Source organism: Halorubrum sp. 2020YC2 (assembly GCF_018623055.1).
Classification (GTDB): domain Archaea; phylum Halobacteriota; class Halobacteria; order Halobacteriales; family Haloferacaceae; genus Halorubrum.
This window is the reverse complement of the sequence record NZ_CP076019.1, coordinates 1,460,929-1,518,599: the sequence shown is the minus strand read 5'-3', so window position 1 is coordinate 1,518,599 and position 57,671 is coordinate 1,460,929. Positions and strand designations below refer to the sequence as shown.

General features: G+C 53.4%; 44 protein-coding genes and 8 pseudogenes (2 of these 52 only partly in view). 28 read left to right on the top strand and 24 right to left on the bottom strand.

What is annotated here, in order from left to right:
* The 8 genes from KI388_RS07465 to KI388_RS07430 form a co-directional block, all read left to right on the top strand.
* Positions 1-1,304: the end of an ATP-binding protein gene (locus KI388_RS07465; protein ID WP_215088689.1), read on the top strand. 1,762 nt of this gene lie to the left of the window's left edge; only the last 1,304 of its 3,066 coding nucleotides appear in the window; the start codon falls outside the window, past its left edge; it ends in the stop codon at positions 1,302-1,304.
* Positions 1,301-2,071 (top strand): hypothetical protein, encoded by a 771-nt coding sequence (locus KI388_RS07460; protein WP_215088688.1) that lies wholly within the window; start codon positions 1,301-1,303, stop codon positions 2,069-2,071. Before KI388_RS07465 ends, KI388_RS07460 begins: the two co-directional genes overlap by 4 nt.
* A complete protein-coding gene (locus KI388_RS07455) occupies positions 2,071-7,680 on the top strand; it encodes a DEAD/DEAH box helicase (RefSeq protein WP_215088687.1) in 5,610 nt (1,869 codons plus the stop codon). The genes KI388_RS07460 and KI388_RS07455 overlap by 1 nt, the downstream gene beginning before the upstream one ends.
* Positions 7,681-7,747: 67 nt before the next feature.
* Positions 7,748-9,709 (top strand): phospholipase D-like domain-containing protein, encoded by a 1,962-nt coding sequence (locus KI388_RS07450; RefSeq protein ID WP_215088686.1) that lies wholly within the window; start codon positions 7,748-7,750, stop codon positions 9,707-9,709.
* 177 nt (positions 9,710-9,886) lie between these two features.
* Positions 9,887-12,067: a queuine tRNA-ribosyltransferase tRNA-guanine transglycosylase gene (locus tag KI388_RS07445; RefSeq protein ID WP_215088685.1), complete on the top strand. Its 2,181-nt coding sequence runs from the start codon at positions 9,887-9,889 to the stop codon at positions 12,065-12,067.
* Positions 12,068-12,778 (top strand): DUF6884 domain-containing protein, encoded by a 711-nt coding sequence (locus KI388_RS07440; RefSeq protein ID WP_215088684.1) that lies wholly within the window; start codon positions 12,068-12,070, stop codon positions 12,776-12,778.
* Positions 12,779-12,905: 127 nt separating this feature from the next.
* On the top strand, positions 12,906-15,068 hold the full coding sequence (locus KI388_RS07435; RefSeq protein ID WP_215088683.1) for a PD-(D/E)XK nuclease family protein: 2,163 nt from the start codon (positions 12,906-12,908) through the stop codon (positions 15,066-15,068).
* Positions 15,069-15,184: 116 nt separating this feature from the next.
* Complete coding sequence (locus KI388_RS07430) at positions 15,185-17,695, top strand: DEAD/DEAH box helicase (RefSeq protein WP_215088682.1); 2,511 nt, start codon at positions 15,185-15,187, stop codon at positions 17,693-17,695.
* Between the two features lie 194 nt (positions 17,696-17,889).
* Here the strand turns inward: KI388_RS07430 and KI388_RS07425 are convergent, their stop codons facing one another.
* From KI388_RS07425 to KI388_RS07405, 5 genes are all read right to left on the bottom strand, one after another.
* On the bottom strand, positions 17,890-19,116 hold the full coding sequence (locus tag KI388_RS07425) for a hypothetical protein (protein WP_215088681.1): 1,227 nt from the start codon (positions 19,114-19,116) through the stop codon (positions 17,890-17,892).
* A 70-nt stretch (positions 19,117-19,186) separates the two neighbouring features.
* Positions 19,187-20,344 carry a BREX system ATP-binding domain-containing protein gene (locus tag KI388_RS07420; protein WP_215088680.1) on the bottom strand — a complete coding sequence of 386 codons (1,158 nt, stop codon included), beginning with the start codon at positions 20,342-20,344 and terminating at the stop codon, positions 19,187-19,189.
* Positions 20,341-21,228 carry a hypothetical protein gene (locus KI388_RS07415; RefSeq protein WP_251133238.1) on the bottom strand — a complete coding sequence of 296 codons (888 nt, stop codon included), beginning with the start codon at positions 21,226-21,228 and terminating at the stop codon, positions 20,341-20,343. The genes KI388_RS07420 and KI388_RS07415 overlap by 4 nt, the downstream gene beginning before the upstream one ends.
* Entirely contained in the window at positions 21,225-22,259 is a 1,035-nt protein-coding gene (locus KI388_RS07410) for a tRNA-guanine transglycosylase (RefSeq protein ID WP_215088679.1), read from the bottom strand. The genes KI388_RS07415 and KI388_RS07410 overlap by 4 nt, the downstream gene beginning before the upstream one ends.
* A gap of 247 nt (positions 22,260-22,506) precedes the next feature.
* A complete protein-coding gene (locus KI388_RS07405) occupies positions 22,507-23,166 on the bottom strand; it encodes a queuosine precursor transporter (protein WP_215088678.1) in 660 nt (219 codons plus the stop codon).
* A 179-nt stretch (positions 23,167-23,345) separates the two neighbouring features.
* Here KI388_RS07405 and KI388_RS07400 point away from each other — a divergent pair, with 179 nt between their 5' ends.
* The 4 genes and pseudogenes from KI388_RS07400 to KI388_RS15330 form a co-directional block, all read left to right on the top strand.
* Positions 23,346-23,807: a 6-pyruvoyl tetrahydropterin synthase family protein gene (locus KI388_RS07400; protein WP_215088677.1), complete on the top strand. Its 462-nt coding sequence runs from the start codon at positions 23,346-23,348 to the stop codon at positions 23,805-23,807.
* Positions 23,807-24,583, top strand: a complete 777-nt coding sequence (locus KI388_RS07395; RefSeq protein ID WP_215088676.1) for a 7-carboxy-7-deazaguanine synthase QueE — start codon at positions 23,807-23,809, stop codon at positions 24,581-24,583. Before KI388_RS07400 ends, KI388_RS07395 begins: the two co-directional genes overlap by 1 nt.
* Before the next feature lie 94 nt (positions 24,584-24,677).
* Positions 24,678-25,367, top strand: coding sequence for a 7-cyano-7-deazaguanine synthase QueC (queC, locus tag KI388_RS07390; RefSeq protein ID WP_215088675.1), 690 nt, complete (start codon positions 24,678-24,680; stop codon positions 25,365-25,367).
* A 446-nt stretch (positions 25,368-25,813) separates the two neighbouring features.
* Positions 25,814-26,010, top strand: a pseudogene (locus KI388_RS15330) (IS5/IS1182 family transposase); the annotation flags it as partial.
* A 686-nt stretch (positions 26,011-26,696) separates the two neighbouring features.
* Here KI388_RS15330 and KI388_RS07385 read toward each other — a convergent pair.
* Positions 26,697-26,942, bottom strand: a complete 246-nt coding sequence (locus KI388_RS07385; protein ID WP_215088674.1) for a hypothetical protein — start codon at positions 26,940-26,942, stop codon at positions 26,697-26,699.
* A 452-nt stretch (positions 26,943-27,394) separates the two neighbouring features.
* On the opposite strand from KI388_RS07385, the gene KI388_RS07380 reads away from it, so the two are divergent.
* Positions 27,395-27,832, top strand: a complete 438-nt coding sequence (locus KI388_RS07380; RefSeq protein WP_215088673.1) for a hypothetical protein — start codon at positions 27,395-27,397, stop codon at positions 27,830-27,832.
* Positions 27,833-28,094: 262 nt separating this feature from the next.
* On the opposite strand, the gene KI388_RS07375 is transcribed toward KI388_RS07380, so the two are convergent.
* Entirely contained in the window at positions 28,095-28,802 is a 708-nt protein-coding gene (locus KI388_RS07375; RefSeq protein WP_215088672.1) for a LuxR family transcriptional regulator, read from the bottom strand.
* Positions 28,803-28,990: 188 nt separating this feature from the next.
* Here KI388_RS07375 and KI388_RS07370 point away from each other — a divergent pair, with 188 nt between their 5' ends.
* Together KI388_RS07370 and KI388_RS07365 are read left to right on the top strand one after the other, a co-directional pair.
* Positions 28,991-29,344 carry a hypothetical protein gene (locus KI388_RS07370; protein ID WP_251133237.1) on the top strand — a complete coding sequence of 118 codons (354 nt, stop codon included), beginning with the start codon at positions 28,991-28,993 and terminating at the stop codon, positions 29,342-29,344.
* A gap of 754 nt (positions 29,345-30,098) precedes the next feature.
* On the top strand, positions 30,099-30,722 hold the full coding sequence (locus KI388_RS07365) for a hypothetical protein (protein ID WP_215088670.1): 624 nt from the start codon (positions 30,099-30,101) through the stop codon (positions 30,720-30,722).
* 162 nt (positions 30,723-30,884) lie between these two features.
* On the opposite strand, the pseudogene KI388_RS07360 reads toward KI388_RS07365, so the two are convergent.
* The 3 genes and pseudogenes from KI388_RS07360 to KI388_RS07355 form a co-directional block, all read right to left on the bottom strand.
* Positions 30,885-31,199 (bottom strand): annotated as a pseudogene (locus KI388_RS07360) (7-cyano-7-deazaguanine synthase); the annotation flags it as partial.
* A gap of 149 nt (positions 31,200-31,348) precedes the next feature.
* A pseudogene (locus KI388_RS15325) lies at positions 31,349-31,806 on the bottom strand (hypothetical protein).
* Positions 31,807-31,809: 3 nt separating this feature from the next.
* The gene (locus KI388_RS07355) at positions 31,810-32,349 is read right to left on the bottom strand and encodes a hypothetical protein (protein WP_215088669.1); all 540 of its coding nucleotides are present in this window, start codon (positions 32,347-32,349) and stop codon (positions 31,810-31,812) included.
* Between the two features lie 151 nt (positions 32,350-32,500).
* Here KI388_RS07355 and KI388_RS07350 point away from each other — a divergent pair, with 151 nt between their 5' ends.
* Together KI388_RS07350 and KI388_RS07345 are read left to right on the top strand one after the other, a co-directional pair.
* On the top strand, positions 32,501-32,785 hold the full coding sequence (locus tag KI388_RS07350; protein WP_251133232.1) for a hypothetical protein: 285 nt from the start codon (positions 32,501-32,503) through the stop codon (positions 32,783-32,785).
* 309 nt (positions 32,786-33,094) lie between these two features.
* A complete protein-coding gene (locus KI388_RS07345; RefSeq protein WP_215088668.1) occupies positions 33,095-33,400 on the top strand; it encodes a hypothetical protein in 306 nt (101 codons plus the stop codon).
* Between the two features lie 534 nt (positions 33,401-33,934).
* Here KI388_RS07345 and KI388_RS15320 read toward each other — a convergent pair.
* From KI388_RS15320 to KI388_RS07325, 6 genes and pseudogenes are all read right to left on the bottom strand, one after another.
* Positions 33,935-34,039, bottom strand: a pseudogene (locus KI388_RS15320) (7-cyano-7-deazaguanine synthase); the annotation flags it as partial.
* A gap of 5 nt (positions 34,040-34,044) precedes the next feature.
* A complete protein-coding gene (locus KI388_RS15315) occupies positions 34,045-35,217 on the bottom strand; it encodes an ATP-binding protein (protein WP_251133236.1) in 1,173 nt (390 codons plus the stop codon).
* A gap of 16 nt (positions 35,218-35,233) precedes the next feature.
* Complete coding sequence (locus tag KI388_RS15310) at positions 35,234-35,926, bottom strand: hypothetical protein (protein ID WP_251133235.1); 693 nt, start codon at positions 35,924-35,926, stop codon at positions 35,234-35,236.
* Positions 35,919-37,199: a DNA double-strand break repair nuclease NurA gene (locus tag KI388_RS07335; RefSeq protein WP_215088667.1), complete on the bottom strand. Its 1,281-nt coding sequence runs from the start codon at positions 37,197-37,199 to the stop codon at positions 35,919-35,921. The genes KI388_RS15310 and KI388_RS07335 overlap by 8 nt, the downstream gene beginning before the upstream one ends.
* Entirely contained in the window at positions 37,200-40,508 is a 3,309-nt protein-coding gene (locus tag KI388_RS07330) for an AAA family ATPase (protein ID WP_215088666.1), read from the bottom strand. It abuts the gene before it with no gap.
* Positions 40,505-41,698: a DNA repair exonuclease gene (locus tag KI388_RS07325; protein ID WP_215088665.1), complete on the bottom strand. Its 1,194-nt coding sequence runs from the start codon at positions 41,696-41,698 to the stop codon at positions 40,505-40,507. Before KI388_RS07325 ends, KI388_RS07330 begins: the two co-directional genes overlap by 4 nt.
* A gap of 1,266 nt (positions 41,699-42,964) precedes the next feature.
* On the opposite strand from KI388_RS07325, the gene KI388_RS07315 reads away from it, so the two are divergent.
* A complete protein-coding gene (locus KI388_RS07315) occupies positions 42,965-44,359 on the top strand; it encodes a hypothetical protein (protein ID WP_215088663.1) in 1,395 nt (464 codons plus the stop codon).
* Between the two features lie 181 nt (positions 44,360-44,540).
* Positions 44,541-44,903 carry a hypothetical protein gene (locus tag KI388_RS07310; protein ID WP_215088662.1) on the top strand — a complete coding sequence of 121 codons (363 nt, stop codon included), beginning with the start codon at positions 44,541-44,543 and terminating at the stop codon, positions 44,901-44,903.
* Between the two features lie 112 nt (positions 44,904-45,015).
* Here the strand turns inward: KI388_RS07310 and KI388_RS15305 are convergent, their stop codons facing one another.
* Complete coding sequence (locus KI388_RS15305) at positions 45,016-46,332, bottom strand: metallophosphoesterase (RefSeq protein WP_251133234.1); 1,317 nt, start codon at positions 46,330-46,332, stop codon at positions 45,016-45,018.
* A gap of 156 nt (positions 46,333-46,488) precedes the next feature.
* Between KI388_RS15305 and KI388_RS07300 the strand changes: the two genes are divergently transcribed.
* On the top strand, positions 46,489-46,842 hold the full coding sequence (locus tag KI388_RS07300; protein ID WP_251133233.1) for a hypothetical protein: 354 nt from the start codon (positions 46,489-46,491) through the stop codon (positions 46,840-46,842).
* Positions 46,843-46,966: 124 nt separating this feature from the next.
* A complete protein-coding gene (locus KI388_RS07295) occupies positions 46,967-47,290 on the top strand; it encodes a hypothetical protein (RefSeq protein WP_215088661.1) in 324 nt (107 codons plus the stop codon).
* Between the two features lie 52 nt (positions 47,291-47,342).
* Here the strand turns inward: KI388_RS07295 and KI388_RS07290 are convergent.
* Positions 47,343-47,501: pseudogene (locus tag KI388_RS07290) on the bottom strand (7-cyano-7-deazaguanine synthase); the annotation flags it as partial.
* Between the two features lie 279 nt (positions 47,502-47,780).
* Between KI388_RS07290 and KI388_RS07285 the strand changes: the two are divergent.
* Entirely contained in the window at positions 47,781-49,280 is a 1,500-nt protein-coding gene (locus KI388_RS07285) for a pentapeptide repeat-containing protein (protein ID WP_215088660.1), read from the top strand.
* A gap of 474 nt (positions 49,281-49,754) precedes the next feature.
* Here KI388_RS07285 and KI388_RS07280 read toward each other — a convergent pair whose 3' ends face one another.
* Positions 49,755-52,034, bottom strand: a complete 2,280-nt coding sequence (locus tag KI388_RS07280; protein ID WP_215088659.1) for an AAA domain-containing protein — start codon at positions 52,032-52,034, stop codon at positions 49,755-49,757.
* A gap of 1,256 nt (positions 52,035-53,290) precedes the next feature.
* Here KI388_RS07280 and KI388_RS07275 point away from each other — a divergent pair.
* Positions 53,291-53,605: a hypothetical protein gene (locus tag KI388_RS07275; protein WP_215088658.1), complete on the top strand. Its 315-nt coding sequence runs from the start codon at positions 53,291-53,293 to the stop codon at positions 53,603-53,605.
* Positions 53,606-54,137: 532 nt separating this feature from the next.
* Here the strand turns inward: KI388_RS07275 and KI388_RS07270 are convergent.
* Both KI388_RS07270 and KI388_RS07265 read right to left on the bottom strand, forming a co-directional pair.
* Complete coding sequence (locus KI388_RS07270; RefSeq protein ID WP_215088657.1) at positions 54,138-54,578, bottom strand: hypothetical protein; 441 nt, start codon at positions 54,576-54,578, stop codon at positions 54,138-54,140.
* Position 54,579: 1 nt separating this feature from the next.
* Complete coding sequence (locus tag KI388_RS07265) at positions 54,580-55,107, bottom strand: sugar-specific transcriptional regulator TrmB (RefSeq protein WP_215088656.1); 528 nt, start codon at positions 55,105-55,107, stop codon at positions 54,580-54,582.
* Positions 55,108-55,243: 136 nt separating this feature from the next.
* Between KI388_RS07265 and KI388_RS15300 the strand changes: the two are divergent.
* Positions 55,244-55,407 (top strand): annotated as a pseudogene (locus KI388_RS15300) (7-cyano-7-deazaguanine synthase); the annotation flags it as partial.
* A 17-nt stretch (positions 55,408-55,424) separates the two neighbouring features.
* On the opposite strand, the gene KI388_RS15635 reads toward KI388_RS15300, so the two are convergent.
* Complete coding sequence (locus KI388_RS15635) at positions 55,425-55,862, bottom strand: hypothetical protein (protein ID WP_345777403.1); 438 nt, start codon at positions 55,860-55,862, stop codon at positions 55,425-55,427.
* Positions 55,855-56,424, bottom strand: coding sequence for a FaeA/PapI family transcriptional regulator (locus KI388_RS07260; protein WP_215088655.1), 570 nt, complete (start codon positions 56,422-56,424; stop codon positions 55,855-55,857). Before KI388_RS07260 ends, KI388_RS15635 begins: the two co-directional genes overlap by 8 nt.
* Positions 56,425-56,522: 98 nt before the next feature.
* On the opposite strand from KI388_RS07260, the pseudogene KI388_RS07255 reads away from it, so the two are divergent.
* From KI388_RS07255 to KI388_RS15295, 4 genes and pseudogenes are all read left to right on the top strand, one after another.
* Positions 56,523-56,654: pseudogene (locus tag KI388_RS07255) on the top strand (7-cyano-7-deazaguanine synthase); the annotation flags it as partial.
* A 105-nt stretch (positions 56,655-56,759) separates the two neighbouring features.
* Positions 56,760-57,020: a hypothetical protein gene (locus KI388_RS07250; protein WP_215088752.1), complete on the top strand. Its 261-nt coding sequence runs from the start codon at positions 56,760-56,762 to the stop codon at positions 57,018-57,020.
* Positions 57,021-57,272, top strand: coding sequence for a type II toxin-antitoxin system HicA family toxin (locus tag KI388_RS07245; RefSeq protein WP_215088654.1), 252 nt, complete (start codon positions 57,021-57,023; stop codon positions 57,270-57,272).
* Positions 57,273-57,389: 117 nt separating this feature from the next.
* Positions 57,390-57,505: pseudogene (locus KI388_RS15295) on the top strand (7-cyano-7-deazaguanine synthase); the annotation flags it as partial.
* A gap of 8 nt (positions 57,506-57,513) precedes the next feature.
* On the opposite strand, the gene KI388_RS07240 reads toward KI388_RS15295, so the two are convergent.
* Positions 57,514-57,671 carry the end of a hypothetical protein gene (locus KI388_RS07240; RefSeq protein WP_215088653.1) on the bottom strand. 436 nt of this gene lie beyond the right edge of the window, so only the last 158 of its 594 coding nucleotides appear in the window; the start codon falls outside the window, past its right edge; the stop codon is at positions 57,514-57,516.

The window sequence follows — 57,671 nt, the reverse complement described above, 5'->3', positions numbered from 1 at the left end:
GTGCCACGTTCAATAAAACCTCACATATTGAGGATGGCGCTGAGCAGGCAATTCGGTTCTTTTACGACCAACCGGAGAGCTTGGTTAGGCCGGAGTGCCGGTCCAGTGACGCCGCCGTCTTACGCTGGACCAAAGGAAGTCGCAAAGTCCCGATTCACATCGACAATGGGGATAGTCCCTCCTACCGGAAGGTCGTCATCGGTCCAGAGCTACCTGAATCGCTCCTGAAGGACCTGCTTCGGATCGGTATATACGACGAAACCACGGTCGAAGAGCACGTCCAGAACGGAGCAGTAGACGCACAAAGTCTTCGCACATGGGCTGAGGGGGCTGTCTCCGAATTCCGGACGAATCTTGAGAGAGACATCAAAGAGGAATTCGGAGCCGATATCGATCAGATAGCACTCTTCGGAAAGTATCTCCTGAATATCTTTACAGGCAACGGTGCGGAATTCTCGGCAGAGGCCCTTGCCGAGCCTGTTGATATGAATCGGTTCGCAGTCACTGCAAAACCTAGTGACCTAGACGTCGACATGAGTGGATTCGATACGTATGGTGAGTCACTACTGGGGCTCTTCCATGCCCGATTCCACCTGCGGGCGAACATGGTCGATTACGAACGCCTCGAATCACACGTGAAGGCGACATCACCCAACGAACTCTGTAGTGCAGTCAAGGGAATGTCTGCCGGCATACTTGGATTCAAAATCGGTCCGACCCGAAAAGAGACAATTGATCTAAAGGAATTCCTCACACAGCCATCGCATTTCGGATTCCGATCGACCGGTCGCTCGCTTCACGAGTATGCTAGAGAAAATGAGTATGAGGAAACGCTCAATGGCCTCATGGGAAACTTCACTGAGCTCAAGCGTTTCTACGAATCTGCCGACTCACCGAGTGATATCGACCTCTTGACTGTGGAGAATGCGTACGATAGTCTACCAAGCAGGTATCCACCAGAGTCAGTAAAGACCCTCAAAGAGTTGGATGAGGATGAACGTGAAGAGTACGACAAGGCACTCGAACGAATAGATGATATCACCGAACGGCTCGAAGAGTCATACTCAATGTGGGACTTTCTCAGTGTGTACTATGATGTCGCTCAGCTAAAATACGGTTCATTCAGAGACCAATTCAAACTTCTAAAATCGTTCCGCGACGATCTGAAAGAACTCGACGGTGAACTTTTAGCACGCATCACCGAACTTCAACAGGAGATTGAAATAAATATCGATACTCAGCCGTTCGTAAATTGTCAGCAGGTAGCGTCTGACTTTCTCGACGATCTGGAGGTGTCCCAATGACGGTGCTTAACCAAATTTCGAAAATCGAAGAGCACCGCGGGGAAGCAAGCGACCTCGCGGAGAAAGCCGAGAAAACTAACGAGCGGCGAAAAGAGGCTGAACGCAAGAACAACGCGTTCCAAAGCCTCCGGTCAAAGATCGAAGATGTTCAGAGTGAATATGAGACATTTCGCAAGTGGCGGTCGCTAGCGGACGCGATGGGAGTGGCGTACGATGCTAACGCTACCGATCAACTCAAAAGAAAGATGACAACAACGCTCCGGACCGTCACCGAGACAGACTTCGACGGCTTCGAGGACGACCAAGAGATTCGGGATCTAGAAGCCGACTTCGAAGACTACAGCGCCGAGATTGACAACCAACAAGCCGATATTCAACACAAGATCGAAACGCGGTCTGACGAACTCCTCGACGAGTTGGCGACAAAACGGACGGTGTTGCGAATCCCTGACGTCGGGTCCGAAGAGGATGAACAGCTTATCGAGGAATTCCAGCAGTTCTTACGGGATCACAGAGGCGGAACTCTACATCAGGTGCCCGCAGCCCGATATAATGAGTTGGCCGAACAGTACGATGACATCGAGATTAGCTTTGATGTAGTGCAGGACGAGTACGATATCGGGGATGATGCGATGTCCGAGCTCAAGAAGCTTCTGAACAATACGCAGGTCACACTCGGAGAGATCGACGAGGACGTCCTCAACGATCTGAAAAATCTCCCACAATTCAGCCAATTACTCACGATTCAATTCAAGGAGGACACATAATGTCTGACGAGTTCAATCCGATCGAGCTTGGAACCCACGCCCAGAAGAATTACGCAAACTACCTAATTGGAAACAATCAGCGTGGCTATCAAGGTCTACTGGAGAACTTTTCTCACGACGACGATGAGAGCGTCGAACAGGCTTTCATTCGCTCGAAAGGCCCATATCTCCAAGGTGTTGCGTCGGCGGCTTGGAGCGACACGTCGTGGGAAGATTTCGCAGAGCAGGTTGAGGGTGAATTCGCGCCGAACGGTCTGGAGAAACCGCTCATCGATGCTTTCGAGGCCGAAGGTTTCGAGAACCTCCAGGTCCACCAAGAGGAAGCCATCGAGTGGCTCGCAAACGACAACCACGCCCTTATCGCCGCCGGAACGGGACGCGGCAAGACCGAAGCGTGGTTCATTCCTCTCCTCCAGTACATCCTCCGGGCGAAACGTAACCGCATCGACGACGTATCTCCCGACAGCATCAAGGCCCTGCTTACATATCCGACGAAAGCCCTCGCCCAAGACCAACTCAAGCGGTTCATAGAGTATCTTTGGTTCGTCAACCGGAAGTCAAGCCTCGCCGAGGATGAGTATATCACTATCGGCGTCTACGACGGTGATACACCGAGACGCGGCCGCCGACAGGATGGCAAGAGTACGCACAAATATCTGGAAGACTCTTTCGAATACTTCGAGCTTCCTGAGCGTATCGCTGACGGGCTCGCGGAGAGTGACGCGATCAGAGAAAACGAAGCACCGAACCTACACGTCAAAAAGGACGGACAGGAGTACTACCTCAAAACGCGTGGAGGATACGGGGGAGAATTTCTTCGATTCGTCCACCTTACCCGTGACCGTATCGAGGACGAACAGCCGGACATCCTACTGACGAACCCTGACGCGATCAACTACCGGCTGTTCAATATCAATGACAGGCAGGCTCACCGGCTCTTCGTCGACCAGCCGAAGTTTCTGGTATTTGACGAGGTCCACACCTACAATAGTCTGTTTGGTGCCCATACATCGATGCTGGTCAAACGCCTCCGGAAACTCCGAGAGGCACGTGGCGTCGACAATCCCCTCCGGATCATTGCTGCGAGCGCAACGGTCGGACAGAAGGAGGAGTTATTCCAACGACTCCTCGGTATCCGTCGGGGTGACCCGTATAGAGTTATCGAAGAACAGGTTGATTTCGATGAAGAGAATAGTGGCACTGATCGGACACCGCCCGGAGAACTTCCAGAGTTCCTCAGGACTGCGGGACTTGACAGTCAAACAGTAGAGAATGATCTCAGTCGCTGGCGAGACGGTGAAGATCCCCAGACACACGGGTGGCTGAAAAGTCTGGACGTCGATCCACAATACGGCCGCGGACCTGGTACAGTTCTTGAGAAGGCCGCTAAAGAGGGATCGCTTGGCTGTCTCGTTCATCTCCATCAAGCGCTCCAGAAGCCAAGCGACGATGCGTACGAACTACCTGACGCGCCGAGATTTGAGGACTTCGTCGAGTATGTTCAGACCACCTACGACTCCGTGACGGATAGAGAAACCGCCCAACGAGTCGCACAGAACGCACTGAATCTGTTCGAGCTCGCCGGATTTGAGGTGCGAATTCACGTGTTCAATTGGCCTGTCGACGGCTACTACAAGTGTCTTCACTGTCATCGCATCTACGCAAAACCGCAGTCATGTGACTGTGGTGAGTCACAAGGTGAGCACACTCGGTTTGTCACCAAGATTCGGCTCTGTAACAAGTGTGGCGAACAGGCGTACGAGGGGTGGTATTGTCCGGATTGCGGTGACGTCCGTCCGGTTACTCAAGAAACGGAAGGTGAGTATCTTTACGCCGATGAGCCGGAGTGCGCTCACGAGAATCACGGAACACTAACTCGTGTCTACTGGACGCCGGAGTACGAATGTATGGACTGTGGTCGAGAGGCCCGTCCATCTGAGGCGCTTGGGGCCTGCCAACAGTGTGGTGGTCAACTGACTAGGACTGGGGAGGGCGTCGTCTGTAAGAATCCCGATTGCGGTGCCACCGTCGACCGGTCAGGTAGCAACTGCCACCACTGCGGTGGAGAGCTGAAACTGGATGATGATCTCTCTTCTGAGTGTTCCAATCCCGACTGTTCACGGCACGGAGAAACTCAGGAGGGTCTCACCTGTGGAGACTGTGACAGCCACTTGGTGCCGAAACTTACCCTCCCTTGGATCTGTGCGAATAGCGATCACGGCGCAAACCACGGATCCGCACTACCAGAAGGCGGGTGTGACTGCGGTACTAGTACGTTTGTCCTCGCAGGATATTTCGACACGCAAGAAGCCGACTACTGTACCGAGTGTAACGCCGACAGGTCGGACGTGTACTACCTCCCTGGAACTGGGTGTGCAATCCATGACGACGACGCCGTTGATCGGGTTCAAAAATCATTCAATCTCCGGGTCGCGTACCTTGATTCAAGCGGAAACGTGCGATTGAGCACCCCATCGAAGGGAAAACACGCCGTTCCCTGTTATCACCGGTACCGGAATTACGATACGCTGATGCGGTCACCCATCAACACGGGCGTGACGATGAGCCAGTTTATGCTCCGGGAACTGGCCGACGCGAAATCAGCGACTCAACGACAGGCCAAACTCATGTCTTTTGCCGATTCCTACCGGGATATGGAACGGCTTGCCAACGACTTCGACGAACCCGAGCGGTTGCTATTCATCCAGCAGGTGCTGCTGTCGTACATGGCTGATGAGCGACGGGCGACACTAGAAGAAGTCATTAACGAGACGACTCAGCGGGCACGCGACTACTGGGACGAGTTCGATAACAAGGAAGACATAATCAACGATATCATCGGGTATATCGAGTGGCGTCACACGATCACCGGTCAGCTTATCGGCGGAAGTTATCGTCTGTTCAATGGAGACTTTGGCCGCGAATACGGCCGACTCGTTAGCGACGGTCTCCTGAACGTCGGGCTTGTCGATCGCCCGGAGACGCCAGCAGAACAAGCCGTCTGTCAAGAACTCCTCGATGGGAACCGCCGAGATCAGGAACAACTCATCGAATCTCTCCGTGACAACGAGGGGATTGACAGCCCAACAGAGACGATTAGCGAACTGGAGGAGCGGGGGATCATCAGGATCGAGGACCAGAGTGATCGCGTTTCGTTTACTCCGGAGACGGTCGAAGTTCGGTATGTGGATGATGATCAACCAATCCGTTATCTACACGAAGTCGATGAGTTCATCAGTGATCTAAGGGCTGAGGTTACGTCTGAGAAAGATTACAGTCAATCTATTGACTTTACAGACTCCTACGAAGATCGTGCTGACCTCTCTTCGCCGCATTTCACGCGGACGGCCTACTGGGCAACCGGCACTGATACCCGGATGCTGCTCAGTCAGGTATACAAAGGGGACTTACCAGCAGATGAGCGGCGTCGCATCGAGCATGAGTTCAAGCGTAACGCCACGCCGAATTTCCTCTCAACGGGGCCAGCGATGGAGATCGGTATCGACATCGGCGATCTGAACAGTCTGCTCTTGTTAGGTACCCCTCCGAACACGAACGCGTACCTACAGCGAATCGGCCGGGCGGGCCGCTCCAGCGGCAAGTCGTTGGTGACGACGATCAGCAAGCGCAACCCCATCGATTTCTACTATCATAAACGTCCAGACGAACTCATCGAGTCCGAGGAGAAACCGATCCCACTGAACCCGCACAATGAGCACGTCCTCAAGTCCGCGCTCACGTGGGCAATTATGGACTATATTGCCGCTTACTACGCCGTTCCTTGGGAGAAATTGGATCAGATTGAGGGGACAAAAATCAAGGCACCTGACCCGAGCGAGTGGAACCGATATAAGAAGGATTCTCCCCGCGATCAGGCACCCGACGAATTTGAGATTTTCACGAGTATCTACTACCGAAACATCCAGGAGGTGAGTGACGGAAAGTGTATGGCCGTCCTCGGAGCCATCGCCACACAAGATGAAGGAGTCCGTGTATGGCTCGAAGATCTTCTGGATTACGCCTACTGTCGGCAGTGCGGGCACATGTACGATTCGAACGTCGGAGGGAGCTGCTCCAACTGCGAGAGTACTGAAGAACTCAGTGTCGCCCGAGCAGAGTTCAGAGAGTTAATCGACGAAGCGATCGAGCAGTTCGATGAGCGGTTGGTAACCTTCGCCCGCGATTACAAGGTCGGAATCGAGGACGAAATTGGACGGCTCGAAGAAGAGAAATCCAAGGCCCGAGAAATTGTTGAGGATAGCAGCGACGATTGGGGCTGGGAAGACGATAGCGATGAAGATGATTCGCAGGATGCCGAGCGGGACCTTGACCGTATTCGGTCTCAGCTCCGGACGCTCGAAGATTTACTTAAAGATTATAAAGATGCTAACCTCGCTGATGTCCATCAGCGCTCCGCTCAGTCCGCGTTTGTTCCCCAGATGCGGGCGTTTGGCAACAGCGTCTCCGTCACGCGGCACGAATATGACTCCCAGAGTGGTGAGACACGCGCGACAGAGGATTCGAACTGGGATCGTGGTGAAGCAATGGCGTTACGCGAGATGCACCCCTACGCGTACAGTCTGAAGAGCAAGCGCGGGTACGTTGCTACCAGAGTTCATGAAGACACCGAGGGAACCCGAGAGCTAAAGAAGCGATTGGGAGACAAGCAATTGATCTGTGCGAACTGCGGTTTCGAAGGTGTCTACGAAGGCCAGGGCGGCTGTCCTGAGTGTGGCGAGACGGACGACATCCGGACAATCGAACCGATCTCGCTCAAGCGAGTCGAACTCTCGGACAAAGCCCGCCAGTTTGAGCCCGCCCGTGCGAACGAGATTTATCCACTGGCGGACTACCACACGAGTCCTCAGAGCACGTACGCTAACATTGAGACGGTCGTCGAGGAATTCGCCCCCCAGCAGCGCCTAGAACTAAAAACCGCAGCGGGAGATACGTTGGTGACTCTAGAGCATGGCAGCCTAGAAATTATCGAGACCGTTGACTCATTCACCACTTCCTATAGCGGTGGGACTCAGGATCCGGGGGACCAGCCGCTCACACTCTGTCGGGAGAGTCACTGTAATAGCGTAGTCGTTCAGCAGAACGACAAGGACCAGGTCTGCCTCCGGGATCCGCAACATGACCAGTCCGCTCAACAGGATGTAATGGTCGGGCGGACGTTCCAGACCAAGGGTATCCGCGTAAAATCGGTCAGTCCACGGGTCTCTCCCGACACACTACACACGCTGGTCCATGGTTTCCGCTTGGCACTCCAACGCATCGGCGGGATCGAAATTCGGCAGCTCAACGAATCGTACAGCGATGGCGACAACGAGGCGTTCATTTTCGAGGGGACTATCGGTGGCAACGGCGTGACGAAGCTACTATTCGACCGCTCGGAATCTACGCTTCCCGAGCTTGATGACGCTCTTGAAGTGATGAAAGAGAACATTAGCCAGTGTTCCTGCGCCGCTGGCTGTCCCGAGTGTATCTACCAGTATGGCTGTGATGAACGGAACGACGAACGTACGTTCAATAAGCAGGACATGCTAGCTGTCATCGACGACCTGTCGGCTGCGCCTGAAGACATCCAACTCGTCGCCGACGACTGACTCGTTCGCACTACCGCGGTCGAACTGATCCTCGGTTTCAAGTGAATCTCTCCGCTTTCACTCACATATGCCTACTAACCTCCCAGATTCTCTTGAGGAGCACACTGCTGGCCGTTACTGGGGTGTCTCTCCTGAGAGCATCCTGCTTTATAATAATGCGGCGATAACCGATACGGACGCGGCTTGGGAAGCGCTACGCCATTATTACGACCTCACGGTGTACGTGACTAACCACGCCGTCGATTGGGAAACGTACACGGACGCCCTCGAATCGATTATCGACGAGTGGTTTGGATCTCAAATACGGCTGCTAGCTCAGCACGCGACACCGGAGACTGCCCAGCAGTTTGTCCTCGGGGCAGCCTACGAGGCCCAAGGTGGGGAGATGCGGATTTTGCGGACCGCTCAGGAGTACGATGATGAAACAAAAAACACGGGTGTAGTGGTGTTGGCACGGCGGGATGTACAGTCGATCGCTGATGAGAAAGCAGTTAATTTACTCCGGTCTCTCGGAGCGCTCCGTGCAGCGAAGGATGGCTATGAGATCCCACGGGAAGTTGTCCGAACACTACACGGAAGTCGGAGCCTGACCAAGTCTGAAGCCTGTTGGGCAATTCTCGCCCGGATCTGCGAGGCTCACGGGGTGACGGATATCGAAACCATCATTCCTCCTCTTCTGAAGGCGTTCGATGTTGACGTTCCGGATCGTGGCCCGACTAATGTACAGGGAAGTCTCCCGGTGTATGCCGGTGACGGTCGGGTTGAAGCTTTCATTAACGAACTGTTCGCCGACGAGGCGGAGGCGGTACTTATGAAGACTGAACGGAAGTGGACTGATCGTGTTGAAAGACTTCAGAGAACCACAGGCCTCCGCCAGGCGGAGCCACCAAATGATACACCTGGTTGGCCCCTCTCCGACCGGTCAGCTGCGGTCTGTGCCGTAGCAAGCCGCCACGGACTCCCTGTCGCGGTAGATTGGCTGCTTAATAACGAGACAACTACAGATAAATTCCGACTCCATCGAGACTTGCGCGATAAAGGTTTTCAGGTGTCGCTGGATGAAGATCTCCTTGTATTTGAGACGCCGTATTCTGGACCAACAGCCTCTGATGCACTAGCCGCTTACGAAAGCTATGTTGAGGATGAACAGGACCACGCAAACTCTATTTCCACGGCCGCTCGCCAACTGGGTGGCCGACTCAACGATTTATGGAGAGATCAACGTGCGGATCTTCTGGCATCAACAATGGATCGACTGGACGACATCACCACCGCGCCCACTGAGTTCGTCTTCTCGATGTTCGATCCCGTTCACCACGCCGATAATTACGAAATTGAAGAGTATATCGGCGAAAGTCCGCACCTCTCGGAAGAAATTGACCGGATCAAAGAGTGGCGAACGAATCAACCCCATGATGCGGTTACATTTGTAGACGCGGTGCGAGAAGTCTGTTCGCGGCCACTCGAAGATGAATCTGTTTCTCCTCGATTAAGAGTCATGACCCCTTGGCTCAATTTCATTGTTAAGGAATATACTGCGCTCTTCCATCGACTACTTAAAAATGGGATCAAGATTCAACTTCTATTTCGGCTCCCAGATCCCAGTGGATGGAATAACCTCAAACAAGAATTTCTTACTCGAATTGGGGATACTCACGGCAATCTTGAATTACGGACATATACTCGCTACAAGAAGTACAAAGATCACACACAGTTACGAAAGCACAAACGGAGTGAACCTGACAGTGAGGGCGATTCATCCGTATCTGAGACGGGAATTCATGGAAAGGTGTTCATCGCTGGTACACCAGAGAATGGCGCAGCGCTTGTTGGGAGTGCTAATCTTATGGAAAATAGCTTCTACTACAATCCGGAAGCCGGTTTACACACCAGACATCCTGAGATAATTCAGACTGCGGCGGACTACTTTGACCTCATTTGGGACTTAGCTGAACCAGATTCAATTGATGAATCGGTGTATACCGGGAAGACGAACTTCGAGTTCTATCCCAAGGTGTACCGACCATAGTTACACGACACTAATCAGATACCCCCGCCAACCAAGTATTGAGGAAGGGTCATATTGCCCATCTGAATTCAGTTCACACTTTCAACATACCGTATCAGAAAATCCGACTAATGGTGGACTGGGTAGATGAGATACATCTAAATGTGTTTAGCCAAACTCAACGCTAGTGAACTCTCTATGAGGTTCTACGTTCCCGAATGGGAGGATGCGGTCGACGCCCATTACGATTATATACATGACGAACACTCAGCGTTGAACAAGACAAAGCGGGAACGGCACTTCATCTGGGATATTTTTGATTACGAATCGACTCCAATCGATGGTGTACTCGTTTCACGTGAACAGGCTGAAGGCAGCCAGACAAAGTTCGATCGTATTACAGAGTACGGAGTTTACAATGATCCTCAACTCAACATTCCAAACTGGCTGCCGACGATTAGTGACTGCGGTGCGTGGGGTTACAAATCTCTCCCATTCCCGCCCTACGGCAACGCAAATATGCTGGATTTCTACGAGAAAATGGATGTCGATGTCGGGGTTACTATCGACCATCTCGTCCTTGGGTCGGGTAAAGAGAAGGGGCGTCTTTACCTAGACAAGCGTGCTTTTCGTTCCGAGTTCGGTGAGAGTGATCTTCCACCACAACTCACAGACAAAGTCGATGTTATGATCGAGGAGTGGCCGAGTGAATGGCCCGACATAGTCTCCCAGCGTGAACCTTCGATTTGTAACCTCCACGCTGTTGACCCCTTCACTGTAGAGGACTTCGAGGGCAGCACTCTCGAGATTCTTCAGCGGATGGACGAGGATCATCGAGCAGTCTACCGCGAAGATGATAAGTGGAAGCGATATGAGATGACGCTGGAAAACGCCCGGAAGATGGGAGATCTGTACCAAAACGGAGACTGGTCGTTCCGCCTTATGGCTGCGTTCCAGGGGTGGAATCCGACTACATACGGAGAGGCACTCGATGAGGTCTTGAAGATGGGGTATCAGTACGTCGGCATCGGTGGTGTTGCTGGGAGTCAACTCAAGCAGGTAGAGGAAATTGTCACAGAGGTAGGGCACCGAATAACAGAGTTCGAGTCAGAACACGAGACTCGGATCGATACCCACGTATTCGGATTCGCAAAGACGGATGGCTTCGAGACGATCGGTCGGGCACAGATGTCTTCGATAGACAGTGCGAGTATGCTCCGAGCGGCGTGGACAGGCGGAAACAATTATCACTTAAACCCTGACGAGCGTTTCGATGCCATCCGCGTTCGGTACGCGAAACCCGGTGACGCGCTTGAGATAGCCGTCAAAAAGTCGATGCTCGGTCAAGAGGTGTTACATGCGTTACGCGCTTTCGACGACGAAGACTCTATTTCGAGTCGGATACGTGGCTGGTACGCGGAAGCGGACCTTGTGCTTGATACACTCGTTGACTACCTAGAGGAACACCGACACGATGAAAGATACGATGCGAGACTACTCCGAGAGGTCACTTCCGAGTTCCGTGATGATTTCGATCATGGGTACGAACTACAGGCGAGTTTCAGTGATGATGTCCGGAAGAGCCTCGTAAAGTTGCTGCGTGCGGATGACGCCGACGACCCGACTGACTTTGACGAGTACCTAGACATCATTAGTATCGCTCGTGAGGTCGTTGATGAGTTCCCACGAACTGCCGATCGCGTAGAAGCGCTCGAAGAGAAATCCGGCGAGGTAGCGACGTTCAAACAGATCTGGACGGTGTTAGAGAGCTACGCGACATCAGAACTGATCGATGACGAAGATCTCCTTGAAGGGTACCGGGAGACGCTTCGTTCCCGTCCATGGGATCGGTGTGATTGCCCGATCTGCGAGGATTTGGGTATTGAGGTTGCGATATTTCGGGGGAACAACCGAAATCGCCGCCGTGGGTTCCATAACACGTACCGGTTCTATCAGAAATTCAAACACGATCTGCCGAAGATGCTGGTTGTTGTGCCTGCCGATAGCTCTCTATTTGGTCGAGATACTGTAGAAGAGTATCTATCAGACAGGTACGAAGATCTCTGGGAGGCAGTACATGATGTCCCAGTCGCGGAAATTGGTGTTCTTGACGCAAATGGTGTTCATGAGTGGTCGGAACCAGGACCCACAAGCATCTCTCTCGATCCTATCGGGATCTCAGAAGAACTTGAACGAAAGGCCGGTCGTTACGACACAGTCCTCTATTACGATCCCGAAGGGGAGACACGGTTTGATATCGATTCTGTCGAGTTCGTGGACAAGGCGCAAGGAGTCCGGGACCGGATCCTACAGAGGCTGGGATACGAATCTGACTTTACTCCGAGCAGAGACGTACAGATCCAATTGGAGGAGTTCTGAATGCGGATCCTGATTATCGATCAGTGCTCTGGGACAAAGTCTCACCCAGCAGATCATCCTATTGTAGATCAGGAAGAGACACAAAACGAGGATGCGGAGAGCCTCCTACAGAGTTTAGGTATCGAGGGGATTCGAGCGAAGGACCTGTACGACGGTAAGCAGCAACGCCGAATCACGGAGGCAATCCATGCGCTTACGACAAAAGGTCACAGTGTGGAGCGATTCTTCGTCAGTGCGGGCTTCGGACTCGTCAACGAGGACCAGCGTCTGCCTCCGTACGAAGCCACGTTTAATTCGATGTCCCAAGCGGAGATTGCGGAACGGGAGGAACGGTTTCAGCTTACTCAGCGGTTGAGAGAACTGATTGATACTGGGGGCTTTGATGTCGTCTTTCTCGCTCTCGGGGCGAAGTATTACGATACGATCGATCTTAACGGGCTTCTCAGTTCCACGCCGGTAGAAACGACTGTCGTCCTGTTTAATCAGGAAGGAATGGAAGAGAGATACGAACAGGCTATTTCTGTACCTGCACGAACCGAGGAAGGCAAAAAGTTTGGCTCAACAGTAGTAGGTCTGAAAGGGACTTACCTCAAGAATTTCTCCGCTGCTCTCTGTGGCTCAAAAGACTCGGTCACTCCTAATGAAGCGGCTGAGTACTGTCTAACTGATTCCTCAGCGAATTCTCAATCTGGGATTGACAACTTTTCTTGATCGGTGTAGAATCTCTGTACGTTTGGATTCCTTGCGTAAAGCGAATAAATGTAAAATATTTAAATTAAATGGGAGTGGCAAATCGCCAACCACTATGATTTAACACAAAACGGTTCTGGATGAAACTATGGGCCCCATTTCAGACCTCAGAGCGGATATTGGTCCGGTAAGTCCGACAAAGCTTGGATCATTTGTGAAATTAGAGCGGTGTGACCAATATCTCGCCTGGGAGTATCTGACTGAAAACTTGTTCGAGGAAGACGGGCGATTCGACGAATCACTACTCAGCCCTCTGTACGCTGAAACCGGGACTCGGTTTGAAGAGGAGCAGTTAGCCGCATTGTTAGCGCGGCGACAAGTACATAAATCGATCGGCGTAGCGGAAGAGGAACCGGAATCTGTCGAGTTCGACAAGACGTGGGTGGAACTGTCTGAATCAGATACACCTTGGGAGACTGGGGTAGAAGATGTTCTCGAACTCGTCAAGGAGGCTGAGCGTAACCCAGACGGTTATACAATCGTCTGCTCGCAGGCTCACCTCTCTGGGACAGTCGGTACATGGAAACTCGCTGGAAAGTCAGATATTATCGTCATCAGGTCGGATTCTAGCGGTTCTTCAAGTAAAACCGTCGTTGATATCCTTGAGGTCAAGTCCTCCGAAGAGCGGAAGACTCACCACCTCATTCAGGCCGCCTGTTATAGTACGCTCCTGCGACAGGCCGTTGCTCGGGACGACGATATCTCAGAAGCGGTTTCATTTGAGGGGCGAATCGTTACCCGGTCGAATGCCGTTACTGAGCGTGGATACAGTGATCTGGATTCGTTCGAACTCGGACCGACGGAGACTGACATAGAAATGCTCCTTCGGGATGGCGGTCGTCTCGATCAGATCCTCTTCAAGTCGACAGATAGTGGAGGCGCTGAAGAAGTCGAAAAAGTCGATGCTTGGGAGATGACGAACCGAATGTCCAGACGGTGTGCAGGGTGTGACTTCCACGATGTATGTTATACGCGCGCCGTCGAAGAGGACGGTCTTGAATTACTCGGCTTTCCAGAGGGGACACAGGAGGACCTCTATGACGCTGGTATCGAGACACTCGGCGATCTCGGGGAGTTAGTCGAGTATGGGAAGTTCGAGGATGGCTCCAAGAAACACAGTTTTATTTATCCGACTAAGCGGGCTTCCGAACAGGTCCAAATTCGGAACGAAAATCTGTTTGTCCGTGTACGCGACAAGGTCGGGCTTAAAGATTTAGAACGTTACTCGATTGCGGCGGACATCTTCTCGACTGAGGGAGGGCGAAATCGCCCGTCTGATGCGAACATGATTCCGGATAGCGGATATAATCTCCCAGCTGGTGAGCCTGAGGAGTCACCACTTCCTGATTTTCTTATCTCATATCCGAACCGTTCGCTCATTCGGGTCTATTTATATATTCAAGAAGACACAATCCGGGAACGGCTTTCGCTCTTAGGAGCGTACGTCACTAATCACAACTCAGGAAATAAGACCGCTCGGTATGTTTCAGCGATCACTGAGGACCTCCCCGGAGCCGCTCACGGAGACTCTGAACACGCCACAACCGAGGATAAAGATGAGACAGAACGCGAACTCTTGAGGAGGTTTCTCAGTGGAGGAGAAGACAGTAGCGGATTGATTGATGCGATCCAGGAGGTTGCACCCGAAGGTGTCGAATTGGATGACGACGATACTGAATTTGAGTTTCCAGGATTTGTTCACCTCTATCTCTACAGCCCCGCCCAGCGACAGTCGTTAACGCGTGCTGCGAAACGACACTCTGATCACAGTGTGGAGTTTGAGGCCTTACGGACTCTTCTCGGATTGCGATCCGAGATTGGCGAACAGGACATCGATCAAGAGATGGTTTCCGTCCTTCAAGAGGAGTTCGTTTCCCGTCATCTGTTGCGGTTCCTCGGCTTCGGACTTGTTCAAACAGTAGAACAGTTCAAGAGGCCGGACCCAGAATCCGAGCGTGGGCCACCGAATTATCGAACTGACGAGAGCGACAGTAGAGACTTCTCATGGTGGCATGAAGTGGAAGGGGAGACTGCGCTTCCACTGAACAACTTCTTCGGAGAGCACCTGTTCGAAAGCGCAGTAGGAATATCTCTTGGGAAGAGAGTACACTTCGATCTAAAGAGCGGACTCGAGTTGGTCAACGAAGGGGAGAACTACTCCAACCAGTTCCCCTTCGCTCACCGACACACCGATACGATTCCGCTCGAGTATCTCTGGGGACATTTGATGTCCTCGACGCGGACTGGATAGACCCGGAAGCGTTCGAGGATGACGAAACACCGGAGACACTACAGCAGATGATCCGGCGATTCCGTCACACCGGTGACGGCGACGGACCGCGAATAAACCGTCGGCACCTTCTCGCTTTGGCTGAGAAGATGGCTGAAGGAGTAGAGCACATCGAGGCGTCGATCTCTGAGTGGTCAAAGAATTCGGGAACTCCGAAGCGTCCTCTTCCGATTAACCGACTGCTTGATCTCGAATTCACCGGTGTTGAGCTAGCACTAACCGCCAAGGAGTATATGGACCTCGAATTTGGTGCGAAAGACCGGCAACTCCGACGGAGTTGGAGGCAGTCTATTCCATATCGTGCTCACGAGGGACAATCGATACTCTTCCGCTGTACAAGCGAACCGGACGCGGATGACGAAACGAATGCGATTGAAGGCGAACTCTGGATGCCCGGAGACGACGCTGAATACACTGAGAGCAGCGTCTCAGAGGGAGACTGGGTCGTGATGACACCAGTAGATGATGACCAAGATCCACCTGTAGAGATAGGTGTTGATCGTGCTAGCGATATCAAGCGGATGCCCCTTGTCCATGTCACAGCTATCGGCGATGATGGGTCAATTACCGTTGCTGCTCCGTGGAACGACTGGGATCACTGGCCAAATAGTAGATACGATTTCCTGTATAGCCACCACCACTACCTCCCTCGGTCGAGTGTTAACCCGGATACGGAACGAGTATTCAGGAACGAAGAGAATCAGACTCAGATCGTAATTGATGAGGACGCCTCGTTCATTCTCGACCCGGCTCACGACGACATCGTCAGCTATCACTGCGGAAGAGCTTTACAGAGAAGCGATTCCAATCACGTTCTCCACTGGCTGAACGACCTTCTCCTCGGCGAGCGAACCGACTTGGAAACGGACTTCTGTGACAGTGACTTGATCGAGGGGGAACCGGAGAGCTTTATCGAATCGAAATTTGTTGAGGCAGACTCGATCGACGAGGAGCCGAATGAGCCGCAACTGCGATTCATTCGAGAGACTCGCCGACAACTCGTCATCGTCCAGGGGCCACCGGGTACTGGTAAAACGAGTTATACAACTTCACCGGCTGTCTTGGGCCGGGCATACGCATTTGAGCAGAGCGACGAGTCGTTCACGGCGGCCGTCTCGGCGCTTTCGCATGATGCTGTCGACGAACTGTTCGAGAATATCCGAACAGTCGCCGCTGATTGTCGTGATGATGAATGCTTCGACCGCATGAAATTGGTCCGCGTTCGACCAAGTTCACTGCCAGACCAAGCCGATCCGTATGACGAGCGCGATGATGACCAGTTAGTGGAGCATATCGCATATCATCACGACGAGGGTGAGGAGCGCCTTCGCCATCTGTATAAGGAATTTGTCCTCGAAGCGGACGATGATGACCCCATGCAGTTCTTACTGTTTGGCCCGCCGACGTCGATCCGAGGTGCTGTCGATAAGATTGCTCCGCTCTTACTCGATCTCGAGGATCTCGACCGCCAAGAAGACCAAGATCACGACCCGAGCGTCTGGGAGTTACTCGAAGAGGGGGATAGCGATCTATTCGACCTCACAGTTGTCGACGAGGCAAGTATGATGGACCTCCCTCTGGTGTTCCTCGTTGGAGCTTTCTCGCGTGACGACGGACAGTTGATGCTCGCCGGAGACCATCGGCAGATGCAGCCGATCCGGACACATGATTGGGAGTCCGAGACGCGCGAAACGATCGAGGACACGGTTCCATTCCTATCAGCTCTTGACTTCATCAGATTCCTAAAAGGTGACATTAACGATATGGAGTATATCGAGCGTCCATCTCCAGAACTTGACGATGACCTCGGTCCGGACGAGCAAGAAGAGGCAGCGATCCCGATCTATCCGCTTGAGGAATCTTTCCGACTTCCACAACCTGTCGCAAACCTCCTCACGGAGCTATTTTACGAGAAAGACGGTATCGAACTCGGCGGTCTCGAGAACAGGGATCCGATTCCGTCCGCCGACAGCGAGAACGAACTGATCCAAGAGCTCACCAATCCGGATGAATGGGTATCGGTCGTAGTTCACTCGGGTGAACGTGATGAGCGATCGAGTGATATCGAAGGTGCGATCACCGAAACGGTACTTGATGAGTTCGACATTATCGCCCCTGCTGACGAGGATCTCAGCCGTGGCGAGATATCCGCGGGCGTCGTGATACCCTTTACCACACAGCGGGATAAACTCCAAGGACGGCTCGATGATGTCATTCAAGCACAGACTGTCGAAAAATTTCAAGGAGGAGAGCGAGACCTAATCCTGATGTCGATGGTGGCGAGTGACCCGGGATATGTGAATCAACTGAGCGAGTTCCTGCTCAGCCCGTACCGGTTCAACGTCGCGGCGAGCCGGATGAAGCGAAAACTGATTATCGTCGCATCTGAGTCAGTGTTCCAGACCTCGCACCCGAACGCAGATCGATATGAGGACCAACTGGCTTGGAAACGTCTCTATGAGTTTACCGGGGCACTCGATGATTCAGTCTCACCGGCCGCACGTGGAGAGGCCCATGACATTGATACTGAATTGGAAGAGAACACGACACTAGAGGTCTATCACGTCGATCTTCCTGACGGAAGCTAACAGAGCTGTTCAGTAGCACGGTCATTTTACGCCGAGTATACAATTCCACTCCACATCACGTCGAAATGAACTACATGTCGACCGTCTAGGACTCCTCCACTTTGTCACTCCACAACCGACACCCCCTGGTATTTCGGCTGCGTTCGCACGGACACATTTTGTACGCCCTGATAGATGAGTTTTGTTCGTTTGGTTCAGATACTATCTTCGGGAATCCACAGTTGAGATTCCTTCTCCTCAGAGAAGTCCAAATCTGCGAGGGTATCCAATCCCCGTGACGTGAGAAGACCAGTATGGAAGAGCACGGCCTTGTACTGGAACAGCGTATTTGTGTGGTAGTTTTCTTCTCGATCAAATACGTCTAACCGTATCTCTTGATCCTGTAGAGCTGCTCGCCGTGTCTTCGGATCCGTACTGAGAAACAAGTCAATAGCGAACTCCGGGCGGCGTCTGGCAAGACGTTTTGCGACTTGATCGACGCGGAATTTCTCGGAGCCCTCTTCAGCGATGTTGTCTAAAACGTCGAGCAATTCCTGCGTCGGTGGATACTGTAGAATCGCGTCTCGTGCTACGATCCCCATCGCTGGGTCATCGTCGATCAGCCGCTTCTGAGAACCGTAATACTCGCCAATCTTCTCCAGCGCAGGCAGTACGCCATCATAACAATATGAGAGTGTCCGGACTGATTCAGTTCCTTTGGGGGTTAGTGCCGGTTGAGAACTCCTAGTTGCGACCAAACCCAGCGCCTCTGCATCTAGCCGTGCATGTGATATAGTTCCGATGACGTGCTCTTCACATAGTGTTTCAGTGTCGCCGTCGGCAGCGACTGCAAGCGCATACCCGACTGCATTTTTTGGATGGTTCTTTTTCAACTTCGACGAGACATCGCCTCCGATTCGAGCATGAAATCGGATCGTCTCAGTGGACGGTGTCGTTGATGCACCGACCGCTCTCGGTTTCTTGGCGACTTCAACGCTCCCAGCATCATCAACCAATAGGAGTCCGATGTCGAGTTCTCCGGCTAAACGACGGTGGATTGGTTTTACACTCTGTCTCGGGACAGCTGCGAAGCCGAGATTAACCTCGTCAAGATGTGCGTGTGCCTGTGTAATCGCCTCAGCAACGTTAACGGAATCACCAGAGTGACCCTTAGCTTCGATAGCGCACAGTAGTGGTGAGATGACCTGTTCCGTACTCGTTTCAAACGCATCCGGATTCGGTACAGCAACGAGAGCATCTGGCCGTCCTGCAGAAAGGTTCAGCGCGTTAATGGGTGAGAGTCTCTCGATGGTTTCATCGGGAATATCGGTCTCTCCCCACTGATTCACAAGAAACTGCGCATCAACGATTGCGTATCCGTGCTCTGTGCCATCGGTGACGAGAAAATCCTTCGCCGCCGCCAGCACGAGCGGTTCAATCATCTGGTTCACCGACGATCTCGACAGAGAATAATGATTGGGATCAAGAGAACCCTAGTGGAGGCAGGATATTCTATGAGACGACTTCCTGAATGATTTCCGTGTCTATATTCGTCCTTCCCCGTTCCGCGGCACCATCGACCGTGTAGCTACAGATCGAAAGCGCCTGTCGTACGTTCCCTTGTGAACTCTGTAAAATCAGTTGGAGACTGTCTTCCTCGAAGATATCGGACACTGAAACTGCCTCACCGGCGGCAAGGTCAAGATAAGAATCGACGAGGTCTTTCAGGTGGTCCTCTGTCATCGGTCGGAGGGAGACCTCTCGACCGATTCGTTCGGAGAAGGCGTGGTATTCGCTCATGATGTCCTGCCAGACCTCCGGAGCACATCCGAACATCATGCTGAGTCCGGAACTGTTCTGATCCATCAAATGGCGTAGACTGTTGAGCGTCGCCTGTTCGTTCTTCGGAGAGAGGCGCGCCACGCTTTCGAATTCATCCACGAAGACGAACACGCCGGTGTATCCGAGCTCGAGGAGCATGTTCTTGAGCGCAGTAAACGCACGCACACCCATCGTGTCGTCGTCAAGGGCGCTGTGAATCTCCATCTCCTTGCGCTGCTCGTACCGAATTCCCTCCGCGGTGAGCCACTGCCACGCGTAGAGGTTCGTGTCCTCATAGACCATGTGTACAATCGCACGAGCAAAGTCAGCGAATTTTGTGACGTCACTCAGCAGTTGGACAGCCTTCGGGACGAGTTCTGAGAGCAGAATCTCTCCCTCGTCGATCAGCGATTTCATCGAGGGTGCCCCCATCGGATTCGTCTCGGTATGCTTCCGGGCGACGTGAGCAAGGAATTCGTACGCAAGTTCCTGTACACGATCGAAGCCGAGATCGTACATGAACTCGTGATAGACGTCGAGGAACCCTTCTCCGGGCTGAGCGACGTATCCAACGAGGACATCTTCGCGGTCACGGACGAGCGAGCGTGCGTATTTGAGCGTGTGAGATTTCCCGTTTCCGTACTTTCCGGTTATCACGAGGTGCTTCGATTTCCCGGTGCTGAGCACCGATGACACGGTATCGCTCACCGCGTTCGCCACGTGATCCTGACCACAGTAAACCTCGGGATTGTCCGAGGGTACTGGGCTATAGGGGAACGGGTTTTCGTCGAGACCGAGGGATGAGTAGTCGCGCTGTTCGTCTGTAATCTCGAAATTGTCAGTCGTCATTTGTTGTTGAATTGGAGGTCACGGTCGTACACCGCGAGGTAGTAGTATTGCTTACCAAGTTGTTCGACACCACGCATCACCTGCTCTGAAGACTGATCGGTAGTGACGAGGTCGCCGTCACTATCGGCCAGTTCGATCGTTTTGAGTCCGTATCGCGCCTCCTTCGCACCAGTATCGATCGGTGCTCCGGAGAGTTCTATCCGGCCGATATTTTGTTGTGCGAGCGTCCGTAGGGCTTCATCGAACGCAGCACGGTCGCAACTGAGACGCTCACAGGTATGCTCACGAAGTTCGGGGATCGAGAGATACCGTTTCTTCAGATTCACGCCAGCGCTTTCCTCTAGGCTGTCAGCAACGGACAGCAACACGTACGGAAAGTTGGGTGGCACATCGCTTTCTTCGACAGCATAGAACGTACCATCGAACGCGTTTCTCTGGATCGCGCCGAGGCGTTGCGCCCAAGCCCCGATGACATCTAACGATGTCTCATTATATTGGTAGGGGGTAAACTCGGCTTGGTCCTCAAGTAGTTCCAGCGCCGCATTCGGTTCGATGGTGTTGCCGTCTTCGAACAGGCTGAGAAACGCGCCGTAATGTGGACTGTGGGTCTGTAGAATCGAACTGACTTTCTCCCAATCACTCGCTTCAACGGCTTCGACAAAGCGCTCACCGACGGCAGTTGTCGCGTAGGTTTCGCTGTCTGATATCTCTTCAGTGAGACTGATTCGCGTCGATTCGAGGATGGTCTCTCGGGCACGCCGTTTACTCACGTTGAGTACATCAACCACCTCATCCGTCGACTGCGCACCGCTTCGACACAAGTGCGTTAGTTCTACAAGTCGACCGAGATTAACCGGTCGAACGGTGGGGCGTTCGTCACTCATGCGAGCCCCCTGACTTGCTGTTTCGCTAGTTTGTAAGCCCGGGCGGTAACTTCGTTGCCACGGAAGCGAAGATCGAGGTATGATTCAACATCCTCGCCTGCTTCCACCATGTACCGGAAGCGACGAAGTTCGAGTGTGAGTGCCCATAAATTGTGCTTGACGAGAGAATCACGGTCCTCGCGGACGTCGTCGAGGGTACGGTCTTTACAGACCGGACAAGCACAAGGAAGGTATTCAAGATCCTCGATATGTCGGAGTTCCTCACCACCGAACCCAGGGATCAGGTAGTTCCGGTTGCCAGCACTCCGGATAAATGCACTTGAGTCGAAACTGTCCACTCCGCAGTAGAGCAGTAATGGTTGGTAGACGAGGCCGCCCAATCCGTACGCATGGAGATGCTTGTCAGTTGCTCGCCTTGCAGCTAGTATCAGTTTTGTGACTTTCTCATAGTCGGTCCTGATAGGAACGAGACTTCCGAGCGCGTATCCGTTGAATTCACCGTTCTTCTCAAGATATCGAATCCCGTTCCGTATTGTCTCAGGGTCGTACCCGTGGACGCTGGCAAAAAGTAAGCCATCGCCGTCATGCGAATCACTCGCGGCAAGTGCCCGCTGTATATTCTCTTCTGCCCGCCGGTCGTTCTCTCGTTCTCTATTCTCGCGCGAGAGTGGAACGTCGACTGTCCCGAGGATATCTGCTTCGATTGCCTGCTGTGTTTCGAGCGATTTCTCTGGGGTGGTGTCTAGTTCTTCAGAGCGGAAATCAAATCCACCACTATCGGCGAAAATAATGGTTGATTTGGGTACCCCCATCTCACTCCGCAGGGTTTGACCATCCTGTATTCTATCCCACTGTGGTTCCCGCTGACGTATCGACCGAGCGTTAAGCATCGCAGTCGAGAGGTCAGGGATCTCATCCGTGTACTCTGGGGTATTATCGCTTGATCGCTTCCCGATGTTGCGGACTGGAAAGAGAACTGGTGTCTCTAATTTTCCGTGTGGTGTTGATAGTGTTCGTCGCCTGTATAACATGTAACGAGCTGCGATAAGCTCAGCTGTGACTTATATCTTTTCCCGACTAGAATATCTGAAGATCGGATTCCGTCTGCGAAAGTAGAAATGAATTGATCTCGATAATACCAATCTGCTATTGAGCAGCCTGTAGTTTTGAGTTCATTTGTCTATTATACCACGTCGAACGCGCGTCTCGAAGGCCGAGCTCGATATTATGCTTCCATTCAGCATCAGAGATTGGTCTTCATTCAGTATATATCGTATCTCAGGTCGGCCGCTCCACGAACTCCGTAACGGCGTAGAACGGCAGCGTATCAATCAGCGCGACAAGCAACTTGACGATGTACTGCCCAGCAACAATCGACACGAGCGCCCAACCCCACGTCGGGTCCCCGCCAAGGCCGAGTGCCGGAAAGATGGCGAACCCGAGTGTGATGAACACGACCGTGTCCACACCCTGACTAATTGCCGTGGAGCCGCAGTTCCGGAGCCAGCGATGCCGACCAGCAGTGCGACTCTTCAGATTGGCGAAGAGTCGGACGTCGAGGTGCTGGGCGAACGCGAGCGCGACGACGGAGGCGAGGATAATCGATGCGGAGCCGCCAAGCGTCGACACAAACGCTTCCTGGCCGCCGTAGAACGGGGCAGACGGCATCCAAATGGCGAGGAACACGAGCGCATACGCGATGACAAGCGTAACGACGGTTCCGTTGACCACGGTCGCCGCGTACTCTTTCCCGTGGTACTCAACGAGCAAGTCTGAAGCAAGGTACGCCACGCCGAACGCAACGAAACCGGCGGGGACCGCGACGCCGCCGAGCCCGGGAAGCTCAATCCACGTGAGTTTCGCTGCGAGGACGTTTGCGAGGACGATTGAACCGGCGAACACGGCAGTGAAAATCGCGCGAGTATCTTCAGTCTGCATCAACTGTCACCACGGCTATGATCGTACAACTGCGTGCGTTGCTGTGTCGCGGCTCGGCCAGGGTGGATACTGGGAGACAACGAGAGAGTCGGCGGAGAGACGATCGTGAGTGGTGTTGCTGTTCCATCGATGAAGTAACGAAACTCAATCTTTATATATTCCCCGAATATTCTTCGAGTATGGCTCGGAGTATATCAAGAGACGAATCCGAAGCAGATGTGCTTCAGGAAGCAGGCCAACGAACCCTCCACATCGGAGCAGACAATCCCATCCGAATTAGCTCGGGCCACAGAATCCTCCACCACGACGGGAAGTGCTCGCGGCCACACGGCCACAACTACGAGATCACCGTCGAGGTAAGCGGCGAACTCACCGAAGAGGGCTGGGTCGTCGACAAAGGCGACGTCACGGAGGTCATCGACGCCTGGGATCATCGATTCCTCGTCGAAGAAGGCGATCCACTCGTCGAGGCCTTCGAAGCGTCAGGCGACGGTGACGCCCTCGTCGTCCTCGATCACCCACCAACGGCAGAGGTGATGAGCGTCCTCCTCGAACAACGGATGCTCGATGAGTTCCCAGACACCGTCTCGGACGTCTCCGTGTCGGTGAGCGAAACCGGCGAGCTCTGTGCGACCTACTAATGCCGGTCGCAAGCGACGTCGAGGAGCCCACAACGGACGCTGACGCGGCTGGTGAGGGGCTTCCGATCAACGAGGTGTTCTACTCGTTGCAGGGCGAAGGAACGCTCGCAGGCGTCCCCTCAGTCTTTGTGCGGACGTCTGGGTGTAACCTGCGGTGCTGGTTCTGTGATTCCTACCATACGTCGTGGGAGCCGACCGGCGCGTGGCGCGACGTCGATTCGATCGTGGAGGAGGTTCAATCACACGAGCAGGCTGGCCACGTCGTACTCACGGGCGGCGAGCCACTCATCCACGAGGAGTCCGTCGAACTCCTCGAACGGCTCGACGAAGAGGGGTATCACGCGACGGTTGAGACGAATGGGACGATCTACCGGGACGCGCCGATCGATCTGGCGAGTATCAGCCCGAAGCTGGCGAGCAGCACGCCGACACCGGAGCGTGACCCGAAGGGGGAGGGCGAGTGGGAGGAGAAACACGAACAGAATCGGATCGACATGGATGCGCTCTCCCAGATGGTCGATGCGTACGAGACCCAACTCAAGTTCGTCGTGACCGACGAGTCGGATCTCCCAGAGATCACGGACCTGGTTGAGCGGGTGCGAGAAGCGACGGCGACGACCGTCGCCGATGATGACGTGTTGTTGATGCCGGAGGGCATGACTCGGGAGCAACTCGATGGGACGCGAAGCGAGGTCGCCGAGTTAGCGATGGAGTACGGCTACCGGTACACGCCGCGACTGCACGTGGACCTGTGGAACGACGCACCGGGAACATGAGCGTCGCCCAGAAACAGCCTGGTCGAGATCGTGTGGTGCCGCGAGTGCGGTGTGGTGAACAGAGCGATAATCGATTCGACGCAACCAAGCAGACATGAGCAACAAAAGCGCGGTCATTCTGGTGTCCGGCGGGATGGATAGTGCGACAGCGGTATACGAGGCGATTGAGCAGGGGTACGAGCCGTACTTCCTCCACACGTCGTATGGGCAGCGTACGGAAGACAAAGAGTACGAGTGCGCACAGGCGCTCGCTGAGGAGGTTGATGCGGCTGACTTCCTCCATATCGAGACGGGGCATCTCTCGCAGATTGGGGCATCGAGTCTGACGGACGAAGAGATGGATGTGGCTGACGCGGATATGGAAAGCGACGAAATTCCGACATCGTACGTCCCCTTCCGGAACGCGAACCTGTTGTCGATGGCGACGTCGTACGCGGAGGCGACTGATTCGGAGGCGCTGTTTATCGGCGCGCACTCAGAGGATTTCTCTGGGTATCCTGACTGTCGTCCGGCCTTTTTCGATGCCTTTCAGAACGTGATCGATGTCGGCACGAAACCGGAGACGGAGATTGAGCTGAAAGCGCCGTTCGTCGAGTGGTCGAAAACAGAGATCGCCGAGCGGGGGTTGGAACTCGGGGTGCCGTACGAGATGACGTGGTCATGCTACCGCGACGAGGAGCCGGCGTGCGGGACGTGTGATGCCTGTGCGTTCCGGCTTGAGGCGTTCCGGAACGCTGGGTCACGCGATCCGATCGCGTACGCTGAGCGGCCGGAGTTCTCGTAGTCTGGCGGTCAGGATCTACTCCACACTCTCGGGACTCTGTGTTGAAACTACAGGTGACCACACTGTGATCATATTGCTCTGCGCATACACGTGTATGACCGAAGATCAGCGTCGGGGTCACCAAGGAACTGCTTGATGACCCCGACGAGCACGTCAGAGACGAAAGAAAGTTGATCAACCGGAAAGATACGACCCGAGGATCGCTCCGCAGAGAGGATGAGCTCAGTAGCTTACGCGGACGCCTGTAATATCCAACTTGATACAAAGGGTGGGATTTGTTGAAATCCTTTAACTCTGACAAGAGCCGACTGCTGAATACAGAGCACAAATCGGATGAAGACGAGGATATCGATTTCCATGCTAGATTCGATCTCCCGGCTACACCCTTCTAAACCCGTAAAATCGACCGATAAGATCGCTCCTCAAAAGAGAAATTCTAACAGGCGTTGTAGGAGCACGCGGGTGACCCCGCCAGCCGGAAGCACGTTGTTCTAGACGGGCCCCGACTCAAGGACGACCACAAACGCAGAGAAACACCGAATCGGCTGAGTGCACTCCCGAGACCCGCGACGCACTCAGTTTAGATCACGACGATCTCTCGGGCTACAGCACAACATACAAATCGTTCGACCAGTTGAAAACATGAATCTGGCTAGCGTTGCTCCGTGTCTCAGATACGACGACGAACACGTCAAAAAATACTTGAACAGGCTATCTTTCTTCGAGGAGAGAATCCCGCCGTTCACGGCGGGCGTGAATCCGACATCGCCTCCACAACCTACGTTCAGCAACAATACGGATATTTAACTAATAGTGTATCGTAGCATGACGTACACCGAGGCGGTCACACCGCCCACTCAAATGCACAATATCGGGACTCCGAGGCCCAGAACGTTCGAGACACACTCTCGAACCGCTGTGGTGTCTCGGTCAAGATAACTCCGAGTCCCCTGCCGGGATAGGAGTAACGGCGGTGTGGCCCCGCCATCGGCCTGTCATGCCGACAGGCCGTGAACCAGCAAATATCCCAACCCAGCGGTGTAGTGCCGTGGGAAGCCTCGCCGTTTACGGCGAGGAGGAGGTCACATCTACAATGTGCCGTACTTTCTCTTGGCTAATTAATACATGACAGGGACCGTAGATCTCTCTTGGGGAAACAGATTCAATTCCAACGCACGACATTTCCACCAGTCTTAGAAACGCAATCTGATGGTTACCGGGACGACGAGAAAACCAAACCAACTAACAAAGACGGTTTTACGGCAAAATAAGTGAATCAAGGACCGGCAACAAATTAGTGCTCGGTCCTCGGTCAGTCCGAGGAGACGGTTACTGTCGGAGTCGACGAACGAGTTCGTCTACACCGAGGCCGTTGTCTTCGGTTGTTTCCTCCTGAAGATGCTCATGCGAGGGAACCTCGAAGTCATTACCGTCGTACGTGGGTGTCTGACCATCCTTATCATGGATGACGCGTTCGGAATCACCGAACGTGCCTGGCATGGACTCGCCGATGATGTGCCCGTCTCCTCCGCGGTATTGCCAGCCGTTAGCATCAGTATTGTCTCTAGAACCCACACCACATTATCAACCTAACAATATATAATTCTTGTCGCTGTATATACAAGAAGCTCGAAATCTAAACACATCGTTATCGGTAACGTCAATCGAGTCGAAAATAAAATCACGCGGAACAACATTCTTCGTCCATTCATTGGGTACGCCAACAGCAACACGCAGTTTTCAACTGGGACAGATTTTCCCTAGATCAGTCGCTAGAACGCATTGAAGAATCCGGCTGACAGTCGGGTTCACTCGGACAAGACGTAGACTTGTGTTCGTCGGAAACTGGGAGACCCTTTCCACAGTTGCAGACCACAAATCTCCTGACGAGAGTTCTGCTGATGTATACGCCCAACTTCACGAGTATCTCAACGAAATGGGGCGACTCCGGAACATCAGTCTGTAGCCGCCGTCCACAGCGGATTGGTAACACATACCATTAAGTTCAACAACATATAATTAGGCGTATGGCTTCGAATGAGGACCGCTACGGCTACGGTCACCGCCAAGACCCAGCACATGATGTCGGTGACTCAGCACCAGGAACAGTCGGTGACAGTGAAGGAACGTTCCATGACCGGGCCCGCAAAGGGACGAATGTTATCGTTGACGGGAAAGTAACGTCGCAGGAAGAGCACAAACGCTCATCCCAGCAGTCGGAGTCGAAATCGAAGTCGAAACAGAATAAGAAATCCAACAGCTCAAAGCCCGCCTCAATGTCCGAACTTGAGGGGACTGAAGTAACAGTCACTGTCGACCGTATCAGCGGAAGCGGGAACGCGATTGCTGAATACAAAGGGCGGCACATCCACGTTGAAAACGGAAACGCGGGCGAAGAATACCGTGTTCGGCTCCAAGCAGAGAGTAGCTATTTCATCGGCGAACAAATCAAGGTACAAAGCTGACCCCTTTGGGCTTAGCAATGGCGCAACGCTTACTCTACTGATCTGTTGAACTCTCGTACGCTAATACTGTGGAACCATCTAACTAAGCGTGTGTAGCCAGTTGTTGCTGTAGACGATATTAACAGACATCACATGCCTGAAAGCGAAACTGGGCACCTTGATCATTACCCAACAGGGTAAAGCGAGGAGAGTCACAACAAGTACTACGTTGAGTGGATATACGATAACGGCCAGACTCTCCAACAGAGTCAAACGGATGGCTTTAGCTAGAACTTATTTCAGTTCCGATGTGAATATCACCTGACCAGTGTTTTGTAACTCTGCTCAGCCACAGCGCCAGAGCCTCTTCCCGTTCAGTTTCAGTAATTTCTCGACCAATTAGGTCTCTCGTTAGTGGCGCGTACTTTGAATTCGGATCAATACCAGCCTCATGTAGCAACGCGACACGTAGGTAGACTTCGTCAAGCGTGTCCGCATCATGATAAATATATGTATGGAGCCCATCTTTAGAATGTATACTTCGAATCTCCGTAGTCTCCATACTATCGTAGGTAGGGTCTGAAATTTCGCGTTCGATCAGAAGGAATTTGTATCCCGGTATGGTTCCCCATTCATATAATTCAAGCTCAACACGGCTGCGATCTTCATCAGAGTAACTCATTCCACCAGAAGTCAGGAGTCTCCAAGGTGAGTCGTCAAAAACGTTCTTTTTGCGGTTTTCCCCATCCCTTCGAGAATCTGGCCCCATTATCCCACAGAGATTTTGGGCAAGATTCCACTGTTCAAGCACGTCATTCCAAATTGTTTCAACGACTTCTGGATGCGCACCGAGCTGATCGCTTATTTCTTCGGTAGTGTTTCCCATTTTCCGGAGCGCAAGTATCTTTGCTTGCTGCTCAGAGAGTGGTGTGTGTTCCTGAAGATGCATTGTATATTTGCCCTGTTCTGTAAACTGATCGTGCTGATTCATTGCGCTGAAGCTAGCCCTCATGTATTGACTTAAACTATTGTAAATCGATCCACTGTAACAGTACACTTAGTCGTAAAGTCGCAAGACTGAACCTTCCCGTTTTAGCCCAATCTCTTAGTCATAAGTCCCGTAACAGACAGACATCCGGGCACCAATGCTTTTGCGTGGGGTTTGAGAACTCCCGTGTCATGACAAATTACATAGAGCCCACCGAGGAGTATGGCGGGCGAATCAGAGTGAAACTCCTTGATGACCATGCCGATACACGAGTGATCCCGTGTTCATCCTACACGGAGGCGATAACGCTCGTCAAAGAACATCAACACGAGGTCACCACCGCGAAAATCATCGACCGAGAGCAAGACGTGGTCTTCAGCCCAGCCGACATGGACATCGACGTCTGGGAGTCGATTTGGAAAAACGAAAAGCGTCGCCTATCAGTCAACGTCGAGGACCGCGACTGCCCGTACGATAATATCTCCTGCTTTTTCGATGACCTCTGTGTCCAATGTAAGATGGACAAATTACAGGAGGAGTTCTAACCCATTCTGATTTCAGCTCATACAACGCTGTCAGTCAAAGGTCTTCAGAACGCTCTGTTTTTTCTTTTTCATACTGTTCAGGACTTATTTGTCCTGTTTGTTCAGAGCCTCCATCACCATCGGCCACACATTTCACCTAAAAATTTTAATTATGAGTGAAGTATTATATCTTATCATGGGCCAGACCAAATCGGCTACAACCAGTTTGGTCTAGGCCAAAAGAATAAGTGACTATAGACCAAACCATAGCGCTATTCCCATAATGGTCATCACGTCACACCAAATTCTTGGAAAAGACGAAGACGAGAACGGGCAAATAGAGACTAAAGATTACATGCAGGATCTAAAAGGAACTAAGCGAGAAATCATGCGTCTTGTTACCCAAAAGACGCGTGCGAACCTTATCCAAGATATAATTGGCCACCCTGGGGAGAGCGTTTCTATGAGTGAATTTGAGTATATGAACCCAAGCAAAAGAAGGCAACAATAGATGAGCATTTACGCAAACTAGTTGATGCAGGGGTTGTTGAGAAGAATAAACTACCAATGTCCGATCGCCGTCGTGACTTACCCTACACTTTTTATGAATTGAGTCCCGCCGGGAGAGTTTTTCTTGAAGAGCATGATATTCTTATTGATGATCAGGAAGAAATCAAGCGGCAGTACTCCAAAGTAAAGAAAGATTCTGAAATACAAAAATACCAAGAGGCTCCTCGTCCATCAAACTAACAACTGTTCGCAGATTGTCTCTTTTATGGACGAATTCTCAGAAAGTGAAGAGAATTCTGACGAGTCTTCATCTGAATTCAAGAGCAAGAACAAGTCTGTAGAAGGTGAGATCAGCAGACTGACAGATCACCTTAATCGAATCGAGGAGGATCTTGAGAGAAAGAGAGAGGAGAATGAAAGGCTAAGAGAATTGCTGAAAGAAGAGATTGGTAACGATGATCCGCTTGTATTTGAGGTTGAAAAGCTAGCTCGTGCTAGTGAAGATAGCGTTGAGACAGAACTAGAAGTCAACAACAAAATAAATCGACGTCGCAAAAAGTTTTCATATATTGGTAATATCTTACTTATTTCATTTCTATCAATATCTTATTTGATTTTGAATCCTCCAGATCGGTCAGTTGTAGCTGAGCAAGAGATTCCTGTGTTAGTGCTAAGTATTAGTCTAATGGTGATTTGGTGGCAGATTGAGAGACTTATTATTGACTATGAACTTGACAAAAAATATGACACTATAGACTCTTTTATCAGCGTGATTAAACAGGAACAGTGGGCTCCATGGATATTACGAGCAGTCTTTGGCGTTCTTAGCTTGATTTTATTTGGATACTATTGGGAGAAGATCAGATCGATTCTTATTAGCTTTTTTTAATATTAGAAATACACCAGGTATAGTAGCAATCAACACGGTTGGTATAACTTGCGGTCATACCTGCCAGCAGGAAACTGTAGGACCGAATTAACGATTTATAGAAAATAATTTTGACCGTCTAAAATTGGGCATATGAAGCTGATGTGGTTCTTAGCGTATGAATTACGAAAACTCCGGCCGCTCAGCATACTCGATGGGATCGCGTGACCCCGCGTTCCGGAACGCTTCAAGCCGGAAGGCACACGCGTCACACGTCCCGCACGCCGGCTCCTCGTCGCGGTAGCATGACCACGTCATCTCGTACGGCACGCCGAGCTCCAAGCCGCGCTCTGCGATCTCCGTTTTCGACCACTCAACGAACGGCGCTTTCAACTCAATCTCCGTCTCCGGTTTTGTCCCGACATCGATCACGTTCTGAAACGCATCGAAAAACTTCGGGCAACAATCAGGGCATCCGGAGAAAGTCTTGGAGTACGCTGCCAATTCACAGCCAGTTTCTGGTCACATGTTCGAACCTCACGTTGAACAGATCTACTCGCCTCTACGATCTTTCTCCTTGTCCTATAGGTAGCGCTCTAAGGATCTCACGAGTATTGATCGGGACGGTTTCGAGGTATCACCGGGAGTCATGATTCGTCGTTCGCGTATTGGTAGGTAGGACGGACATCCTCGAGAAGTTCCTCGACGATTTCCCAGAGGATCAGAGAGGGAGTTTCGTGTTTGAATGTGATCCCCCATCGGTCCTCAGTAGTGGCGGTTGAGTACTGAAAATGCGCCTGCCCGAGATCGGGATGATCCTCATCTTGATGCCAGCCGGCGTGAAAGCCCGTGTTCGAGTCAGTATAGTTGATACGGAACCAATCGTCTGGGTCCTGTCGATACCACTTGACGGTTAGTGCTGGTGACTCAGGGCCTGTCGGGGATCAAGACGAGCCGGATCGAACATCGCTCGCAGCTGCGTGGCCCCGATGTCATCCGGAACGAACTCGACTGTCGACATCTGTGGCACACGATCGAGGACATCCCGTTTTAGCTGTGCATAGAGGTTCGTATTCGGATCACCACCGGGATGCGGGACAGACATCCGTTAGCTGTTGGCCTCGGCAGGCTCTGTCGTCGGAGCGAGGAAGTCCCATTCGCGGATAGCGAAGCCGACGATCCGGATACGTCGCTGAAGGTGCTCCCACTCACGGGCGACCTCACGGCGATGGTCTTCCTCGTCAGCGTCAAGGGACTCGTCAGCGAGCGTTCCGCGAAGCTGGTTCGGTGACTCAACGCCGAATTCGTCCTCCCAGTCACGGATCTGCGTCTTCATCTCGGCGAGACGGTCCGTGAGCTCCTCGACAGTATGCCCGCTGTCTCGAAGCCGCATGGCCTCCTGCATCGCTTGGCGGCGATAATCAGGGTAGTACGTCGTGTGAGTACCGGTTTCGTCACGATGGAGAATACCATCGTCGACGAGGCGTTCAAGCACGCGTTTGGTTGGCTCGTGTGACCAGTCCGCTTCGGAAGCGACCCAGTTGGCCGTCCGCGGCTCCGACAACTGTCTGGCGGTCATCCGCACACGATCTTCACCCGTCGTTTGGCGTTCCATCAGACCCTTCGAATTCGATTCGTCTCCGGTCATACTACACCGTTCGGACTGTATCTTAATATAGGTTGAGACTATTCGTTCTATATCGAATCAGCTCGTGGGTTGCGAGAACTCCACGACGACGACATCCCGACGCTGCCACTGAGTAGGAACTTTGAGGGGGAGAAGCGGAGAGTGGAGAGTCATGAGTCCGACCGTCCAAGAACTTCAAAACGCGATTCGAGTGGCGACGGGCCGCTTCGAACGGGAAATCAAGGCGTCGTTCACGAAGGAGGAGCTACAAGCTATTTGTGAGGCACTCGGAGTCGATGGCAGCGAGGCGGGGCAATCTTCAACACCGCAGATGCGCCGACTCATCCGGGCGCACGTCGGCATCGCAGAGTCGCCCGAGGCGGCCGACGACTCCACCTTCCGGAAGGCCGATCTCCAAGCGATTGCTGACGGAGTCGGAGCATCGTTCGAGTCGTAGTCATCAATCCCCAATCAATCTGCCTTTGCAGTTCCCGACCTGACTCCTCAAGTGAGGTCACCTTTTGCTGACTGTCTCGCACAATCTATCCAGCATGGTATCAACAAACTCCCAGACAGCTGTCAGTAGCGGGCTAACCGATACAGAGGGTGTAGTCAGCACGGGAACTACGTTATTTCCTTCAAAATGGCATCTGAATCAGCCGATAGGTTTCACCTGTATATACAGAGAGAGTGATTTGAATGATCTACGCCTCTCTCAGTCAAGATATGGGTTTATACATCCTTAGTGGAATGTTTGCGCTGTTGTATGAACGATAGTGAGTTACGCAAGGTCGGAGAGTCAATTGAAACAGGCGATAAAATCACAATAGGGCAGTTGGATGTCGAATTAACTGTAACCGAGGTGATTCCAACTGACGGTGCTCTCAATATTTTTGCTGAAAAGAAAAATCATCCAGAACAAGGGCATTATACTAAAGTTGAATTTGCGCTTGATAGTCCGACTTCCGGAGCGTCCCTTATGATTCGAGTGTACGATGGCGAAAACTACACGGGACAGAAAATAAGCGAAAAAAGCTATGACTCAGTTAATTATATATCAAAAATTTCTTAGATAACATACCCTACAGCTACATTCTGCGTAAGCCAGAACGAGGTCGTGCTGAACGATAGATTGAGTGATCATGCCAGTCAATCGATAGTCAATACGTGCTCTGTAGTGGGCTCGTGATCAGCGTAATCTTCATACTGGCACCAGTAATCGCCAGACTGGCGTACCACTGGTGGCTTCACCTCGATCAGCCATCTCCCGTTACACTTCCGCTATCATTTAGCGGAGTCGGCGCGTGGGAGATGTGGGTTCCGTTGGCGCTAGTACTTGGCGTCATCGCGTTTGGGACCGGCGTCATCCTCCGGCGGGGCCGCCAATTCGCCGCTAGAAAATCCAGTACAGTCGCATAAGTACCAAGCAGGTCGTGTACTGCATGCCCTCCCTGTATCTCGCACAGCCTTCAGAATATTATTTTGAGCCGGTAGGGTTATCAGGGCTAATAGGCACCGTTCAGTAATCGACTGTTTCAGACGAGAATATGTCTGAGGAACACGATTTCAACGAAGCCAGGAGGGTGGACTCGTATTGACCGATAGACTACGAGACCTCCGCCCGCTCAGCATACCCAATCGGATCGCGTGACCCAGCATTCCGAAACGCCTCAAGCCGGAACGCACACGTATCACGCGTCCCGCACGTCGGAATCGTCAGTTACCGTGTCTGGTTACGCAGTATGGGAGGCCTTTCACTTCAACGGCCTCTACATCCGGTGCTTTCACGACGGCTTGTCCTTTGCCGAAGTTCGGAAGATCTTTCTTGAACTCGGAAGGGATCGAGGGCACGTCATCGACGACCTCCGCCTTCAGGCCGAGGAAGATGTTCGTATTGATTTGCTTGATCACGTCGTCGTCAATGTCATCCGGATTCTGTGTGATGAGACACAGTCCAAGCTTGTACTTCCGGCCCTGCTTGACAGCGACGCGCGCCCGTCGGAGAATGTATTCTTCGCGGAGGCTGCTCGCACTCGCTAAGTAATTGTGCGCCTCGTCAACCGCGACGAGCATCGGCGTGTCACGAACCGCCGGGTCGACCTGATAATCATCGATCTTGTTCTCGATGATGTACGAGAGGATCGACAGTACGGTGAGACTCTCTTTCCCGCCGTTGAGGTGACTCGTTGGGATCACCGTCACCTGCCCTTCGCGGAACACCCTATCGGAGATGTCCGGGAGGAACGCAGTTCCCTGATCGAACACCTGCCGGAATGTGTCACGGTCAACACGCCGATTCACTGCACTCCACGTTCCTCCGGCAATATTGTTCTCCTCGCGTAGCCGGCTCTCGTCGTGATCGTGCTCGTCAAGGAACTCGAGGAAATCAACGTACTTCGGACGGTTCACGGAGCGATCCGGGTAGCCACCCTGTGAATCGAAGCACGAAAAGTACGCGTTGATACAGTCTTCGATTGCGCCACGTGTTACTTCTGTCGGCTTGTACGGCATCAGCATTTCAGGCCGGCCACGAACGATCTCGAAGGGGATAGAGAGTTCACGGCTCTCCATCGTCGAGGGGGCATTCGTGCCAGCAACCTGCGGGACGAAAACATTCAGGTCGTCGACGCCACCGTGCTTGATGTTGTGTCGGCGGAGCTCGTGTTGGACCGCGTCATTGTTCACGACAGCGTCGTTGTCCTCACGCATCTCCCAGTACTCGTTTTCGGGGTCGATGATAACGAGATTGAGCCGTCGCTGTTCCTCTTCACCTGTATCGTGGTGACGAATCGGATAGCGCTTCTCAGAGACGAACTGTCGTAAGACGTTCTTCGTGAAGTGGGTCTTCCCCTTCCCGGTCGAGCCCGCAACGAGAGCGTGTCTGAACACGGCGGGCTCACCGTCTTCAACGTCTCCGGTCCCGATCGATTCCGGGGTTGCTGAGGTAGTATGGGAAGTTCTCGTTGTTCACGGTCATCGGCTCGCCGCCGACAGAGAGCCACCCGGTGAAGATTCCCTTGCCCGGAATGTTCAGCCCAGTTCGGAGGCAGTCTTCGTCCCGAGCAAGCCGTGCTGGGGAGTTTGGCTTCGGAATCCGATTGACAATGCCGCTCTCAATATCATCCGACCCTACGTTCTTGAGAATCGCTAGCGGCTCCAACTCTGCGACTTGGACGTACTCTGACTCGTCGAGTTCAACGTGCGCGCTGATCTGATTGTGAGCGTCGGATTTGTCGTCGAGATCGGTGTACGGCTCGTAGCGCAGCGAATCGGTTACTGCGAACAACTCGCTACTATCGTCCGGGTACGGAATCTGTACGTAATCGCCCAGGCGGATCCCCTCTCTCGCACCCGTTCGAATGAACGCGTTCACCTGATAGTCCCGTCTGCTGACGTGGATCTCCTCACTTGCGAGGACGTGGCCAAGTTCGTCATCAGCGGGTGTGGACACGCCACTCGGGACCGTTCGCTCCGGCATTTCAGTACTGTCAGACTCAGCGTCTGTCGCACCTGGTTCGTCGGTTGGTGTCTGTTCGGACTCTTCGGAGTCGTCTGCGACCGGGTCGTTGTCGAGAATGTCGTCGACGTTGTCACTCATAGCTTCGGGAATCTTCGAGGTGGCTCCAACGGCCGTCGCGGTTATAGTCGAACGCGGACTCGACCGTTTGGAGCGCGTCGCGGATCGTTTCGCGGTTGTCGGGACTGATGCGTGCGATGCGGTCGGCGCGCGCGACGGCTCGCGGCACGTCGCTTTGACGGGCAATTTCTTTGAGCGCTTTCAGGAGGATCTGTTCTCGACGCTCCTCATCAGTGAGGAACAGTACGGGCGTCTCGATTCGGAACACGTTCCCCGTTTTTGGTGTGCGAACATACGCGAACGCACGCCGGTACGCGTCTGGTTGACCGTGGCTGAGTTCATCAGACACGGCTGTCAGCAGGTCGAACGAGTTGCCCCGGAGTTCGACGTCTGTTTGGACGAACCAGGAGGTGTACGTGAGGTGGTCAAGGCTGTCATCGCGGAGCACTTCCCCGATGAACTGGTGGTCGCGGAGCCACGGAACGTCATGTAGCGTCCCGTGTGGGCCTCGGAGATCGTGTTGTGTGATCTTTGTTCTGAGTGAGTCTGTGAGCTCACCCATAGAGGAGGTCTTCACGACGCCCAACACGGGGATGTCGCGTTCAAAACACGCATCGACGACTGCGACGTAGTTCTCGATGACGTCAGTGGGAAGATCCCAGTTGCCGATCGGTGCGCCTCGCCCGGCACGGTCGAGTAGCGTCCAATAGATGACGCTGAGCGGGTACACAGAGCCGTCGAGGAACAGTGGCCCGTCGACCACGTCGAGACACCGACGCGCGTGTTTCCCCTCTGCGAGCCGCTGTACGGTGGACGTCAGAATCGAGGTGACGTTCGCCCGTTGGCGCATCTCGGGGATGCGAATGATTTCGCCTTCGACACTCCCACGTTCGGTCTGTTCGTGGTGGAGTGTCACATCGTCGTCTTCGAGGTATACCCCAGTAACCACAGTCCCTCGGCGCTCGGCACTTCGATCGCTGTCAGCGCCGCTCACCCCGAGTTTTGCGTGTGCTGTGTCGACGACGAGTCCGTTGTTGTATTCCAACGGCCGGGTCGTACTGGCATCGACACCGTACGTCGGCTCGGTCCACGGGTCATCAGTCCACGTCCCGAGTTCCGCCTTGCGCGTTTTGAAATATTCCGGCTCGCCGATCGGTTCGACCGTTCCCCCGTCATGGGTGAGGAGGCTGAACAGGTCGCGGGCGTGTGCGGCCTGATCGTCCACCTCGCGTGGGATGCCAGCGTCGACTCGTTCGGCGAGCTGTCGCACCACGTCGAAAGCGCGTTCGTCCATTTACTCGTCACCTAGGATGCGTCCACCTCGATGTACGTCAACTCTACTGGCGTTCGTGTCTTCGTCGATCGAGACTTCGATCTCGTGTTCAGCCCCCTGAATAAGTCGCTCGTCATGGGAGACAACGATCACTTGCGGGACGTCCCACTCGGAGATGCTGTCAAGCATCTGTTCGAGACGCCCGATGTGGCCCTTATCGAGGAACGTCGTCGGCTCATCGAGGATGAACGGCGGGAGGCGACCGCTGTCGCCCTCGCGCATCTCGGCGATGAGTTTGTAGATGCCGGCTCGGAGCGCGAGATTGACGATGGCACGTTCCCCGCCGCTGGCGTTACTCGGGTGTTCGAGCGTCCCGTCGTCACGAAGCAACTGAATCGCGTATGGCGTGCCATCGGGCCCCTCCTCAAGAATGCGCACCTGCTGGTAGCTACTGTTCTTGTAGATGTCGCTGAAGATGTCGTTCGTGTATTGGTTGATGTAGGCGAGGTACTGCTCACGGAGGTCCGCCTTCGTACTTCGATACACCGCCATCATTCGATCGAACTCGTCAGACCGCTCTTCGGCCCACTTGCGCTTTTCTTCCTCGAGTGCGAGCTGGTCGCGGAAGTACTCTAGATTCTCAAGGTCGTTTACAAGCACTGTCCGCGCTTCCTTGAGCGAGTCTAGTTCCGCGGTCAGTTCCTCAAGCGTGGCCTCGCGCTCCTCGATCTTCTGTGTCGCCGTTTCCAACTGTTCTCGCTGGGCTTCGACGTCGATCGATCCGAGTTCATCGCTGAGCGCATCGATTTCCTCCTCAACGTCAGCAATCTGCCCGTTGAGGGTCTCGATCGTGTCCTGTGCGTGCCCGATATCCTTCTGGTGGCCTTTGATCGTGGTCTCCAACTCGGCGATCGCTTCGTATGCGTCAACCACGTCGGCAACGAGTTCGCGCTGTTCCGTTGCGGTGTCAACTGCTTGCTGAGCGTCTTCGAGGGCTGCGTCGGCCTCAGCAACTGCGTCGCGTTGGGCTTCAATCTGCTCGTCGTATTCGTCGAGCTCTGCGTTCGCGTCAGCGATTTCCGCTTCGAGTTCTTCTTGTTCAGCTTCGAGATCAGCAAGCTCATCCGCAAGGTCATCCCGTTCCTGCCGACGTTTCTCAACGGTTTCGAAGGCCGCCACAACCTCTTTGCCGTCCTCAATCTCCGCTTCGAGCGACTCAATATCCGATTCGAGGTCAGCGATCGTGTGTTCGAGGTCGTCGACCTCCGACTCCGCAGATTTGAGCTTGGCCTCAGCGTCGGTGAGCTCGGACTCTGCCTCGGCATGATCGTCCTGTAACGACTCACGCTCGTCTTCGAGCGTACTCACGCGCTCAGCTTTTAGGTTGACCGTGTCGTCACGGAAGCCCCGCAGTTCAATCGCATCTTCACGACAATCGTCGAGAGCGTCTCGCCGGTCGACGAGCGCATCGCGTTCTTCTCTCGCCTCGGCCAGTTCGGCTTCTACCTCAGTGAGTTCGGCGTCGATATCCGCGAGCTCGTCTTCGACGTGAGACGGATCGACGTCTTGGCCACACTTCGGGCACGTCGCTACTCCATCGAGTGCCTGTAGCTCCTCGCGGTCCTCCTCAAGCGTCGTTTTGCGCGCTTCGAGTTCGGTGACCGTCGTGTTCGCCGTCTCGATTGCGTCCTGTACTTCCCCTTTCGCTTCCGGGATCCGTTCGTCGATGAGGCTCTGTAGCGTGTCGCCAGATACGCTCAAGTCAACGGTGTCGAGGTCGGCATCGAGAGTCTCAAGATCTTCCTCGAATTGATTTTCTGCCTCCGATTTCGCCTCATGGGCATCTTCGAGTTCCGACTCCACCTCTGCGAGGTCGTCCGACAACTGGTCTATCTCGTCATGTGCGTCCGTGACAGCCGCCTGCGCTTCCTCGCGTGTCGTTTCGGCTGCGTCGAGAGACGCCTCAGCAGCGGCACGCTCTTCCGACAATTCATTTTTCTCTGTCGTCAACGCCTCAATGCGTGTGTCGACGGCCTCACGCGTCTCGTCAGTGATTGTGTCCGGACAGGAGTCGTCTGGGAGGAACTCAGTGGTTACAGCCTCTCGCTTCTCGACGGCAGCTGTAACCTCTTCCTCCGCAGCCTCAACGTCATCCACGATGTCCCCTTTCTCCGCGAGCAGGTGGTCAAGATCCGCTTCGAGCTCTTCGGCTTCCTCGCGTAACGCATCTCGTTCGTCGATGAGTCGGTCTCGCTCTGCCTCCGCCTGGCCGAGCGTTCCCTCTCGATCTGTGTGTTCGATCTGTGCTGTCTCGACCGCGTTTTGTGCGGCACTCAGCGCCTCCTCAGCACGCTCTTCCGTCGACAGATCGGCATCTATCGGGTCTGTTGTCGATGGGTCATCGAGTTGGTCGAGTGCCTCCTGCTTCTCGTCGATACCGTCGCGGCACGTATCGATCTCCGCTTCAGCCTCCGCAATTGCTGTCTCGGCCTCCTCAATTTCCCGTTGTTTCGCCGCTCGCTCTTCGATGAGGTCCTGGCGCTCATCTTCGGCTTCTTCAAGCTCGGTCTGCAACTCGTCGTGATTCTCAAGTCGTTGCTCGACGTCCTCTTTCGCGTCTCGAAGCTCCTGTAGGAACTCCTCTACGTCCTCGATCTCTGCCTGTTGCTCCGAGATCTCCGCTTCTTTGTCGGCGATGGCAGCCTCGTAGCCCTCGATGTCATGATCGAACTGCTCGTCGATGGTCTCACGATGATTCTCAGCAGATTGTTCGTTCTCACTCGCAATGCGACCCATCGCACGACGGGCACCCTTTGCCCGGAGTTCGTAGCGATCGATCCGATCGAGTCCGAGCAAGTCATCGATGAGTTCCGCCCGAGCGTCGTCGTCAAACAGGCTATCGACTTCACCCTGCTGTACGTACACTGACCGGGAGAAACTGTCTTCGTCCATCCCGACCACATCGACGACTTCCGAGCTGACATCACGAATCCCTGAGATGGGTTCCGAGAGTGCGGGCGAGTCAAGCTCTGCGCTGTTTTGCCCCTCCGTATCGATCGACCACGTGACGGTGTACGGTGTCTCTGCCACCTCAAATGTCAACACGATTTCGCCTTCTCTCGTACCTCGCCTGACGATATCGTCGAGATTGAAATCGTTCGACCCGACATTCCGGATATTCGAGAGGAAGAGTCCGCCGAAAATCCCCATCAGCAGTGTCGTCTTCCCGGCACCGTTCTCCCCATGGACGAGCATCGTTCCCTCGGGGAACGCGATCGACTCGTCCTCGTAGCTCCGGATGTTCTGTAGGTGTAGATCAGTGACTTTCATTCGTCAACCTCCATCGATTCGACGCCCTCCGGCGTCTCTTCCGGTCCGGCATCGTCAAACGCTTCGCGCTGGGCATCACGGAGCGACTCAGCGAAAGTGTCCGCGACACGATTCACGTTCGTGTCGAGTTCGTCCGCTTTTCGAACCTGCTGATCGACGTCGAGCGCAACCGTCGAAAAGTCCTCATCGGCGAGTTTCTCTTCGATGGCCCCGTCGAGTCCCTGTAGCGACATGGCCTCGATTGACTCGACGTCAAGATCGACGCGCCCACGATTGTCGTCGACGCTCACGACAGCAGCACCGGCTTCGCGTGCCATCTGCGTTACCTCGTTTGCAGTGACCGCGGCCCGCTCACCGCTCAACTCGATCTTCGCCACAGCCCCCTCGAGGTCGTGTCTCTCAAGCACGTCGCGGGCGTGGGTCGCTCCGTCATCCTCACCGAAAGCGATCTCGAACACCGCGAACGGCCGCGTCTCCAACTCAATCTGTCGACGGTGAATCCCGCTGTTATCGATATCGAGCAGCTGTACAACGCCTGTCTCTTCCTGATCTTTCCCGCCGCGTTCTGTCGCACTCGCGTACCAGACATCAGTTCCGTCCACGACCGAACTCGCTGGCTGGTGGAGGTCCCCTAGCGCGAGCCCATCAAGATCGATCCCAGCCCGGTCAATAACCTCGGAGGCTGGGTAGACACGCCCCATTCCGTGAACAAGCGGCGTGAGGAGTTCGTGCATACACAGAACCGTCCACGCCGCCTCTGCAGGCGGTTCTTCGAGTTCTAAGTCGATATTGTCCCACACGCTCGGCCGCACGGCGTCGATCCCGTACAGCGCAACCTCACCGACCATCGTCGGCTCTTTGCCGAGGCGAGCAGCAGCGCTCGTCCGCCGGAGGAGATCAAGCCACTGCTCGTCGTTTTTCCGTTCGTGGTTCCCCACGATCCCGTAAAACGGAATCCCGTGTTCTTCAAGCGGCTTTAACGCATCAGCGGCCCGCATCACCGTCGGGAGCGACGGAACCGGATCGTCGAACAAGTCGCCCGTATGAATCACGGCATCAACGTTCCGATCGACCGCGACCTCGATCGCCTGCTCGAAGGCTTTTGCAAAGTCCTCACGCCGAATATCCGATCCATACTGTCGCTTCCCTAGATGGGTGTCACTGATGTGGAGGATACGTGTTCTAGGCACTACCAGTAGATGTTAGCGTGGCTATATAAAAGTCGAGTAACCGGAGTGAAAGTGGACGACTGCGGCGACTCTACCGTCGTGATCGCAGTAGAGTGTAGAGTGACTTGTTATACTCTTTACAGCGGCAATTTCTACCCTCTAGATTACTCGTTGACGGCGTTTGTTCGATGAAATTGTATTTGGAATCCCTCTTGTTGCGATGAATAACCATCTATGGGAGCATATGTAAACCGACACATCATTATGACCTGCGAATAGAGTAGAAGTTCAGGTGAATCTCTCTTATCATCATGCGAACCCGCGCGGGGGAAATGAGTCCTTCCTCTTGCGATTTCAATCTGCAAACACCGATAGTCCGACAACCATCTTAGTCGATGCCGGGGCAGAACTTGAGCTTGATCGGATACTGAGTCCCGGCGAAACAATTGACGCTGTCTGTCTCACTCACGCGCACTCGGATCATTACCAGTCTCTAAATCAGTGTGTAGACCCCGACACGTCAGTATACACCTCGCCAGCAACGGCGAAAATCATCGGCGATGTGTTCGATATCGCCACACAACAGACAGGCGTTGAAGCGGATGATTCGATGGTAGCGGCGATCGAACCGGTCGACGAGTGGACGTCGGTCGGATCAGACGTAGCGTTTCATCCGGTTCCTGCCGGCCACGTCCCAGGGGCAGTGGGTACCTATTCAGATTTGAGAAGGATCAAGGTGTCGACACCGGGTATATTCTTGCGACGGGTGATTTTACACTCACCCGGGCGGGCGGCTATCCGGGACTCCCACTTGAGTCGATTCAAGACGTAGATGTCCTCTTTCTCACTGTGGCGACGAGCAGCAACTTCTCTTCAGAGTTGTCTGAGGGGCTAGGTATTGCGCTACAGCAAGCACATAGTGGAATGCAGACACTCGTCACGACAAGCGGTATTGTGGGTGTTCACGTTGCGTATCTATTGGGCGCGTTGATTGAGCAATTAGAACTTGGAGTCCGAGTACGCGTCGTTGGGCAGGCTGCAAAGTTGTATGAGCGATTGGAGTACGAGGCTGACGCTGTCCAACCTGTCCCGGAGTTTTCGCATACCGATGAGGCCTTAGGACGCGGGATAATCACGATCGCAGGCCCAGATGTTCCGAGTGAACGTAGTTCTGGCCGACTATATGGCGTGTTACGGGACCAGCCAGACGCGTGTGTCGTACAGCTGATTGGGTCCGGGCAATCTCCGATTCGGAGCGGACAGTGTACCGTTCATGACTTCCGCATCGTGAACCATCCGGAATACGACGCGCTAGAATCGGTACATGAGTCGGCTAACCCACAGCACACCGTTATCACGCATACACATCGCGGGGCTGGTAACCAATTCAATTATCTCGATAGTAGCGTGTGGTCACCATCGGATGCTGGCGAGTACACGCTGTACGCGAACGGACAGTGGCGCGCACCGCCATGGGATCCCAACGGCGGTCGGACCCCAACGCAAGCCACGACCCAAAGCGTCGGTGCATTAACTGAAACAGACCTCTTTTCCGATGTCGACTTTCCCAGTCTAGCACGCTCCTCAAAGGCCGATCTTGCGGCTGAAGGCATTGATATCGAGCACGTGAAACAGGTACTGGCCCAGGAGACGGCGTATACCGGCCCGACCACAACAGAGGCCTCTGATAGCGATCCTGGCTCCTCGACGGCAACTGCCCGCAAATCAGACTCACCCAGCATGACGACCTCAGATGACAATCAAGACGACGCTACATCCGACTCGCAAGGCTCACCAACCGAATCCGTAGGGCTTGTTCGCACCACTGGCGCATCATTCAACCAACTTGATGACTGGGTTGTCTCCGCAATACAATCCGGAGAACTCTCAAAAGGAGATCTCAAAGAAATCGCACGGCGTAGTCAGCAGTCAGCGACATTGGCAGACGAAACCGAGTCACCTGATGATGAAAATACCGATGGCGCTGGTGATGCCGATCACAATACATCACAATCTGATTCAGTTCGTTCAACCGCTGAGTCTGATGATTCGGACGCTACTACGTCAGCAGACAGTGAGGAGGATGTGGATTCTCCTGGTGCTCCATCCGTGTCGTCGGATTCGAAGCCGGAAACAGAAACAACCGACACTCAATCTACGTCGGAAATTCCGGAAACAGAAACGACCAAGTCTCAACCCGCACCAGAATCGCCCACTACATCGCCTGAGCAGGAAGACCACCGGGCATTCTCCGTTGTGTTAGAGCCGCTAACAACTACACTTGCCACTCACCTCATAGCAGAGACTGACGAAGGTCCGATGACCATCGCTGATGTTGCTACCGACGCGACGACAGCATACCTTGGTGACCGACTTCGTGGAACAGAGACTGAACCGGAGACCAGTGCCACCTCACAATCGTCGATAATGGATCAGGCCTTAGCTGGCGTAGTTGCGGATTCCGATGAGTTCAGTGATCTTGATTCGTTCAAAACCACTGCCTACGGAGAACTGCTTGGAGATCTTGTCGGACTCGACACAGACGACCAGACACCAACTGTGACGATCCGCGTTGACCCCGCACTCGTCGACGCCGTTACCGAGCATCCTTCATCGCCTGCTCAATCACGTGAAGACGTCATTGCTACCGCGGTTCAATGGTACGTTGGGAGTAAGTTGTAGTCTACATCTGAGTTTTGAACTACAGGTTGAAAATTAGATCTGCTAATCGGGTCGTAAAACAATACCTCTGAATATAGTTAACGTGAACTCCCCCGATGAAGGAACTTACAATATCTGGAAATATCTGATGCGATTCGATCTTTCCCAAAGTATTATCACATAAATATGTATTCTATTTAGCATGGGCAAACGCCGACGGAAAGATAAGAACCACGATGTGGGCGATTCAATGCCAGGGACTGTCGGCGACAGTGACGGAACCACTCATGACGGGGAAGATGGGCCTACGTTTACTCCTGAAGACGTGGCGGCGACCGAACCCTCTAGTAGTCACTCAAAACAACAGGGAAAGAGTGAATCAAGTCGGCATGATGATAATGAAACATTTGAATCGGACAAAGAATCGGTAGATTCACAAGAAAAATCGACTCGGATGAAATACGCCGAGAAGTACGGCAATTCGTGGCCAGAAGACCGAAAACGCCGGTTCCTCAGAGAACATGATGTTTCTTCTAAAGAAATGGGTTGGAAACTGAAAGAGTAACTATCGGGAACGAGAGTGAAGCAACATCAGGAGACTAGAAGCTCACACACGGAGTCCATCTGGCACCCCGCTCATCTTAACTGACATCGGCTCAACACTCACCGAATAGTGCTCACACTGTGTGCCGCGTCGTGGTGATACCGCTGTCACTGATTGTAAGGACTGTTACAAACGCGTCGCGGTCACGGTACGGCCAGCTCACTCGGGCTGCAGGCCCTGTGTACAGAACTGGCGTTCCATCCTGGGTCTCGAACGCATACCCATTCTCGAAATCATCGTGTTTCGGTCGGTGCTCATCTCCGACTAGCACGCAATCAAATAACACGTGAGACTCTGTAAGTAACTCATCAAGATCAACATCCGCAACGCTTCGGGACCGGTACGGTGTCATCCCCTCGTGTAGACACAATACGTTCGGCCCCGGTGACGCCTTGCCGAACGTGATCTCAGATGGTCGCCACCCCCGCGATTTGTAGGTCCCGACATCGTCGATTCCGACGTTCTCTGCCGACACACCATATACATCAAGCGATCTACCAGCAACTGTCGTCGGAGTCGCGGACAGCTCCGTAAGAGTCCCATCGCTCACCTGCTCTTTCAGCCACGCAATCCCATCGACAGATCCCGAATGCTGCGGATTTGCTGCATTATGATCGTGTGTACCGATGATACAGTACACCGGGATTCCGAGTTGCGACAGGATATCTAAATTCGATGCTGCCGCATCAAGCGTCACCGGATCCACCTCGTGGTCCAAGACATCCCTAGTGTGGAGTACCGCATCAACGTCTTGCTCGATCGCAATCGTTCGAATACGGTGTACTGTTTCTCGACTCGAAATCTCGTCGATCCACGACATTGCCTTCCCACTCCCTGTCTCTGCGCGGTTCTCATACCCGAGGTGGGTATCACTCACAAACAGCACCGTCGTCTCCTCATCACCGGCACCCTGACTCGCGGTTTGCCGCGCCTCTCGAACCCGCGCTGGGTCAAGCAGCACATCGACACCCACTCCAGGCCGATCAGCCGCTGGTTCAGCCGGGAACTCCGCCAGTAACGCAATTGCCCGGTCCACCTCTTCGCTCGTCACCTTCACCGGAAGCACGTCCCCCGACTCCGGCGCAACCGGGAGTTTCTCATCCGAGGGTACGTAGCGGCGATCCGACGCACGTGGCTCCGCGACCGTAATCGCCGAAAACTCTGTTACTCGCTTCCCGTTCCCATGTCGTTGTGCGTACTCCTTCCGCTTCCCCAGATTCCGGTCTTTCTGTTGCGACCCGTAGCAAGATGCCTCGTCAGCCAACAACTCTCCACCGTACAGAACGGACTTCACCGCCTCCTGCCATTCCGAATCCGCCTCGGAAGGAAGTGATCGATAGAGGACAGCCAGACAGTCGTAGAACTCAGTTAACTCATTCCCAGCACTCATCGTATACAAACCCTCTCTTCCACGTGATAGCAATTGGCTTCTGACGTTGCCCTCCTCAAAAGCAGTCGAATTCTTCGAGAGAAGGTTGATGTGACCGGTGACAGGCGAGCACCCAGACACAAATGCTTTTGCGTGGGGTTTGAGAACTCACGCGTCATGACAAATCACTTAGAGCCAACCGAGGAGTATGACGGGCGAATCAGAGTGAAACTCCTTGATGACCATGCTGAGACACGAGCGATCCCGTGTTCATCCTACACGGAGGCGATAACGCTCGTCAAAGAACATCAACACGAGGTCACCACCGCGAAAATCATCGACCGAGAGCAAGACGTGGTCTTCAGCTCAGCCGACATGGACATCGACGTCTGGGAGTCGATTTGGAAAAACGAAAAGTGTCGCCAATCGGTCAACGTCGAGGACCGCGACTGCCCGTACGATAACATCTCCTGCTTTTTCGATGACCTCTGTGTCCAATGTAAGATGGACAAATTACAGGACGAGTTCTAACCCATTCTGTAGAAGGGGTAGCTCACCTTGTGTAAGTCACGTACGCTACTATTTTGGAACCATCCTACGGAGTGACGCGCAACCAGATTTATTTGTTGCTGTAGACGACATCAATGTGCGTCTCATGCCTGAAAGCGAAACTGAGCATCTTGATTATTACCCGTCAGGGTGGAGCGAGGAGATTCATGACGAGTACTACGTTGAGTGGATATGGGATGACGATCAGACAATCTTCGTCCGCCTTGACGGGACGATGGGCGATGGCGACTATACAGTAACTCCGATCACTGGTGTAAATGTGGATGGTGAAGAGTTCGTGACCAAGCCAATCTCGGGACTGTCACGACCAGAGGCGTTCGACGTCGCAGCAACACTCATCTATGCTATGAATGGGGTCACGGGACGACTCAACGGAGAGGATGAGTTTACGGGCGATACCAGCAACTGATCCTAATCAAAAGAAGGTACAGCGGCGGTTTCTTTGTCTGTTGAAGAGGATATTATGAGGACTCCGGCCGCTCAGCATACGCGATCGGATCACGTGATCCGGCAATCCGGAACGCTTCAACCCGGAACGCACACCCATCGCACGTCCCACATGCTGGCTCCTCGTTCCGGTAGCACGACCACGTCATCTCATACGGCACACCGAATTCTAACTCACCAGAGAGCTAGTGATTCGGACAGCACAGGTGTCCCATGATGATCACGAGACGATAACGTAATGACGACTCGCCGGTTTATTTTCATTCCGATACTGGTGAAGGCCGCGCAATCATAGAATCGCGGTTGCTCACATCTCGTTTAGGCGGCGCTATTCAACAGCGCACAAAGCACAGCAGATCAAAGTAGACTCAATGTGTCGATCCTATCACACAATTTTAGTTGGATTAAAAAACATGATAAGAGTTGATACGTAGAATACTGTAATAGACTCCATGGGAGAAGGTCACACTGCCCAGCGCTGTGAATACACATGGGAAGAAAACTATGATGATAATGTGGCGAATAATCAAAGCTGTTGCTGGCGAAGAACTGTTGACACTGAGGGTATAGACCGATGTTGGTGGCATGCTGATCCTGAAGAGACAAATAAAACTGTTACCAATCTTAAAAACAATCGGGTGAAATCAGATAGAAGGAGTGATAACAAACCGTATGAGCTACTTGACGGTGCAAAACTCAACGGGATTGAGCTTCAAGACGCTATCTGTTTCAGAAATATTGCATTACGTGATGCCGATTTTCGGAACACAAACCTTTCTGAAGCGGACTTCCGGCAGACGGACCTAAGAAACGCGGACTTCCGGCAGGCGGACCTAACAGACGCAAACTTCCGGCAGGCGAACCTAAGAGACGCAGACTTCTCTCATGAATTTGTTGATGGAACTTTTGCAGGATGGGATGAAGAAAGTGTACTTAAAGAGTACGGGCTTTCTCTTTTTGATAGACCTTTTTCAGGTGCCGATTTATCAAGCGCTAATCTTACAGACGCTTGCCTCGTCGAAGCAGACCTACGAAGCGCTACTCTCCACGACGCCGTGTTGACGGGTGCAAATATTGAATCAGGCCGTTTGAATCACCCACCAGTTATTATCGGTCCTAGAACTCAAGTTGGATTCTGTAAGACGGATATTACTGATGCTAATTGTAAAGAAGTTCAATTAAAAAATGCTCAATTAGATGGTGCCGATTTCTCAGACACAAATCTCCGTGGTGCTGACCTCTCTGAGCAGAATCTTGCAGGTCCGATCTTAAATGGTACAGACATGACGAGAGCAGACCTCAGCGGTGCTAATCTTTCCGATGCGGACTTGAGAAATGTTAATTTGGCAAAAACCGCGATAGATCATATCAAGATCGCCAACCCAAATGAAGTTCAAGTAAATTCAGATACGACTGTGGGGATGTTGTTGCCATTACGGACCGGTTTCCGTCACAGACCAATTAATACTCAAAGTAATCTTTGGGAACATAGAGCACGGGGCTATGAAAAACTACGGAAGGTATTTCAGGAAAAAGGGATGGATGATCATCATAAAAAACTATACTCTTATCAACGTCGTGCCAGAGCGAAAGAGGCGCTGCGCCGCAAGCACCCATTTCAGTGGCTAGGTAGCTATTTATCGAGGGTGTTGACAGGGCACGGGGTAATGATATCCCGGGTTTTTTTATGGTCATTAATATTTGTATTATTTCCGGCTCTATGGTATAGTACACAGGTTCAACAGCCGATTGAGGGAGACTCAGTGTACTATAGTGTAGTCACATTTGTAACTGCGCCGCCACATCCGATATCAGGAGTACAAGGAGAAATCCAATTAATTGATATCAGCAAGCAGAATATAACTGAATTCATTGTGCTATTACAGACATATGTCGGGACGGCGCTCACCGTTTTGTTAGGATACGTGTTGAGCAATCGTGACATTATTTAATCATTCATTCATAGCGTATTGCTAGTTACAAAACACATCTCAGGTGACCTCCTCCTCGCCGTAAACGGCGAGGCTTCCCACGGCACTACACCGCTGGGTTGGGATATTTGCTGGTTCACGGCCTGTCGGCATGACAGGCCGATGGCGGGGCCACACCGCCGTTACTCCTATCCCGGCAGGGGACTCGGAGTTATCTTGACCGAGACACCACAGCGGTTCGAGAGTGTGTCTCGAACGTTCTGGGCCTCGGAGTCCCGATATTGTGCATTTGAGTGGGCGGTGTGACCGCCTCGGTGTACGTCATGCTACGATACACTATTAGTTAAATATCCGTATTGTTGCTGAACGTAGGTTGTGGAGGCGATGTCGGATTCACGCCCGCCGTGAACGGCGGGATTCTCTCCTCGAAGAAAGATAGTCTTAGGTAGAATCAATGCTCTATATTGAGATACCGCTCTATTCTTTTAGCCTACTTCAGTCAACAATTGATGTAGGGGCTGGCTCAAAACAATCCTGCTCTATGAGCCATGATTTGAAACCCCTATAGAGCTGGCTACAATCTGCTCGGCCGGATGGTTCTTCAGCACAGAGCGTGTCCCAGTTGCCAATAAGCACTAGTCTGTACTTCGCGCGGGTTAATGCGACGTTCAATCGTCGAGGTCCTTCATCTGGGAATGAGAGGAATCCGGAGTTCCCACTCTCATTCGACCGGCAGAAGGACATGATGATTGCCGCTCGTTCACCCCCTTGGAACGAATCAACTGTATCCACGACGATATCAGCAGTACGCGTGTCAAGTCTATCTAACTCCTGTCGTATTGTCTGGATTTGGCCTGTGTATCCGGTGATGATTCCTATTTCCGACTCCGGGACCCCTGCTTCCCGAAGTTCGTAGACGTGGTGGGCAACGACTTCTGCTTCACGTTCGTTCGTATACGTCCGCCCATGGACCTTCTCCTCATCACCGGCGACTTGATGTGCGACTACTGGGGAGAAATCAAACATCGTGTAGTCGCTGTCTCTCTTAGCTGTGACTACGTTACTGTCATAAAATTGGTCGCTGGGAAACTCGGCTATCTGTTCGTGCATTCGGTACTGTGTAGTCAGCATCACGGGCAAGTCTTGACCGTATCGCTCAACAAAGTGCTCATATAAGGATACCTCCATTTCTCGTTCTCGCAGCTCTTGGGAACCGTACGGCGGGAGCTGTTTGTGGTCTCCAGCCAAAATTATCTTCTCTGCAGCGAGATCCGGGAGAAATGTGGCAGGCATTGTCGCCTGTGAAGCTTCGTCCACAACTACAACATCGAACTCGTTACGATTAAGCTCCGCTGTTGAACTCATGGTCGCCCCTATTACATCGGCGTTCGAACGTGCAATGTTGGCGTAGTGTTGACGAACGACCGGATTTTCTGACCCAGAACCAATCCGGGCGATCTCCATATCACCATTCAATGCTGCTTCGTGTAGACTCCCTTCTTCCGGGTCTTCTTGCGTTGAACCGCCAACTAACAGGTTGTCTGTCGCTTGGTTTGAGTGAGCGCAAGCAAGTACGTCCATATCTTGCTGGACGAAGTACCGGATTAGCGCAATTAGTGTCCGAGTTTTTCCAGTACCAGGGGGACCATGAATCAATGCAACTTCATCGGCTGCGATTGCCTGTTTCGCAGCCAACCGCTGAGATTCATTCAACTCCGGAAAATTGGGTCGCAAGGCACGTTCTGGGGTGAATTCAAGGTCATCATTCCCAGTAATCGCCGCTCGTTCTGACGAAGAATCACGAACTGTGCAAATCCCGTTGAGTTTACGATCATGAGGGACGGGATTGAACAACGGGTAGATGGCAAGGAGCGCATCTTTTCCCGCAAATCTCCGTTGAAGCTCTGCTTTCTCTGTTCGATTGGTTCCGCTTTGGAGTGTAACAGTAAAGCCCTTAGAATCAACTTCTTTTACGGTCGCTTCAACTGGGAAAGTATCTGGTGACTCGTCACCGGGCGGAGAATCAATCAGCACATCATTGTCGATCCAGATGTCCGTTGCTACGGAAATAAACTCATCATTTTCCAGAATATCGCTGTCTTCTGGGATCTGAACATACCATTGTTTTGCCCCCGAGTTTGACGACGTACTAACTACTGGAACAACTTCATGTACCCCTCCATGACTCCGCTTGTATTCCCATTGGCTTAGGACTCGATAATCTTCCAACTTCGTTTGTTTCTTTTCATCTTTTTGAGATCTGATGAAGTCATGTAGATGGTCATAAAGATCATCAGCACGGCTTTTAGACCACGATGACGGGGAGATAGATTCCGGTAGCGTTTCTATGAGTTGTTGGTCCTCCGCAGACAATGTTTGAAACGATGGTTCAGAATCTGGCTCAAAATCTGGATGCCAGAATCGAAGTCGCCATCCGCACAAAGTTTGTCCCACGTCGCTGACGCTAATCCGATTCCGCCTGTCACGGTCAGTATCGTAATATGCGTATGTTGGCCCGAATCGGGTCTTTTTGTAAATAATGTACTCCGCCGTGAGTTCCGGCGAATCCATTTCGTGTAGCGGTATTCGCAGTTCCCCTGACGTGTACAGCGCACTGTATTGTGAAAGTGTGCTTCGAATCGCCTGAACATCAACTCCGCTATCAACTCGCCAGTCGTCTTTTTCAATTAATTTCTGCTTGTCTGCTTCAAACAGCTGAGGGTTACGGCTAGAATTAAATTCATCTACCATTGAATCCAAATCAATAGATACCATCTACTTCACCACCTCTATATCCCTACAAATAAGATTATTGTTACGAGGAGTGGCCTAAGATGATGAGTGTGATCCAACCGAGGGCTCCCAGTGGAGATGGTTTACGCTTCTCAACAGTCTCGTATACCGGTCCGGCCCCTAATTCAGAAACTGTGTCCGGACCATTGATGCGTAGCGTGTAGGTCTTGTCGACATTCAGATATCGAACTTACGCACGACCCGTTCCGTGAGAAGTGGTCAGAGGCGTGGAGGCCCTCAACCGAGTACCTCGGTGGGATCAAGCTAGTAATCACCGCTGACATTACCAAGAGTCAGTTCTTGAATTTGATCGAGTAGTGCGTCCATTCTCTAAATCCGGAAACCCGTCTATATGTCTTGTTTGCCGAGATTATGTCAACTCCTCCGTAACCACCTTGTGCGGAATTTGATATCGAATGTTTTGAGCTGTTCTTCTGGAGCAGAGGTCCACCTGTAGAGAGTTCCCTTACAGCAGGACCCCCTTCGGCCCCCTTACAGTAGAACCTTCTATCTATGATAACGCCGAAACGCGCGCGCATTAATAGCGCCCGCGTGCGTTAATCGCGCCCGCGCGGTTACCACGCGCGTCAATTAATGCGCTAGCGCACCCGGGGCCGAGCGCACCCGGGGCACACAGCCGAGCGTGCCTGTACCCGGCCGCCCAGCCGCCCATATGTGCGCATCTGCGCTGCGTATGCGCCCATATACGCACATACGTCCGCGAAAACCGAGGATAAGTAAAAGTATCGCAGAAAGTTATTTATCATTCCCCCGATTTTGTAGTTCTGTGCTCCCCGAGCCTGGAAGTCACTGAGGAACTGCTCGCTCACCGCCGGCCGAACACCACAACAAATGTCCGTCACACCCCACCCGACGACGCACCAGCCGCTCACGACCACTCACGCCACGCTGCGCCTCGCTGAGCGCTCCCCCGAGACTGACCACTCCGTCCAGACACTCTGGAACGACGGGGTAACCGCAGAGCTCCCTGACAAGGATTTCGACGGTGCTCGCTACTACCCGCCTGCCGATGTCGTTATCTGCCGAACTGGCAACGCCCTTGTGACCGTACTCGATGCGGCTGCGACTCGTGTCCGGACGCCTGGTGCCGTACAGTGCCCGGAGTGTGAGAAGCCGCACGAGGCAGCGCTGATGGACGCCTGCCCGTGGTGTGGCGCAGAGACGCCCGAGGGGCGGACAACTGGGACGATTACTGTGCGCTACACGGAGGGTCGATAATGGCGGTTCGAGAGGGTCTCACCCACCTCACCGATCTGAGCGGCTCTGGCGACAACGTCCTCGTGAAGGCGCTTGTCACTCACATCCAAGACCTCGACAGTCACAAGCCGTACCAGAAGGGCTTGCTGCGTGATCGGTCGATGAGTGACGATGAGGTCCGGCCGTTCGTGGTGTACGATGCGGACCTCCGTTTAGACAAGGGGAAGGTGTACGTTCTCAACGGGACTGATTACGAGTACGCGCCGTCGGGTGAGATTCAGGTCGTGCTTGGGGAGGACGCGTACTACGACGAGATTGTAGACACGTCAGAGTAGGCCACCCAAGACGCGCTGAGTGGCGCACAGTCTCCTCATGCTCCCGTTGGGATCATTTTCAGTGGTCTCCCCCGCAATAGCTGATAAAATCTCTCTCGCGGCGTCTCTCGGGTTATTTTTAATTGGGTCTCTGGCAACAGTGAATGTTGTGTCGCCAACGACGAACGTGGTGTCTCGTCGATGATAGCAGCAGAGATCGCAGAACGTGGGGTGGAACGCAAAGATTAGAGAAGCTACGTGAAGTTGCTACAACTGATTCTGATGAGGATGTCCGGTCAGTCGCACGGTTAGCCGTTGGTAGCATCGAGGAGTGAGTCTCACTCTTTCGGCTTGCTAGTCTCTGAGTGTTCTATCAGGTTCAGCGAGGTTGGTGGCAGTGTGCTGTATACCTCGTGCGAACACGTAATGATGGGTGCGTCCCGACTAGAGACATTCCGAGACGCTAGCACACGCGCGATCCGACGGGTATGCCGAGCGGCCGGAGTTTTCGTAATCCATTGCCACTGGTGGTCAGTTCGGTTGGAAAGATCACTCACCAGAGCGACTCGATATGCTGCTCGATTGCTTCGAACACCGTTGAGTACACATCGAGTGGATGATCCGAAGGAAGGTCGAGATCTGAGATGTTCGTCCCGGTTGGTGGTTCGTGGAAATGGAGCCGAGTGTTGTGTGTGTTTGGATGCCGATCCCAGCGGCACTCCCAGTGGGTGTTATTTCCCCGGGTCTCGACGTAGTGAATGGAAAAATCACCGGTTGTGAACCACCGGATATCGACTCTGGCGGTGGCCACCGCGTCGGGATACCGTTCAGTGTCAAGGGTTGCGGTGAGCAATCGTGGTTCGTACGCATCTGGGTCGAACCGGGTGGCAGCAACGAGTGGGTCCGTCGTCAACTGTTGTTCAAGCAGGCGTAACGTTTGTCGGTCGGGTGGACCCGTTGAGCCAGCCGCTGAATCCTCTGGGGGCGGGCTCATCTCAGGCGGGGATCAGGTGTCCGTCGTTCTGTGAGAGTTGCCGGGCGAGTTCGTAAAGCCGAATATCTCGAATGACTCCTTGCCAGTCGCTTACTGCGGTCATGCGGTCGTGGATCGTCTCGTGGTCCTTGGCGTCGAACACCGCAACGGTGTCTGGGTCGGTGGTGCCGAATTCGGTTTCGTATTCTGTCCGTCGTTGTTCGAGCGCTTCGACGCGGTTGAGAATCGCATCGACAGAAAGGTCCGTGGCGATCCGACTCGCCTCTTGCCACTCGAGATATCCGTCGTGTCGCTGGTACCTGGCCGGGCGGCTGTCAGTATCGGCGCGGGCAATACCCATCTCTGCGAGGCGATCGAGGTGCTTTTTTGCTGCGTTCGGAGAGCAGTCTGCGAGCTCTGCGACATTCGTGTACGTCGTTGGTGACGTGAGACCGAGGACGACATCGTAGACACGGCTGAATGTATCCGTTCTGTCCTGCCAGCGTGGCGTCTCTGCTGCTGAGTCAGGAGCCGGGTCAAACTCGCTCATAGAAGCTTCTACGGAACGAGTCTCAATATATCTTTGTATCAATCATATATGTGCGATTTCGTGTAGGGTGCGTTTCATTGGTGCTCGGACAGGCAGGCCGATGGCAGAGCCCGTGCCCGAACGGGGGGCGACCTGCGAGCGGGGATTGGAACTTGGCGTGCCGTACGACGTGACGTGGTCGTGCTACCGCGACGAGGAACCGACGTGCGGGACGCGTGATTGTGTGCGTTCCGGCTTGAGGCGTTCCGGAACGCTGGGTCACGCGATCCGATCGGGTATGCTGAGCGGCCGGAGTTTTCGTACTCCACGAGTCGATTTTACTTGGCCCAGAATGCCTCGATCCGTTCGTCAAGACGAGAGAGTACGGAGGCGAGCACGTCGCGCCACTCGGGTGGATACTCAGCATCGTCGCCTGGTGTTGCTACATCCGGAGGCGAGTGGAAGTGCTCGCGGGTATTGTGGTCGTTAGGGTGGCGATCCCATCGACACTCCCACGAATTGTTCGTCTGATACTGCTCGGCGTAGTGGATGCTGAAGTCGTCGGTCTCGAACCATCGGATTCGAAGCGACGCGCGCGTGACCCCACTAGGGAAGTACCCGAGGTCGTAGTCAGCAACGATAGCGTTTGGCGCATACGAAGGCCGTGTATGGACACTCTCGAATCGGGCGGTTCGGAGTAGGTGAGCAGCAATTCGGTCGAGAACTGCAGCATCGATTGGGCCAGTACTGGGTGGATCGCCCGGCTGCTCAGGCATCGATGTGACTGGGAGTGCTACCGGAGGCCGGGTGGTCACGTCGCGCCGCGTCGAGGAGCGCTGCTCGCTGTTCGAGTGTCTTCCACTCAGAGAGCGCCTCCCACGCGTCTTCAGTTGCTATGTCTTGACTGGCGTCGACGAGAGAGACGTCGTTCGGATCGTCTGCGTCGAATTGCGCTCTGTACGCTTCGATTTTGTCGAGTGTGTCTGTAAGGAGGTCAACGATTTCCTGCTCGGAGTATTCGTCGCGGATACGATCGATGCGTCGCCACTGAAAGTACGCGTCGTTGCGCTCGTACCGGACGGGCCGCGCGTCGTGACGATGGACCATGCCCATCTCGTTGAACCATGCGAGATAGTCTCGGGCAGTCTCAGTCCCGCAGTCAGCGAGGTCAGCGATCTCGGAGACCTTTGTGGGAGTTCGAAGCCCGGTGATGACATCGAGGAGCCGTTCGCGGATCGGTCCGTCTTTGAGAAGCGTCTCAGGTGACTCGAGTTCGGTGAGGTCCGGCGGCGATTCCGCACCGTCGTACGCTTCCTCAGGGATGTCAGTAACGTCCATGCGTGTCGCCTCGTTAGTACAGACGTCGGTTCGTAGCGATATATATCTGTGGTCTACTGAATTAATTCTGTTTTACCGTAGCTTGGTGTATCGTACGAATGACGTGGTCTTGTTACCGCGATGAGGAGCCGGCGTGTGGGACGTGTGATGCGTGTGTATTCCGCCTAGAGGCGTTCCGGAATACCGTGTCACGTGATCCGATTGGCTCTGCTGAGCGGCCGGAATTTTCGCATTCATCGGCCAGTCCGCGTTCTGCTTTTGTAGCGGTGCTGTCTGTCCACCCTCTCGGTCGCATCCGACAGAACGCTTATTCGAGCGGTCCGCGAAGGAAGAGTATGGCGAGTGCGACACGCGACGCATCCAACAAGGAAGGCGTCGAGTTCATTCATGAGGATGACGGCTCGATCACTGCGAGAGATATCGAGACCGGTGTCGCCTCCTTCGGCGAGACGAAAGCGGAAGCGCTCCGGATGCTTGCGGAGGCGATCGAACTTCACGAAGGGGGCGGCGAACCCGTCACTGATGAGGATATCGAAGAGTGGGACCTCGAAGAGACGGAGCCCGGTGACAAGGAGCTTCCCGAATTTATGCGGTGAATGGTCCGGACGAACTTCTCTGGGCGCGAGATTGCGTCTGTCCTCCACGACTTCGGGTACAAGCGTGTCGGTCGTGTCGGTAGTCACCTGAAAATGCGGTATGAATCACCAGATACGGACGAAGTCCGGATCGTGACTGTTCCTATGGCGTCAGAAGACGCGATCCCGACCGGGACACTACAGTCGATTGCTGACCAGTGTGGAGCCGACGACTTCCACGTGTGGTGTGAGTGGATCGACGAGCATCGGTGACGCTCCGCTCGACACCGACTCGTCGGCCGTTTATTCTCGCACACTCGGACCATTTCCCCAGATATCCTATTGCCGCTCGGCCTTTTATAACGTGTTTCAGCAGACGATTGAGATTGGGAGGAGGAGCTGGCGTGCGGGACGTGTGATGTGTGTGTGTTCCGGCTTGAGGCGTTTCGGAATGCTGGGAGTCACGCGATCCGATTGCGTACGCTGAGCGGCCGGAGTTATCGTAGTCTGGCGGTCACCATCTGTAATCGTCGTGGGATAGTTCCTCCTTGGGATCAACGTTTTTCGGAAACCCATTGCCGTCAAGCGGTCTGAAAATATAGGAATCATCAAGATACCCATTGTTGACCGCTTCGCGGAGCTGTGACAGCGACAGTGGTTTGCCTTTGTGTA

Coding starts and splice junctions, on each gene's coding strand:
- KI388_RS07350 (WP_251133232.1), top strand. CDS start 32,501: ATGAGTCCGACCGTCCAAGAACTTCAAAACGCGATTCGAGTGGCGACG.
- KI388_RS07310 (WP_215088662.1), top strand. CDS start 44,541: ATGGGCAAACGCCGACGGAAAGATAAGAACCACGATGTGGGCGATTCA.
- KI388_RS07445 (WP_215088685.1), top strand. CDS start 9,887: ATGAGGTTCTACGTTCCCGAATGGGAGGATGCGGTCGACGCCCATTAC.
- KI388_RS07370 (WP_251133237.1), top strand. CDS start 28,991: ATGACAAATTACATAGAGCCCACCGAGGAGTATGGCGGGCGAATCAGA.
- KI388_RS07415 (WP_251133238.1), bottom strand. CDS start 21,228: ATGAGTGACGAACGCCCCACCGTTCGACCGGTTAATCTCGGTCGACTT.
- KI388_RS07440 (WP_215088684.1), top strand. CDS start 12,068: ATGCGGATCCTGATTATCGATCAGTGCTCTGGGACAAAGTCTCACCCA.
- KI388_RS07295 (WP_215088661.1), top strand. CDS start 46,967: ATGCCTGAAAGCGAAACTGAGCATCTTGATTATTACCCGTCAGGGTGG.
- KI388_RS07435 (WP_215088683.1), top strand. CDS start 12,906: ATGGGCCCCATTTCAGACCTCAGAGCGGATATTGGTCCGGTAAGTCCG.
- KI388_RS07250 (WP_215088752.1), top strand. CDS start 56,760: ATGGCGAGTGCGACACGCGACGCATCCAACAAGGAAGGCGTCGAGTTC.
- KI388_RS07355 (WP_215088669.1), bottom strand. CDS start 32,349: ATGACCGGAGACGAATCGAATTCGAAGGGTCTGATGGAACGCCAAACG.
- KI388_RS07265 (WP_215088656.1), bottom strand. CDS start 55,107: ATGAGCGAGTTTGACCCGGCTCCTGACTCAGCAGCAGAGACGCCACGC.
- KI388_RS07280 (WP_215088659.1), bottom strand. CDS start 52,034: ATGGTATCTATTGATTTGGATTCAATGGTAGATGAATTTAATTCTAGC.
- KI388_RS07275 (WP_215088658.1), top strand. CDS start 53,291: ATGGCGGTTCGAGAGGGTCTCACCCACCTCACCGATCTGAGCGGCTCT.
- KI388_RS07365 (WP_215088670.1), top strand. CDS start 30,099: ATGGACGAATTCTCAGAAAGTGAAGAGAATTCTGACGAGTCTTCATCT.
- KI388_RS07425 (WP_215088681.1), bottom strand. CDS start 19,116: ATGATTGAACCGCTCGTGCTGGCGGCGGCGAAGGATTTTCTCGTCACC.
- KI388_RS07450 (WP_215088686.1), top strand. CDS start 7,748: ATGCCTACTAACCTCCCAGATTCTCTTGAGGAGCACACTGCTGGCCGT.
- KI388_RS07375 (WP_215088672.1), bottom strand. CDS start 28,802: ATGAATCAGCACGATCAGTTTACAGAACAGGGCAAATATACAATGCAT.
- KI388_RS07405 (WP_215088678.1), bottom strand. CDS start 23,166: ATGCAGACTGAAGATACTCGCGCGATTTTCACTGCCGTGTTCGCCGGT.
- KI388_RS07285 (WP_215088660.1), top strand. CDS start 47,781: ATGGGAGAAGGTCACACTGCCCAGCGCTGTGAATACACATGGGAAGAA.
- KI388_RS07460 (WP_215088688.1), top strand. CDS start 1,301: ATGACGGTGCTTAACCAAATTTCGAAAATCGAAGAGCACCGCGGGGAA.
- KI388_RS07270 (WP_215088657.1), bottom strand. CDS start 54,578: ATGAGCCCGCCCCCAGAGGATTCAGCGGCTGGCTCAACGGGTCCACCC.
- KI388_RS07420 (WP_215088680.1), bottom strand. CDS start 20,344: ATGACGACTGACAATTTCGAGATTACAGACGAACAGCGCGACTACTCA.
- KI388_RS15305 (WP_251133234.1), bottom strand. CDS start 46,332: ATGAGTGCTGGGAATGAGTTAACTGAGTTCTACGACTGTCTGGCTGTC.
- KI388_RS07345 (WP_215088668.1), top strand. CDS start 33,095: ATGAACGATAGTGAGTTACGCAAGGTCGGAGAGTCAATTGAAACAGGC.
- KI388_RS07380 (WP_215088673.1), top strand. CDS start 27,395: ATGGCTTCGAATGAGGACCGCTACGGCTACGGTCACCGCCAAGACCCA.
- KI388_RS07410 (WP_215088679.1), bottom strand. CDS start 22,259: ATGTTATACAGGCGACGAACACTATCAACACCACACGGAAAATTAGAG.
- KI388_RS07330 (WP_215088666.1), bottom strand. CDS start 40,508: ATGAAAGTCACTGATCTACACCTACAGAACATCCGGAGCTACGAGGAC.
- KI388_RS07260 (WP_215088655.1), bottom strand. CDS start 56,424: ATGGACGTTACTGACATCCCTGAGGAAGCGTACGACGGTGCGGAATCG.
- KI388_RS07300 (WP_251133233.1), top strand. CDS start 46,489: ATGACAAATCACTTAGAGCCAACCGAGGAGTATGACGGGCGAATCAGA.
- KI388_RS07335 (WP_215088667.1), bottom strand. CDS start 37,199: ATGGACGAACGCGCTTTCGACGTGGTGCGACAGCTCGCCGAACGAGTC.
- KI388_RS07395 (WP_215088676.1), top strand. CDS start 23,807: ATGCCGGTCGCAAGCGACGTCGAGGAGCCCACAACGGACGCTGACGCG.
- KI388_RS07245 (WP_215088654.1), top strand. CDS start 57,021: ATGGTCCGGACGAACTTCTCTGGGCGCGAGATTGCGTCTGTCCTCCAC.
- KI388_RS07400 (WP_215088677.1), top strand. CDS start 23,346: ATGGCTCGGAGTATATCAAGAGACGAATCCGAAGCAGATGTGCTTCAG.
- queC (WP_215088675.1), top strand. CDS start 24,678: ATGAGCAACAAAAGCGCGGTCATTCTGGTGTCCGGCGGGATGGATAGT.
- KI388_RS15635 (WP_345777403.1), bottom strand. CDS start 55,862: ATGCCTGAGCAGCCGGGCGATCCACCCAGTACTGGCCCAATCGATGCT.
- KI388_RS07455 (WP_215088687.1), top strand. CDS start 2,071: ATGTCTGACGAGTTCAATCCGATCGAGCTTGGAACCCACGCCCAGAAG.
- KI388_RS15310 (WP_251133235.1), bottom strand. CDS start 35,926: ATGAGTGACAACGTCGACGACATTCTCGACAACGACCCGGTCGCAGAC.